The sequence below is a fragment of the Pseudomonas sp. Marseille-Q1929 genome, assembly GCF_017316265.1.
Classification (GTDB): Bacteria; Pseudomonadota; Gammaproteobacteria; order Pseudomonadales; family Pseudomonadaceae; genus Aquipseudomonas.
The window spans coordinates 1-49213 of the sequence record NZ_JAFLWU010000037.1; the positions used below are offsets into that span (position 1 = coordinate 1).

Annotated in this window: 42 protein-coding genes, 1 pseudogene and 1 riboswitch; of the genes and pseudogenes, 21 read left to right on the plus strand and 22 right to left on the minus strand. The window is 60.6% G+C overall.

Going from position 1 to position 49213, the window contains the following annotated elements; genetic code table 11:
- The first annotated feature begins 233 nt into the window (after window positions 1-233).
- Window positions 234-434, plus strand: a riboswitch (cobalamin riboswitch).
- 92 nt (window positions 435-526) lie between these two features.
- Genes cobW through J1G37_RS26015 form a run of 4 tightly spaced genes read left to right on the plus strand, consistent with a single transcriptional unit; the run spans window position 527 to window position 7007 of the window.
- Window positions 527-1588 carry a cobalamin biosynthesis protein CobW gene (gene cobW / locus J1G37_RS26000; RefSeq protein ID WP_017738595.1) on the plus strand — a complete coding sequence of 354 codons (1062 nt, stop codon included), beginning with the start codon at window positions 527-529 and terminating at the stop codon, window positions 1586-1588.
- Between the two features lie 3 nt (window positions 1589-1591).
- Window positions 1592-5353, plus strand: a complete 3762-nt coding sequence (gene cobN / locus J1G37_RS26005) for a cobaltochelatase subunit CobN (protein ID WP_207046360.1) — start codon at window positions 1592-1594, stop codon at window positions 5351-5353.
- Entirely contained in the window at window positions 5353-6351 is a 999-nt protein-coding gene (locus tag J1G37_RS26010; RefSeq protein WP_207046361.1) for an AAA family ATPase, read from the plus strand. Before cobN ends, J1G37_RS26010 begins: the two co-directional genes overlap by 1 nt.
- Window positions 6352-6353: 2 nt before the next feature.
- On the plus strand, window positions 6354-7007 hold the full coding sequence (locus J1G37_RS26015; RefSeq protein WP_207046413.1) for a VWA domain-containing protein: 654 nt from the start codon (window positions 6354-6356) through the stop codon (window positions 7005-7007).
- Window positions 7008-7123: 116 nt separating this feature from the next.
- Here J1G37_RS26015 and J1G37_RS26020 read toward each other — a convergent pair whose 3' ends face one another.
- A complete protein-coding gene (locus J1G37_RS26020; RefSeq protein ID WP_207046362.1) occupies window positions 7124-8071 on the minus strand; it encodes a DUF1853 family protein in 948 nt (315 codons plus the stop codon).
- Window positions 8072-8216: 145 nt separating this feature from the next.
- On the opposite strand from J1G37_RS26020, the gene J1G37_RS26025 reads away from it, so the two are divergent.
- The 8 genes from J1G37_RS26025 (at window position 8217) to J1G37_RS26060 (ending at window position 16491) form a co-directional block, all read left to right on the plus strand.
- Window positions 8217-9107 carry an NAD(+) kinase gene (locus J1G37_RS26025; protein WP_003217892.1) on the plus strand — a complete coding sequence of 297 codons (891 nt, stop codon included), beginning with the start codon at window positions 8217-8219 and terminating at the stop codon, window positions 9105-9107.
- Window positions 9107-10078: a metallophosphoesterase gene (locus J1G37_RS26030; protein ID WP_207046363.1), complete on the plus strand. Its 972-nt coding sequence runs from the start codon at window positions 9107-9109 to the stop codon at window positions 10076-10078. The genes J1G37_RS26025 and J1G37_RS26030 overlap by 1 nt, the downstream gene beginning before the upstream one ends.
- Window positions 10075-10950 (plus strand): rhomboid family intramembrane serine protease, encoded by an 876-nt coding sequence (locus J1G37_RS26035; RefSeq protein ID WP_207046364.1) that lies wholly within the window; start codon window positions 10075-10077, stop codon window positions 10948-10950. The genes J1G37_RS26030 and J1G37_RS26035 overlap by 4 nt, the downstream gene beginning before the upstream one ends.
- Before the next feature lie 13 nt (window positions 10951-10963).
- The gene (locus tag J1G37_RS26040) at window positions 10964-11224 is read left to right on the plus strand and encodes a DUF1315 family protein (RefSeq protein WP_017738604.1); all 261 of its coding nucleotides are present in this window, start codon (window positions 10964-10966) and stop codon (window positions 11222-11224) included.
- A complete protein-coding gene (locus J1G37_RS26045; protein WP_207046365.1) occupies window positions 11221-12051 on the plus strand; it encodes a DUF2797 domain-containing protein in 831 nt (276 codons plus the stop codon). Before J1G37_RS26040 ends, J1G37_RS26045 begins: the two co-directional genes overlap by 4 nt.
- 13 nt (window positions 12052-12064) lie before the next feature.
- Window positions 12065-14722 carry an aminopeptidase N gene (gene pepN, locus J1G37_RS26050; RefSeq protein WP_207046366.1) on the plus strand — a complete coding sequence of 886 codons (2658 nt, stop codon included), beginning with the start codon at window positions 12065-12067 and terminating at the stop codon, window positions 14720-14722.
- Between the two features lie 5 nt (window positions 14723-14727).
- Window positions 14728-15834 (plus strand): cell division protein ZapE, encoded by a 1107-nt coding sequence (zapE, locus tag J1G37_RS26055; RefSeq protein WP_207046367.1) that lies wholly within the window; start codon window positions 14728-14730, stop codon window positions 15832-15834.
- A gap of 165 nt (window positions 15835-15999) precedes the next feature.
- Window positions 16000-16491, plus strand: a complete 492-nt coding sequence (locus J1G37_RS26060) for a GNAT family N-acetyltransferase (protein ID WP_207046369.1) — start codon at window positions 16000-16002, stop codon at window positions 16489-16491.
- 97 nt (window positions 16492-16588) lie between these two features.
- On the opposite strand, the gene J1G37_RS26065 is transcribed toward J1G37_RS26060, so the two are convergent.
- From J1G37_RS26065 to J1G37_RS26080, 4 genes are all read right to left on the minus strand, one after another.
- Window positions 16589-16810 (minus strand): hypothetical protein, encoded by a 222-nt coding sequence (locus J1G37_RS26065; protein WP_207046370.1) that lies wholly within the window; start codon window positions 16808-16810, stop codon window positions 16589-16591.
- 153 nt (window positions 16811-16963) lie between these two features.
- Window positions 16964-19201: a TonB-dependent siderophore receptor gene (locus J1G37_RS26070; RefSeq protein ID WP_207046372.1), complete on the minus strand. Its 2238-nt coding sequence runs from the start codon at window positions 19199-19201 to the stop codon at window positions 16964-16966.
- A 128-nt stretch (window positions 19202-19329) separates the two neighbouring features.
- Window positions 19330-21072, minus strand: coding sequence for a phosphoethanolamine transferase CptA (locus J1G37_RS26075; protein ID WP_207046374.1), 1743 nt, complete (start codon window positions 21070-21072; stop codon window positions 19330-19332).
- 140 nt (window positions 21073-21212) lie between these two features.
- Entirely contained in the window at window positions 21213-21389 is a 177-nt protein-coding gene (locus J1G37_RS26080) for a DUF6026 family protein (RefSeq protein ID WP_277990831.1), read from the minus strand.
- A 269-nt stretch (window positions 21390-21658) separates the two neighbouring features.
- Between J1G37_RS26080 and gnd the strand changes: the two genes are divergently transcribed.
- From gnd to J1G37_RS26095, 3 genes are read left to right on the plus strand one after another with little or no spacing between them, the layout of a single operon-like run.
- Window positions 21659-22642: a phosphogluconate dehydrogenase (NAD(+)-dependent, decarboxylating) gene (gene gnd / locus J1G37_RS26085; RefSeq protein WP_207046378.1), complete on the plus strand. Its 984-nt coding sequence runs from the start codon at window positions 21659-21661 to the stop codon at window positions 22640-22642.
- The gene (gene zwf, locus J1G37_RS26090; protein ID WP_207046379.1) at window positions 22639-24162 is read left to right on the plus strand and encodes a glucose-6-phosphate dehydrogenase; all 1524 of its coding nucleotides are present in this window, start codon (window positions 22639-22641) and stop codon (window positions 24160-24162) included. The genes gnd and zwf overlap by 4 nt, the downstream gene beginning before the upstream one ends.
- The gene (locus J1G37_RS26095) at window positions 24159-24983 is read left to right on the plus strand and encodes an HAD family hydrolase (protein ID WP_207046380.1); all 825 of its coding nucleotides are present in this window, start codon (window positions 24159-24161) and stop codon (window positions 24981-24983) included. Before zwf ends, J1G37_RS26095 begins: the two co-directional genes overlap by 4 nt.
- 75 nt (window positions 24984-25058) lie before the next feature.
- Here J1G37_RS26095 and J1G37_RS26100 read toward each other — a convergent pair whose 3' ends face one another.
- Window positions 25059-25319, minus strand: coding sequence for a hypothetical protein (locus tag J1G37_RS26100; RefSeq protein ID WP_033897462.1), 261 nt, complete (start codon window positions 25317-25319; stop codon window positions 25059-25061).
- A 345-nt stretch (window positions 25320-25664) separates the two neighbouring features.
- On the opposite strand from J1G37_RS26100, the gene J1G37_RS26105 reads away from it, so the two are divergent.
- Window positions 25665-26990, plus strand: a complete 1326-nt coding sequence (locus J1G37_RS26105; protein WP_207046381.1) for a sigma-54 dependent transcriptional regulator — start codon at window positions 25665-25667, stop codon at window positions 26988-26990.
- 64 nt (window positions 26991-27054) lie between these two features.
- Here the strand turns inward: J1G37_RS26105 and J1G37_RS26110 are convergent, their stop codons facing one another.
- The 7 genes from J1G37_RS26110 to J1G37_RS26140 all read right to left on the minus strand — a co-directional run bounded on the left by J1G37_RS26110 (window position 27055) and on the right by J1G37_RS26140 (window position 33083).
- A complete protein-coding gene (locus tag J1G37_RS26110; RefSeq protein ID WP_207046382.1) occupies window positions 27055-28362 on the minus strand; it encodes an autotransporter outer membrane beta-barrel domain-containing protein in 1308 nt (435 codons plus the stop codon).
- 49 nt (window positions 28363-28411) lie between these two features.
- Window positions 28412-29158 carry a hypothetical protein gene (locus tag J1G37_RS26115; protein WP_207046383.1) on the minus strand — a complete coding sequence of 249 codons (747 nt, stop codon included), beginning with the start codon at window positions 29156-29158 and terminating at the stop codon, window positions 28412-28414.
- 38 nt (window positions 29159-29196) lie between these two features.
- On the minus strand, window positions 29197-29877 hold the full coding sequence (locus tag J1G37_RS26120; protein WP_207046384.1) for a C39 family peptidase: 681 nt from the start codon (window positions 29875-29877) through the stop codon (window positions 29197-29199).
- Window positions 29878-29940: 63 nt separating this feature from the next.
- On the minus strand, window positions 29941-30681 hold the full coding sequence (locus J1G37_RS26125; RefSeq protein ID WP_207046385.1) for a hypothetical protein: 741 nt from the start codon (window positions 30679-30681) through the stop codon (window positions 29941-29943).
- A 67-nt stretch (window positions 30682-30748) separates the two neighbouring features.
- Window positions 30749-31300 carry an adhesin gene (locus J1G37_RS26130; RefSeq protein WP_207046386.1) on the minus strand — a complete coding sequence of 184 codons (552 nt, stop codon included), beginning with the start codon at window positions 31298-31300 and terminating at the stop codon, window positions 30749-30751.
- On the minus strand, window positions 31297-31758 hold the full coding sequence (locus tag J1G37_RS26135) for a hypothetical protein (RefSeq protein ID WP_207046388.1): 462 nt from the start codon (window positions 31756-31758) through the stop codon (window positions 31297-31299). The genes J1G37_RS26130 and J1G37_RS26135 overlap by 4 nt, the downstream gene beginning before the upstream one ends.
- Window positions 31759-32087: 329 nt before the next feature.
- Entirely contained in the window at window positions 32088-33083 is a 996-nt protein-coding gene (locus J1G37_RS26140; RefSeq protein WP_207046390.1) for a FecR family protein, read from the minus strand.
- A 142-nt stretch (window positions 33084-33225) separates the two neighbouring features.
- On the opposite strand from J1G37_RS26140, the gene J1G37_RS26145 reads away from it, so the two are divergent.
- Entirely contained in the window at window positions 33226-33495 is a 270-nt protein-coding gene (locus J1G37_RS26145) for a PepSY domain-containing protein (RefSeq protein ID WP_207046392.1), read from the plus strand.
- 20 nt (window positions 33496-33515) lie between these two features.
- On the opposite strand, the gene J1G37_RS26150 is transcribed toward J1G37_RS26145, so the two are convergent.
- Window positions 33516-38720 carry a DUF6543 domain-containing protein gene (locus J1G37_RS26150; protein WP_207046394.1) on the minus strand — a complete coding sequence of 1735 codons (5205 nt, stop codon included), beginning with the start codon at window positions 38718-38720 and terminating at the stop codon, window positions 33516-33518.
- Window positions 38721-38923: 203 nt separating this feature from the next.
- Here J1G37_RS26150 and J1G37_RS26155 point away from each other — a divergent pair, with 203 nt between their 5' ends.
- Window positions 38924-39961: an Ldh family oxidoreductase gene (locus J1G37_RS26155; protein ID WP_207046396.1), complete on the plus strand. Its 1038-nt coding sequence runs from the start codon at window positions 38924-38926 to the stop codon at window positions 39959-39961.
- 51 nt (window positions 39962-40012) lie between these two features.
- Here J1G37_RS26155 and J1G37_RS26160 read toward each other — a convergent pair whose 3' ends face one another.
- Window positions 40013-40333 (minus strand): DUF883 family protein, encoded by a 321-nt coding sequence (locus tag J1G37_RS26160; RefSeq protein WP_017738628.1) that lies wholly within the window; start codon window positions 40331-40333, stop codon window positions 40013-40015.
- A 163-nt stretch (window positions 40334-40496) separates the two neighbouring features.
- On the opposite strand from J1G37_RS26160, the gene J1G37_RS26165 reads away from it, so the two are divergent.
- Complete coding sequence (locus tag J1G37_RS26165; protein ID WP_003190904.1) at window positions 40497-40751, plus strand: hypothetical protein; 255 nt, start codon at window positions 40497-40499, stop codon at window positions 40749-40751.
- Here the strand turns inward: J1G37_RS26165 and J1G37_RS26170 are convergent.
- On the minus strand, window positions 40744-41637 hold the full coding sequence (locus tag J1G37_RS26170) for a LysR family transcriptional regulator (RefSeq protein WP_207046398.1): 894 nt from the start codon (window positions 41635-41637) through the stop codon (window positions 40744-40746). The two genes, J1G37_RS26165 and J1G37_RS26170, sit on opposite strands and share 8 nt — an antisense overlap.
- Window positions 41638-41719: 82 nt before the next feature.
- Here J1G37_RS26170 and J1G37_RS26175 point away from each other — a divergent pair, with 82 nt between their 5' ends.
- Complete coding sequence (locus tag J1G37_RS26175; RefSeq protein WP_207046400.1) at window positions 41720-42646, plus strand: carbon-nitrogen hydrolase family protein; 927 nt, start codon at window positions 41720-41722, stop codon at window positions 42644-42646.
- Window positions 42647-42758: 112 nt separating this feature from the next.
- Here J1G37_RS26175 and J1G37_RS26180 read toward each other — a convergent pair whose 3' ends face one another.
- From J1G37_RS26180 to J1G37_RS26190, 3 genes are read right to left on the minus strand one after another with little or no spacing between them, the layout of a single operon-like run.
- Window positions 42759-43310, minus strand: a complete 552-nt coding sequence (locus tag J1G37_RS26180) for a GNAT family N-acetyltransferase (RefSeq protein WP_207046402.1) — start codon at window positions 43308-43310, stop codon at window positions 42759-42761.
- Between the two features lie 5 nt (window positions 43311-43315).
- Complete coding sequence (locus tag J1G37_RS26185; protein WP_207046404.1) at window positions 43316-43777, minus strand: LEA type 2 family protein; 462 nt, start codon at window positions 43775-43777, stop codon at window positions 43316-43318.
- Window positions 43778-43789: 12 nt separating this feature from the next.
- Window positions 43790-45217, minus strand: coding sequence for a nucleobase:cation symporter-2 family protein (locus tag J1G37_RS26190; RefSeq protein ID WP_207046406.1), 1428 nt, complete (start codon window positions 45215-45217; stop codon window positions 43790-43792).
- Window positions 45218-45453: 236 nt separating this feature from the next.
- On the opposite strand from J1G37_RS26190, the gene J1G37_RS26195 reads away from it, so the two are divergent.
- On the plus strand, window positions 45454-47079 hold the full coding sequence (locus tag J1G37_RS26195; RefSeq protein WP_207046408.1) for a methyl-accepting chemotaxis protein: 1626 nt from the start codon (window positions 45454-45456) through the stop codon (window positions 47077-47079).
- Between the two features lie 35 nt (window positions 47080-47114).
- Here the strand turns inward: J1G37_RS26195 and J1G37_RS26200 are convergent, their stop codons facing one another.
- The 3 genes and pseudogenes from J1G37_RS26200 to J1G37_RS26210 all read right to left on the minus strand — a co-directional run.
- Entirely contained in the window at window positions 47115-47489 is a 375-nt protein-coding gene (locus J1G37_RS26200) for a hypothetical protein (RefSeq protein WP_207046409.1), read from the minus strand.
- Between the two features lie 256 nt (window positions 47490-47745).
- Entirely contained in the window at window positions 47746-48723 is a 978-nt protein-coding gene (locus J1G37_RS26205; protein ID WP_207046411.1) for a D-glycerate dehydrogenase, read from the minus strand.
- Window positions 48720-49088: pseudogene (locus J1G37_RS26210) on the minus strand (MFS transporter); the annotation flags it as partial. The pseudogene J1G37_RS26210 and the gene J1G37_RS26205, both read right to left, overlap by 4 nt.
- Between the last annotated feature and the right edge of the window lie 125 nt (window positions 49089-49213).

Consider the following 49213-nt stretch of genomic DNA (forward strand, 5'->3'; position numbering starts at 1 on the left):
TTTAGCCGCCCCGCGCCATGGATGGCGCGTGGCGGCGGCCCCCCAAATCCATGTCGGATTACGGGCATGCCGAGCCTAGGCGAGGCACCGAGTGTTGGGGCAAGAGCGTTTTGCTTACTTTTGCGCTGTTCAAAAGTGAGCCGCCGTAAGGGCGGAACCATAAGTGGCCGTTACCTAAATAACGGATATGTACACGAACCGAACCCCATCATTGACCATCCCCCAAGCACTGCGTAGCCTTGCACCCTCGAGGTTCTTCAGCCCAGGCCGAAGCTAAGAAGGGAACGCGGTCCAAGCCGCGGCTGCCCCCGCAACTGTAAAGGGTTCATCTGACTGCCACGCCACTGCCAAACCGGCGGGAAGGCGCAGTCAGCGCCGGTCGCAAGACCTGCAAGCCCCAAGCCAGGAGACCTGCCTCGCAACCGATTTTTCAATTCAACCGGGCGGGGTGATCCGGTGACGAAAACCGCTGCTGCGCGCCGTCGCAGGGCCTATCGTCCCGTATGCCCGCCCCCAAGGGCATCCGATGAAAACACTGGCCAAACTCCCCGTCACCATCGTTACCGGCTTTCTCGGCTCGGGCAAAACCACCTTGCTGCGCCATATGCTCGACAACGCCCAGGGCCGCCGCATCGCCGTGATCGTCAACGAATTCGGCGAGTTGGGCATCGACGGAGAAATCCTCAAGCAGTGCTCCATCGGTTGCACCGAGGAAGAAGCCAACGGCCGCGTGTATGAGCTGGCCAATGGCTGCCTGTGCTGCACCGTGCAGGAAGAATTCTTCCCAGTGATGCGCGAATTGGTCGCCCGTCGCGGCGACCTTGACCATATCCTCATCGAAACCTCCGGCCTGGCCCTGCCAAAGCCGCTGGTACAAGCCTTCCAGTGGCCGGAAATCCGCAGCGCCTGCACGGTTGACGCGGTAATTACCGTGGTCGACAGCCCAGCCGTGGCCGCCGGTACCTTCGCCGCGTTCCCGGACCAGGTTGATGCCCAGCGCAAACTCGACCCGAACCTGGACCACGAATCCCCACTGCACGAGCTGTTCGCCGACCAACTGGCCAGCGCCGACCTGGTGATCCTCAACAAATCCGACCTGATCAGCGCCGAGGACCTCGCCCGCGTGCGCCTGGAAGTCGCCGAAGAACTGCCGCCAGCGGTCAAAATCATCGAAGCCAGCAGCGGTCGGCTGCCCCTGGACGTGTTGATCGGCCTGGGCGCCGGCTCCGAAGAGCACATCGACGGCCGCCACAGCCATCACGATCACCACCACGAAGGTGAAGACGATCACGATCACGACGCCTTCGATTCGATCTCCATCGACCTGCCGCAAGCCGACGAAGCCCTGCTGCTCGACGCCTTGACCCAACTGGTGGTGCAACACGGCATCCTGCGCGTCAAAGGCTTCGCCGCGATCCCGAACAAGCCGATGCGCCTGCTGATCCAGGGCGTGGGCACGCGTTTCGACAAGCATTTCGACCGCGCCTGGGCTGCCGACGAAGCACGCATCACCCGTTTGGTGCTGATCGGTCAGGACCTCGACGCGGCGGGCCTCGAAGCGCAACTGCGCGCTGCCCTCAGCGTTTAACCCATGCACCTGCTCAGGACCCAGCCCGGCGGCTTTGTTTCGGACGACAATATTGCCGACCTTGGCCAAACCCCCGCTGAACTGGTGATCCTGTGCAGCGGCGACTCCAGCCTGGCGCTGCTGGCCGAAGCGGCCCAGCAGTTGCCCGACGACTACCCGAGCCTGCGCCTGGCCAACCCGATGCAGGTGCAGAACCATGCCTCGGTCGATCTGTACGTTGATGAAGTGCTGCGTCATGCCAAGGTCATCCTGATCTCGCTGCATGGGGGCATCGGTTATTGGCGTTACGGCATCGAGCGTCTGGTGGAGTTGGCCGAGCGCGGCGTGCAACTTATTCTGGTGCCCGGGGATGATCGCCCGGACCCGGAACTCAGCGGCCTGAGCACCGTGGGTGTGCAGGAGCGCGACCGTCTGTGGCACTTCCTGCGCCAAGGCGGCTTGGGCAATGCGCTGGATTTCTATCGCTGCCTGGCCACTACCTACCTGGGCCGCGATTACGCCTGGGCCGAGCCGCAAACCTTGCCGCGCACGGCGATTTATCACCCGCATAACGCCAACGCCCGCCTGCACGACTGGCAGGCGGACTGGCACGCCGAATGGCCGGTGGCGGCGGTGCTGTTCTACCGCTCCCATTTGCAGGCGGCCAATACCGGTTTTATCGATGTGTTCTGCCAGCGCTTGCAGGCGGCGGGCCTCAATCCGTTACCGATGGCGGTGGCCAGTTTGAAAGAGCCCGGCTGCCTGACGGTGGTCGAGGACCTGCTGGATGAAGTGGGCGCGGCGGTGATCCTGAATACCACCGGCTTTGCCCAATCCAGTCCTGAAGCACCACACTTGCGGCCGTTTCGCCGCAATATCCCGGTGATCCAGGCGATTTGCGCCCAAGACAACGAACCGGGCTGGCAGGCCAGCGAACAAGGCCTCGGCCCGCGCGATCTGGCGATGCACATTGCCTTGCCTGAGCTGGACGGGCGCATTATCAGCCGGCCCATCAGTTTCAAGGACCTCGCCTGGCGCAGTGAGCGCAGCCAGTCGGATGTGGTGTGTTATCGCGCCGCGCCCGAGCGGATGGATTTTGTCGCCGAGCTGGCGCGACGTTGGGTCGAATTGGCGCGGGTGCCCAATAGCGAAAAACGCATCGCGCTGATCCTCGCCAACTACCCGACCCGCGATGGCCGGATCGGCAACGGGGTTGGCCTGGACACGCCGGCAGCGGCTTTGAATATCCTGCGTGCGCTGCAGGCCGAAGGCTATCCACTGCCTGCCGACTTGCCGCAGAGCGGAACGGCGCTGATCCATGACTTGCTCGGCGGCGTGACCAACGACCTCGACAGCCTCGACCTGCGCCCGTGCCACCAAAGCCTGGGCCTTGATGACTACGAGGCGATGTTCAAGCGCTTGCCCGAAGCCAACCGCCAAGCGGTTATCGAGCGCTGGGGCACGCCCCATAACGACCCGATGTGCCGCGACGGCCGCATGATGATCGCCGGCCTGCGCCTGGGCCTGACCTTCGTCGGCATCCAGCCGGCGCGGGGCTACCAGGTGGACGCCAGCGCGGTGTATCACGACCCGGACCTGGTGCCGCCCCACGGCTACCTGGCGTTCTATTTCTGGCTGCGTCACACCTACGGCGCCCACGGCGTGATCCATGTCGGCAAGCACGGCAACCTGGAGTGGCTGCCGGGCAAGGGTGTCGGCCTGTCGCAACACTGCTGGCCGGATGCGCTGCTGGGGCCTTTGCCGAATATCTACCCGTTTATCGTCAACGATCCGGGCGAGGGCGCCCAGGCCAAGCGGCGCACCCAGGCCGTGATTATCGACCACCTGATGCCGCCGCTGACCCGTGCCGAAACCTACGGGCCATTGCGCGACCTGGAACTGTTGGCCGATGAATATTACGAAGCGCAGTTGCTTGACCCGCGCCGCGCGCTCGAGCTGCAAAAAGACATCCTCAAGCTGGTGCGCGAAACCCGCATCGACCAAGAGCTTGAGCTGGACAACGATGCCGACGCCGCCATCTGGCTGCCGCGCCTCGACACGTACCTGTGTGACTTGAAGGAGTCGCAGATCCGCGATGGCCTGCATATCTTTGGCGAGTCGCCCGAGGGCCGTTTGCGCATCGACACCTTGCTCGCGTTGTTGCGTATCCCCCGTGGCGATGGGCGTGGCGCGCAATCGAGTTTGTTGCGGGTATTGGCCAAGGCGTTCGAGTTGGGCTTCGATCCGTTGGATTGTGCCCTCGCCGAACCCTGGACCGGCCGCCGTCCGCAGGTGTTGCAAAACATAGATCCGCAGTTATGGCGCACCGCCGGAGACACCCGCGAGCGTCTGGAATTGTATGCCGCTCGGTTGATCGAGCAGGCACTGGAAGGCCCGCTTGAGCAGCTTGAAGAGCCCGGTTGGGAGGACGTGAAGGCGGTTATCGAGAGCCTGCGCATCGTCGTTGCGCCGCGCCTGGATGCCTGCGGCCCGGCCGAAATGCGTGGTTTGCTGGATGCCCTGGGCGGCCGTTTCGTGCCGGCGGGGCCAAGCGGCGCGCCCAGTCGCGGGCGCTTGGATGTGCTGCCCACCGGGCGCAACTTCTTCACGGTGGACGTGCGCAACCTGCCGACCACCACGGCCTGGCGCATCGGTTTTCAATCCGCCAACCTGATCCTTGAGCGGCACTTGCAGGACCACGGTGACCATCTGCGCCAACTCGGCTTGTCGGTATGGGGCACTGCCACGATGCGCACCGGTGGCGACGATATTGCCCAGGCCATGGCCCTGATGGGCGTGCGCCCGGTTTGGGCGACCGGCAGCCAGCGGGTGGATGACTTTGAAATCCTGCCGATCAGCCTGTTGGATCGCCCACGGGTCGACGTGACGCTGCGGGTGTCGGGCTTCTTCCGTGATGCCTTTGCCAACCTGATCCGCCTGTTTGATGCGGCGGTGCAGGCGGTGGCCGCATTGGATGAACCGGACGACATGAACCCGCTGGCCGCCAAGGTGCGCAGCGAGCGGGCCGCGTTGATCCAGTCCGGCCTGGATGAAGAGGCCGCCGCGAAACAGGCCGGCTGGCGCATCTTCGGCGCCAAGCCCGGTGCCTATGGCGCGGGCGTGCAGGGGGCGGTCGATGGTCGCCTGTGGCAAAGCCGCGAGGATTTGGCCGAGGTGTACCTGAACTGGGGCGGTTATGCCTACGGCGGCACCGACGAAGGCACCGCCGCCCGCGAACAATTCGCCCAGCGCTTGAGCCAAGTGCAGGCCGTATTGCAGAACCAGGACAACCGCGAGCACGACCTGCTCGACTCCAATGACTACTACCAATTCCAGGGCGGCATGCTCGCCGCCGTGGAAACCCTGAGCGGCGACAAGGCCGCCAGTTACCATGGCGACCACAGCCAGCCCGACTTGCCGAAAATCCGCACCTTGAAGGAAGAGCTGAACCGGGTGATCCGTTCCCGCGCCGCCAACCCCAAGTGGATCGAAGGCGTGAAGCGCCACGGCTATAAAGGCGCATTTGAAATGGCCGCGACCGTGGACAACCTGTTCGCCTTCGACGCCACCACCGCGCTGATCGACGATCATCAATACGCCTTGCTCGCCGACGCTTATTTGCTCGACCCCGACACCCGCGCCTTTGTGCAACAGCACAACCCCGATGCCCTGCGCGACATGACCGAACGCATGCTTGAAGCCCAGCAACGCGGCATGTGGCAGGAGCCTGGGGCTTATCGCGAAGCGTTGGAAAACCTGTTGCTGGATATAGAAGAAGACAGCTGATGACTGATATTCCCCATTTCCCGCTGTCCGCCGTGGTCGGCGCCGATGAATTGAAACTGGCGCTGTGCCTGACCGCCATCGACCCGAAGATCGGCGGCGTGCTGATCGAAGGCCCGCGCGGCATGGCCAAGTCCACCTTGGCGCGGGGCTTGGCTGACCTGTTGGCCAGCGGCCAGTTTGTCACCTTGCCGCTGGGCGCGACCGAAGAGCGCCTGGTCGGCACCTTGGACCTGGACGCTGCGTTGGGCGAGGGCCGGGCACAGTTTTCGCCGGGCGTACTGGCCAAGGCCGATGGCGGTGTGCTGTATGTCGATGAGGTCAATCTACTGGCCGACCATTTGGTGGACCTGCTACTGGACGTGGCCGCCAGCGGCACCAATCTGATCGAGCGTGACGGTATTTCCCATCGCCATTCGGCACGTTTCGTACTGATTGGCACGATGAACCCGGAGGAGGGCGAGTTGCGCCCGCAATTGCTCGATCGCTTCGGATTCAATGTGGCCTTGAGCGGGCAGACCTTGCCAGCGGAGCGGGGGCAGATCATTCGTCGCCGCTTGGACTTCGACAGCGATCCGGCGGCATTCTGCGCACAGTGGGCCGAGCAGCAAGCCGCTCTACAGCAGCGTTGCACTGAGGCACGGGCGCGGCTCGATGCAATCGAGTTGGATGACCAGGCATTGGCACAGATCACCGAGCGCTGTTTTGCCGCCGGTGTCGACGGCTTGCGTGCGGACCTGGTCTGGCTGCGCGGCGCCAGGGCCCACGCGGCCTGGCGCGGTGCTGACGCGATCAGCGAGGAAGATATCGAAGCCGTCGCGGAGTTTGCCTTGCGCCATCGTCGCCAGGAGCACTCTCCACCGGCCAGCCCGCCGTACCCAGGGCAATCGCCCAAACCCTCCGATACTTCGCCGGGTCAAGGCCAATGGGGTGACATGCCCGCACCGGCCTTGCCCACGGGCGCACGCCGGGAAGTCCCTACCTGGCCAAAAAAGCCCTAGGCATTCGCCCTCGACCTGACGCGGGGGCGGATGCCCGGCCCAAGGCAGGGCTCGTCGAGAAAGGCCGGCATGGCAAGGCCCGCAACGCACAGCAAGGTTCGATCAATTGGCCCGGCACCTTGCTCGGCGGCCGTCCGCAGACGCGGGACGACTTGTTGTTTCACCTACGCAGCCGCTCGGCCCACGAATTGTGGCTGGTGATCGTCGACGCCTCGGCCTCCACCCGCCGCCATCACGCGTTGACCGACGCCAAGGGCTTGCTGGCCCAGTTGTTTGACGACGCCTATCGCCAGCGCGCGCGCATGGCGTTGCTGACGGCCAGTGGGCAATCGCCAAAATGGCAAGTGCAAGGCCTCAAAGCCGCCAAAGGCCTGACCGGTTGGCTGGAACAACTGGGGGCACGCGGCGGCACACCGCTGCTCGCAGCGCTGACCGAAGCCGGGCATTGGCTGGTGGCACGACGCAAGCGCTATCCAGCGGAGCAACAGCGGTTGCTGGTGATTACCGATGGGCGACTCAAGGCTATCGACGGGTTGCCGTTGTTGGAGTGTCCGGGGCTATTAGTGGACATTGAGCGGGGGGCGATCAGGTTGGGCAGGGCTCAGGAATTGGCGGTTGGGTTGCAGTTGGATTACCGGCATATCGATAGTTTGTAGCGCCTGGTCGATCGCTATCGCAGGCAAGCCAGCTCCCACATTTTGACCGCGCCGCCTATCAAAAATGTGGGAGCTGGCTTGCCTGCGATGAGGCCCTCGACTACACCAAAAAACGGTCAGCCAGCCCCCGGCACATCCGGCCAAAGATCCGCCACCAAAAACAACCGCTCCGCCTCTTCCCAATCCTCACCCACCTGCACCATCCGCACCAGCAACTGTGCGGGCGCCATTGGATCAAGCGCTGCCAGCCAGCCTTGCATTTGCGCTTCACTCCACACGTCGTTCGGCGGGTAATACGCGGGCGCCAGCCAGGCATGGCGGGGCAGGGGTTGCCAGCGCCCCGGTGCGCTACCGCTGACAAATGCCCGCCAATCCCGCTGATGCAACCAGCGCCCACGTAAATGCTGTGGATGGGTGCCAAGGGGGGGATGGGCTTGGCCGGGCCAGGGGTATAACAGGTATCCGCCCAACCATAGGTGAGCGTCGAATTGCTGGATATCCAACGCGGCCAGCGCTTCGCGGCTCTCCGGCCGTGCAGAAATCGGCAGTTGATGCTGGGCCAAGTGGGCCAATTTGCGGTCCAGCCGGTCATGGCACCCAGGCCCCAGCCACAAGGCGCTGTCCTCGCCGTTTCCGTCCTGCGGCCCGAGGTAGAGTTTGATCGCCAGTTCCAAGTGATGCACACCGGCACGGTCGCGCAGGAGCATATCCAGTTCGCCGAGGGTATGCCCGGCACGGCGGATGGGCAGGTTGGCGGCCAGCAGTTCCACGCCCGGCGCATGCTGCACGGCGAATTGCCATAACCGCTCGTAATACAGGCCCAAGCGCCGGGTGCGGGACAGACTGAGCCAGTGTTGCAAGGCCCGGCTGTCTTGATCGAGGTTACGCAGCCAGCGCTCAAGCAAATCGGGCGCCTGTACCCAATCACTGCCCGCCAACGGATGGCGTTGCGGCCAGGGTGTTTGCGCGAGCATTGGCGGGGCGAGCATCACCCACGCGAGGTCGCGCACCTCAGGGTGGCGCAACTGGCGGGGCAGGTTGTGCAATTCCGGGAACACAGTCATGGTCCGAGCATAGCCGCTTAAATGTCTTGCAGGTGGCTGAGAACCATTGTCATCAAGGCTTCGCGGCGACAAAGGGTTTTGCCTGACGCGGCCTTTCGCCCATAATCGCGGTTTTCCGCCACACCGCACATCCCGCAGGAGCCCCATGGAGCAATTTCGCAATATCGGCATTATCGGTCGCCTGGGCAGTACCCAGGTGTTGGACACCGTCCGCCGGCTGAAAAAATTCCTGCTGGAACGCCACCTGCATGTGATCCTCGAAGACACCATTGCCGAAATCCTCCCGGGCCATGGCCTGCAAACCTCGTCGCGCAAGATGCTTGGCGAAGTCTGTGACATGGTCATCGTGGTTGGCGGCGACGGCAGCCTGCTCGGCGCCGCCCGTGCGTTGGCGCGGCATAACGTGCCGGTGCTGGGGATCAACCGTGGCAGCCTGGGGTTTCTGACGGACATTCGCCCGGATGAGCTGGAAGTCGAAGTGGCCAAGGTGCTCGACGGCCATTACCTCGTGGAAAACCGCTTCCTGCTGCAAGCCGAAGTGCGCCGCCACGGTGAAGCCATCGGCCAGGGCGACGCCCTCAATGATGTGGTGCTGCACCCCGGCAAATCCACGCGGATGATCGAGTTCGAGCTGTATATCGACGGCCAGTTCGTCTGCAGCCAGAAGGCTGACGGCCTGATCGTCGCCACGCCGACCGGTTCCACCGCGTATGCGCTGTCGGCCGGCGGGCCGATCATGCATCCCAAGCTGGATGCCATTGTGATCGTGCCGATGTACCCCCATATGTTGTCCAGCCGGCCCATCGTGGTCGATGGCAACAGTGAGCTGAAAATCGTGGTGTCCAAAGACATGCAGATCTACCCGCAGGTGTCCTGTGACGGGCAGAACCATTTCACTTGCGCCCCCGGTGACACCATCACCGTGAGCAAAAAGGCGCAGAAGCTGCGGCTGATCCATCCGCTGGACCACAACTACTACGAAGTGTGCCGCACCAAGCTGGGCTGGGGCAGCCGCTTGGGGGGTGGAGGCGACTGATGCTCGATCCCGCGCGTAGCTACGACCTGATTGGTGACGTGCACGGTTGCGCTCATACCCTTGAGCACTTGCTCGACCAAATGGGTTACCAGAAGATCGGCGGCGTCTGGCGGCATAAGTCGCGGATGGCGGTGTTCTTAGGCGATATCATCGACCGTGGCCCACGCATTCGTGAGGCGCTGCATATCGTCCACGATATGACCGAGGCCGGGCAGGCGCTGTGCATCATGGGCAACCACGAGTTCAACGCCCTCGGCTGGACCACCCTCGCGCCCCCCGGCAGTGGCAAGCAATTTGTGCGTGAGCACAACCCACGGCATGCGCGGTTGATCCACGAAACCCTGACCCAGTTCGAGCAGCACCCGGCCGACTGGCACGACTTCCTCGGCTGGTTCTACGACATGCCGTTGTTTGTCGATGCCGGACGTTTCCGCGTGGTGCATGCGTGCTGGGATGACGGCTTTATCGCGCCGCTGCGTGCGACATTCCCGGACGGCTGCATTGACCCGCACTTCCTGCAGGCCGCCGCCGTGCCCGGCAGTTTTGCCTGCAACGCCTTTGACCGCTTGCTGCGCGGCACCGATATGCGCCTGCCGGATGGCTTGACGCTGACCGGCGGCGATGGGCTGACGCGCTCGTTCTTCCGCACCAAGTTCTGGGAAGACGACCCGAAGACCTACGGCGACATCGTGTTCCAACCCGACGCGCTGCCTGACCCGGTGGCGCGTACGCCATTGTCATCGACTGAAAAAAATTCCTTGTTGCGCTACGGCGTCGATGAACCCTTGTTGTTCGTCGGCCATTACTGGCGCAGCGGCAAACCGGCACCGATCCGCGAGAACCTGGCCTGCCTGGACTACAGCGCCGTGCTGTACGGCAAGCTGGTGGCTTATCGCCTGGATCAGGAAACACGCCTGGATCCGAGCAAATTCGTATGGGTCGACGTTGAGCGCCCCGAGGTTATCCAATGAGTACCGTGGCTGTATTGCGCTTGCCCCTGAGCGTCGACCTGGGCGGTTTCGTCCAACTGTTGCAACGCATGCAAGTGCCCCATCGCGTCAGCGAGGAAGCGGGCGAGCAAGTGCTGTGGGTGCCCGAGACCATCAGCGACGACGTACGCGTGTTGTATCAACGCTTTCCCGCCGGTGACCCGGACCAGCAACTGGACATTCCCGAACAGCCGCGAGCGCCGGTGACCCGCCCAAGTTTTGTGCAGCAAGTACGCCATAGCCCGGTGACGGCGCTGGTGTTGCTGGCGAGTATCATCGTCGGCGCCGTGACCTTGCTTGGTGACAACCTGCAAGCCATGGCCTGGCTGACGTTCCTGCCGTTTCGCATCATGGGCGAGTACATTCAGTTCACGCCGCTGGCCGACACCCTCGCCTCTGGGCAGTGGTGGCGGTTGGTCACGCCGATGCTGATCCACTTCGGCATCCTGCACCTGGCCATGAACGGCATGTGGTACTGGGAGCTGGGCCGGCGTATCGAAGTGCGCCAGGGCAGTATCAACCTGCTGGGCCTGACGTTGTTGTTCAGCCTCGTCTCCAACTACGCTCAGTACGCTTACGGCGGCCCGGGCCTGTTCGGCGGTTTGTCCGGCGTGTTGTATGGCTTGCTCGGGCATTGCTGGATCTTTCAATTGCTCTCGCCAAACCCGGCCTACCGCCTGCCCCGTGGGGTGCTGGTGATGATGCTGGTGTGGCTGGTGCTGTGCCTGTCGGGCCTGGTCTCGATGATCGGCTTCGGCGAAATCGCCAACGCGGCCCATGTCGGCGGCCTGGCTATCGGTTGCCTCACCGGTTTGCTCGGTGGCTTGTACAACCGCCGCAAAGCTTCTATTTGATAAGGAAGAGCTCATGTCCTCTTTTGCTGAAATGATCGAAAATATCACCCCGGACATCTACGAGAGCCTCAAGCTCGCCGTGGAAATCGGCAAATGGTCCGATGGCCGCAAGCTCAGCGCCGAGCAGCGTGAACTGTCGTTGCAAGCGATGATCGCCTGGGAAATCCAGAACCTTCCGGAAGACCAGCGCACCGGTTACATGGGCCCGCAGGAATGCCAGTCGAAATCGACCACCGTGCCGAACATCCTGTTCAAGTCGGATGCGATCCATTGATTGAAATCGGTCGCGGTGCAGTCAGCAAAATGTCGGCGCAACTCGGTGAGCCGACCGTTCAATACGCGTTTCGCCTGGGCGATATCGAGGTGCCGGTCAACCCGTTGATCGGCAGCCATATCGGCCTGGAATACCTCGGCGCCATCCATTGCAGCCATTGCGGCCGCAAGACCAAGACCAGCTTCAGCCAGGGGTATTGCTACCCCTGCATGACCAAGCTGGCCCAGTGTGACCTGTGCATCATGAGCCCCGAGCGTTGTCATTACGACGCCGGCACCTGCCGTGAGCCGGGTTGGGGCGAGAAATTCTGCATGACCGACCACGTGGTCTACCTGGCCAATTCGTCGGGGATCAAGGTCGGCATCACCCGTGCCACCCAGTTGCCGACCCGCTGGCTGGACCAGGGCGCCAGCCAGGCGCTGCCGATCATGCGCGTGGCCACGCGCCAGCAGTCCGGCTTCGTCGAAGATGTGTTTCGCAGCCAAGTGGCCGACAAGACCAACTGGCGCGCGCTGCTCAAGGGCGATGCCGCGGCGGTGGACCTCAAGCAGGTGCGCGATGAGCTGTTCGCGTCCTGTGCCGAAGGCATCAGCGCGTTGCAGGAGCGCTTTGGCCTACAGGCCATCCAACCAGTGACCGACATCGAGCCGATAGAAATCCGCTACCCGGTGGAGCAATATCCCGCCAAGATTGTCAGCTTCAACCTGGACAAGAACCCGATTGCCGAAGGCACGCTGCTGGGGATCAAGGGCCAATACCTGATCTTCGACACCGGCGTTATCAATATCCGCAAATACACGGCCTACCAGCTCGCCGTGCATCAGTAGAAGGATTGCAAGCATGCGCACCGAACAACCGAAGATGATTTACCTCAAGGACTATCAGGCGCCGGACTACCTGATCGACGAGACCCACCTGACCTTCGAGTTGTTCGAGGACCACAGCCTGGTCCACGCGCAGCTGGTGATGCGCCGCAACCCTGAGCGCGGCGCCGGTTTGCCGCCGTTGGTGCTGGATGGCCAGCAACTTGAGCTGTTGAGCGTGAACCTGGCGGACCAGGAACTGACGGCTGCTGACTACCAGTTGACCGACAGCCACCTGACCCTGCAGCCCAAGAGTGCAACCTTTACCCTCGACACCACGGTCAAGATCCACCCGGAAACCAACACCGCCCTGGAAGGCCTGTACAAGTCCAGCGGCATGTTCTGCACCCAGTGCGAAGCCGAAGGTTTCCGCAAGATCACCTACTACCTCGACCGCCCGGACGTGATGAGCACCTTCACCACCACGGTGATCGCCGAGCAGCACAGCTACCCGGTGCTCTTGTCCAACGGCAACCCGATTGCCAGCGGGCCTGGCGAAGACGGCCGCCACTGGGCGACCTGGGAAGACCCGTTCAAGAAACCGGCGTACCTGTTCGCGCTGGTGGCCGGTGACTTGTGGTGCGTGGAAGACAGCTTCACCACCATGACCAGCCGCGAAGTGGCGCTGCGCATCTACGTCGAACCGGAGAACATCGACAAGTGCCAGCACGCCATGACCAGCCTGAAAAAATCCATGCGCTGGGACGAAGAAACCTACGGCCGTGAGTACGATCTCGACATCTTCATGATCGTGGCCGTGAACGACTTCAACATGGGCGCCATGGAAAACAAGGGCCTCAATATCTTCAACTCCAGCGCCGTGCTGGCCCGCGCCGAAACCGCCACCGACGCCGCGCACCAGCGCGTCGAGGCCATCGTCGCCCACGAGTACTTCCATAACTGGTCGGGCAACCGCGTGACCTGCCGCGACTGGTTCCAGCTGTCGCTCAAGGAAGGTTTCACCGTGTACCGTGACTCGCAATTCTCTGCCGACATGAACTCGGCCACGGTCAAGCGCATCCAGGACGTGGCGTACCTGCGCACGCACCAGTTCGCCGAGGACGCCGGCCCGATGGCCCACGCGGTGCGCCCGGACAGCTTTATCGAGATCTCCAACTTCTACACCCTGACTGTGTACGAAAAGGGCTCGGAAGTGGTCGGCATGATCCACACCTTGCTCGGCGCCGAAGGTTTCCGCAAAGGCAGCGACCTGTACTTCGAACGCCATGACGGCCAGGCCGTGACCTGCGACGACTTTATCAAGGCCATGGAAGACGCCAATGGCGCCGACCTCAGCCAGTTCAAGCGCTGGTACAGCCAGGCTGGCACGCCACGCCTGGCGGTCAGCGAGTCCTACGATGCTGCGGCAAAAACCTACAGCCTGACCTTCCGCCAAAGCTGCCCGACCACCCCGGACAAGGTGGAAAAACTGCCGTTCGTGATCCCAGTGGCGTTGGGCCTGCTGGACGGGAAGGGCGCCGGCATCGCCCTGCGCCTGGCCGGTGAAGCCACTGCGGGCGACACCTCCCGCGTGATCTCGGTGACCGAGGCCGAGCAAACCTTCACCTTCGTTGACATCGCTGAACAACCATTGCCGTCGCTGCTGCGCGGTTTCTCGGCGCCGGTGAAGCTGAGCTTCCCGTATAGCCGTGACCAACTGATGTTCCTGATGCAGCACGACAGCGACGGTTTCAACCGCTGGGATGCGGGCCAGCAACTGGCGGTGCAGGTGTTGCAGGAGTTGATTGGCCAGCATCAGGCGGGCCAGCCGCTCGCGCTGGATCAGCGCCTTGTCGATGCGTTGCGCACCGTGCTGCGCGATGAAACGCTGGATCAGGCGATGGTGGCAGAAATGCTTTCGTTGCCGGGCGAAGCCTACCTGACCGAAATCAGCGAAGTGGCGGATGTCGATGCCATCCATGCCGCCCGTGAGTTTGCCCGCCAGCAACTGGCTGAGCAGTTGTTTGACGACCTGTGGCTGCGTTACCAGGCCAATCGCGAGCTGTCGAAGAACACCCCTTACGTGGCTGCCGCCGAGCACTTTGCCCGTCGCGCCTTGCAGAATATTGCGCTGTCCTACCTGATGCTCAGCGGCAAGCCGCAGGTGTTGGCGGCGGCACTGGAGCAGTTTGACGCCAGCGACAATATGACCGAGCGCCTCACCGCACTGGCGGTCCTGGTGAATTCGCCGTTTGAAGCTGAAAAGGCCCAGGCGCTGGCGGTGTTTGCCGAGAACTTCAAGGACAACCCGTTGGTCATGGACCAGTGGTTCAGCGTCCAGGCTGGCAGCACGCTGCCGGGCGGGCTGGAGCGGGTCAAGGCGCTGATGGAACACCCGGCGTTCACGCTCAAGAACCCGAACAAGGTGCGTGCACTGATCGGCGCATTTGCCGGGCAGAACCTGATCAACTTCCATGCAGCAGATGGCTCGGGTTATCGCTTCCTGGCGGACCTGGTAATCCAGTTGAACGGCTTCAACCCGCAGATCGCCTCGCGCCAACTGGCGCCGCTGACCCGCTGGCGCAAATACGACAGCGCGCGTCAGGCGCTGATGAAGGCGGAGCTGGAGCGCATTCGAGCCTCCGGTGAGCTGTCCAGCGATGTGTTCGAGGTGGTCAGCAAGAGCCTTGCGTAAAACCCATGGCGTTTGACTCACCCCGCGCGGCCTACCAACACGCCATCGCCCAGCAGGGCTTCGTTGCCGACGACGCCCAGCGTCGGGCGGTGGAGGCGCTGCAAGCCTGCCATGAAGCGCTGCATCAAGGCCGCTCGCCGATCACCGGGGTTTACTTGTGGGGGCCGGTGGGTCGTGGCAAAACCTGGCTGATGGACCAGTTCTACCAAAGCCTGCGGGTGCCTGCGCGGCGCCAGCATTTCCATCACTTCATGGGCTGGGTGCATCAGCGTTCGTTTCAGCTCACAGGTGTTCAGGACCCCTTGCAGGCACTGGCCCGTGAGCTGGCCCGGGAAGTGCGCGTGCTGTGCTTTGACGAGTTGTTCGTCAATGACATCGGTGATGCAATCATCCTGGGGCGGCTGTTCCAGGTGATGTTCGAGGAGGGCGTGGTGATGGTCTGCACCTCCAACCAGCCGCCCGATCAGTTGTACGCGGGGGGCTTTAACCGCGAGCGTTTCCTGCCGGGTATCGCGGCCATCCAGCAGCATATGCAGGTGGTGGCCGTGGACGGTGCTGAGGACCATCGTTTGCACCCAGGCCTGGGTGTGCAGCGTTACTGGGTGAATCAGCCCGATGCGTTGGGCGAGGTGTTCAAGCAATTGACGGAGGGGCAGGCCGTGCGCAGTGGGCCGGTCAGTGTCGGCTACCGCTCGATTGCTGCCGTGCAGTCCAGTGATAGCGTGCTCTGGTGCCGCTACGCCGATCTGTGTGAACAACCTCTGGCTGCGATGGATTTCATGCAGTTGTGCGATCGTTTTAACGCCATCCTGCTGGGGGAAGTCCCTAACCTCAGCGCGCAAAAGCGCCCTGGGCGCATTGCGCGCGGCACCGAAGATGGTGTCCAGCGTGTCGAGGCGGGTGATCGGGAGTTGCCCGAGCTATCGGTACACGATGACAGTGTGCGGCGCTTCATTGCCTTGGTGGACGAATGCTATGACCGCAAAGTGCCGTTATTCATCGAAGCCGAGGTGCCGTTGGAGTGCCTGTACACCGAAGGTTATCTGGAGTTTGCGTTTCGCCGCACGCTGAGCCGCTTGCAGGAGATGCAATTGCAGCGTTTTGGGACGTAAGAAAAATCCCCGGCACCACACGGTTCACGCGTGTTCATGCGTGGACCCACGGTGTTTTCAGTCGAGAATTTGTAGTTAATCTCCTTCATCTACCGCCCACGTCACGCTTACAATCGTCCGCCTGAAAGGGAGATGATTCCCGTGTGGACGCTATCGAGGAAGGAAATGGACACCCCAGACATCCTGGTGCTGCAAGCCAGCTATACCAATCCCGTACACGCCGAGGCGATCAGCCTGGTACTCAACCATTACGCTGAAGACCCCATGGGAGGTGGCCACAGCCTGCCTGCCGATCTGTTGCAGCAACTGCCTGGCGAGTTGGCCAAGCGCCCGCATGCATTCAGCGTTCTGGCGTTTGTCGGCGGCGAGCCGGCGGGGTTGGTCAATTGCTTTGAAGGGTTTTCGACCTTTGCTTGTCGTCCCTTGGTCAACGTCCACGATGTGGTGGTGATGAATGCCTTTCGCGGCCTGGGCTTGAGCCAGAAAATGCTGCAGAAGGTCGAAGAAATCGCCCGTCAACGCGGTTGCTGCAAGATCACCCTGGAGGTGCTTGAGGGGAATGCGGTGGCTCAGTCGGCATACCGTAAGTTTGGATTTGATGATTCGAAGTTTGACCCTGCACACGGGCGCATGTTGTTTTGGCATAAACCTTTATAAGTGGTTAGTGTTCGAAAGTGCAAAAAAAAAGGCGCCAGAGTCTGGCGCCAAGTTACCCTGGTCAAAGGAGCGGAATGACAAGGGGGTTACGGGTTAATTAACTTTTCGGTTGTGGTTCGTCGCTGTTTTGAACGGCAGGTACTGTTTTGGGGTTCTTCACATTAGCGGTGGCCGTTTGTTCGGCCTTGCTATTGTTCTGGTCTTGCATGAATTTGAAATTGGCATAGAACTCCCGCGAACGCTCGGCGCCACCTTCAGCAAAAGCGGCGGCAGAGGTCAGGGTCATCAGGCCGGCAAGCATCAAAGTAGAGAGTTTCATCGTCGGTATTCCCATAAGTATTTGATCGGCGTCTGTTCGCTTGATCAGACTCGTGGGGGCGATTATGTGCAGGCTTTATTAAGTGAAGCTTAAGTGGGTGACCGTGAAACTTAACAACCTTGTTAAGTTTCACGGCTGAGCAGGCAGGCAGATTTAGAGTTTCCAATCCACAGCCAGCGTAATAGAGCGCGGGTCGCCCCAATACACGCCATTGTAGAAGCCGACACGTTCGTAATATTTTTTATCAAATAGATTGTTTACGTTAACGGATGCCGAAACGTGCTCGTCGAACTGGTAGCGCGACATCAGGTTGACCACGGTGTAGGCCTGCTGGGTGATCTTGGCGCGTTCGGTATTCAGGTAGCCCTCCGTGTCCCGGCCGCCGCTTGGGCGATCGGCGAACTGGTAGAAGTCGCTCTGCCAGTTCACCGCGCCGCCAACGGTCAGCCCTCGCCATTCGCCGGGCAGGCGATAGGACGTCGAGACTTTCAGCATGTTCAACGGCACGTTGGTGTTGCTGCGTTGTTTATCGCCGTTCAGCGAGTGGGTGTAGCTGTAGCCCGCCGTGAGGTTCCAGTCCTGCATGACCTCGCCTGACACCTCGGCTTCAAACCCCTGGACCTTGCTGCCTTTGCCCCCGGAGGTGTAGAACTGTTCGCGGGTGATGGGGTCGGGTTTGGCGGCATTGTCCAGTTCGGCGACGTTGTCCTGGGTGCTCCAGAAATACGCCGCCGCCAGGTTCAGGCGCTCGTTCAACAGGCTGCCTTTCAGGCCGACTTCATAGTTGCTGCCCACCACGGGTTCCAGGTATTTCCTGCTGACGTCACGTACGCTTTGCGGGTTGAAGATGTCGGTGTAGCTGGCATACATGGTGTACTCCGGCGTGATGTCGTAGAGCAGGCCGGCGTAGGGGGTCCACATGTCGTTGTGGGTCTGGCGGGTTTTTGGCGCGCGGGTCAACTGGAACTCAGCGTCATACTCCGGCGAGACGCTTTCGATCTCCCAACTGCCATAACGGCTGCCCAGAACGGCGTGCAGTTTTTCGGTGAGGCTCAGGCGTGTCGCCAGGTAGCCGGCTTTTTGTTTCTTGCGCGAGTGCTCGCCTTGCAGGTTGGTGGTGCGGTCGGGGAACTTGGCGATGCCGCCCATGTGTTTCCAGTCTGCGATGTTCTCGTACCCATCCGGTGTTTCAAAACGCTGGTAGGGCGACGAGTCGCGTTGCTCGGATTCGCCGTAACCCACCATCAACTCATGTTCACGACCTAGCAATGAATAGGTGCCGTTGAGATTCAGATCGACCACATCCATTTTCGACGTGCCCACCATCTGGTTGGTCCAGGCGGTCATGCCGCTGCCATCGGGGTTGGGGAAGCCCGAGCCGCCGTAATACACCTTGCCGTCGGTGTCACTTTGCCGGTGGGTGTAGGCGGCCTTCAGGCGCCAATCCGCAGACAGTTTGTGGTCGATGGAGGCGAAGGTGGTCTTGTCCTTTAGTGGCCAGGAGCTCCAATCGGCTGCCAGGTTGGCCGAGCGAGAGAGCCGCGCCTTGCTGCCGTCGCTGTTCCAATAGGGCAGGGTGCCCCAGGAGCTGCCCTGCACATGCTTGTTCTGGTAGTCAAAACCTACGGCAACCACCGTGTCATCCGTCAGGTCGCCTTCGAGAATGCCGTAGCCGACTTCCCGTTGCAGTGCGTAGTTGTCGCGAAAGGACTTGCTGTCACGGTACGCCAGCACCGTACGCCCGCGCAGCCGGCCGTCAAATGCCAGCGGCCCGCCCACATCCAGGTAGCTATAGTAATTGTCATGGCTGGCGCCGCTGACGCCGGTCTGGGCTTGCCACTGGGCGGTGGGGCGCTTGCGAATCATGTTGACCGTGGCCGAAGGGTTGCCGGCACCGGTGGTCAGGCCGGTGGCGCCGCGGACCACTTCAATGCGGTCGTAGATGATGGTGTCGGCGTCTGACTTCATGCGGCCGAAGGTGTTGAGCATGCCGTCGATCTGGAAGTTATCGATCCCGTAGCCACGGGATGAATAGCCCGCGCGATCCGAGTCCAGATGCTGGACAGTAACGCCCGTGGTCTGGCGCAGTACGTCAGTCAATGTATTGAGATTGAAATCATCCATCTGCTGGCGCGTGACCACTGAGATCGACTGTGGGGTTTCCTTGATCGACAGATTCAAGCGCGTGGCGGTGCTCATCGAGCCGGTGGTGTAGGCGCCTGTGTGCTCAGTGGTGGCGCCCAGGCCTTCGGCGGTGATGCTGGTACTGCCCAGCTCCAGGGCCTTGGCCGGTGCGGGTTCGGGGTCGGTTTCAGCCAGCAGGGCGGGGCTCAGCACGATGCTGAACAGGCCAAGGGTGAAGGTCATGGAACGGGTGAAAGGCGCGAACATCGCGGAAGACTCCTTGTCGTCTTTGCGGCCTTCTCGGTAAGAAAAGGCCATGGCTCAAAGACGAAAGGAGCGAGGGAACTTTAGGGTTAGATGAGAATGATTGTTATCTTTTTGTTACAAGCCTTCGATTACTTGACCACCACATCAGTGGGTTCGGCCTTCTTCGGCTTGATCAAACTGAAATCAATCAATGGCTTCTGCTGGCGCAGGTACGGGTTGCCGATCATCTGCGGGCGCGCCTTGAAGCTGTCGCTGACCAGGCTTTTGCTGCGGTCCAGTTCGTCGAAGCTCAGCCCGGCCAGGTCGGCCCAGGTATGGATCAGCTGCGAGCTGCTGTAAGGGCGCTGCAAGTCGCCGGCAAAGCTCCAGTCGTGGCTCTCGCGCCATTTCGGCGAGGCGTAGGCCATGAAGGGAATGGTGTACATCGGTGCCGTCGGTTTGCCTTCGTTGCGCCCCAGGGTGGTGTGGCCGGCAGAGTCGAATACGTCTTCGCCGTGGTCCGACAAGTACAACAGGAAGCCGTTGGGGTCGGTCTTGGCGTAATCCTTGATCAGGCTCGACACCACGAAATCGTTGTACAGCACCGCATTGTCGTAGCTGTTGTAGGTCGGCAATTGATCGTCGCTCACGCCGGCCGGTACGCCTTGGCGGTCGGTGAACTTGTCGAAGGTCGGCGGGTAACGGTACTGGTAGCTCATGTGGGTGCCGAGCAAATGCACCACGATGAACTTGCGCTCGGCCGGGTCGGCCAAGGCCTTGGCGAAGGGCGGCAGTACGTCGCCGTCGTACTGGCGGGCATTCTGGTTGCGGTTGTTGTTGAGGTAGACCTGCTCGTCGGCTTGTTCAGAGAACGTGGTGAGCATGGTGTTGCGCTTGGTCATGGTCTGCTGGTTGGTGATCCAGTAGGTCTTGTAACCGGCTTGTTTCATTACGCTGACAATGGACGGGGTCTTGAGATAAAGATCCGGGTTCTCTTCATCAGCAAAAGTGAGGACCTGTTGCAGCGCTTCAATGGTGTAGGGGCGCGGGGTGATGACGTTGTCGAACACCGCCAGCTGGTCGCGCAGCTTGTCCAGTTCCGGCGTGGTGTTGCGCGGGTAACCGTAGAGGCTCATGCGCTGGCGGTTGGTGGACTCGCCGATCACCAGGACCAGGGTCGAGGGTTGGCCGGCCATGGTGTCTTTGAGGTTACGCAGCGGTGGGATCTGGCTGGCACTGTCGAGCATGCCTTGCATGTTGTCCAATTGCTGGGTGTAGCGATGGTAGGCGACGATCATTTGCCATGGCACGGCCGGCTCGATACGTGCTTCAAAGCGGTCGATGGCATCTTCCATCGTGTCGCTGCGGGCGATCTGCTTGACCAGCGGATAGCCGACAATCGCGATCACAATCGCCGTGGCCGCCACCAGCGCCTGGCCACGTGGCAGGTAGACCGGGCGTACACGGGACCAGAGGAAAACAGCCAGGGCGGTGTGGGCAATGAACGCCAGCACGATCCACCAGGCGAAGTATTGGGTGGCATATTCGCCAGCTTCAGAGATGTTCGATTCGAACATGATGAAGATGACGCTTTGGGAAAATTCCTGCTGGTAGATGAAGAAATAACCCAGGCTGGCCATGGAACAGGCCCACAGCACCACGCCGATCAAGGCGGCGAGCGAACGGGTGTAGCGTGGGAATACCAACAGGGGCGCCAGCCACAGTGCACTCATGAAGAATGCCTGGCGAAAGCCCGCGAAACCGGAAGTGCCGGTCGCCAGGATAAGCAGTTGGGTAATACCCGAGAAGTACCAGAAAAACAGGAAAAGCCAGCCAAGGCCGGCCCAATCAAAGCCTTTCGCAGACTTAGTGCTGCGTTTGAACATCGCCATCCAGCGCTCCAACCCGGTGATTTTTCAATTGTGTGCAGGAATGCACGCAACAGAGGCCACCCTTGCATGGGGTGGCCCTTGGGGGCTGGAGTATCGGGAAGGGGGTGTGAAAACTTCGTGAGTTTTTTGTAAGGATTGCCTTACAGGGCGCTTAACGCCGGGGTCGAGGCCTGATCGAGCTGGGCTTGCAGGTGCGAACGCAGGCGCAGGACCTCCTGCTGCAATTGATCGCGCTCATGCTTCAGCTGGCGCAACTCTTCGCGAGGGACAGTGACGTAGAGGGTCTGTGGAGGGCGGGTCATCTGTGCTGTGCTCATTGCTTGCCTCGCAAATAGCCGGTAGATCGCGGTGCCAGAACGCTTGATTCGAGGTTCTCGGCATCAGTCGGGAGCAAGTCTGAATTCTTTTTTGCAGCAAGGGAACTTTTTTATTTTTGATGGTCGTGTGACTTTCGCTGCCGTGATGGTGAAACGATGGCTACTTTTTTGTCATGAAACTGAATGGATCTGCACTGTTCTCATCCTCATTAGCCTCATTGCGCTATAAACTATGTCACACATTTTTTAGTAGTTAGGAGCATCAGCACATGCAACTGGGGATTATCGGACTAGGCCGCATGGGCGGGAATATTGCACGGCGCCTGATGCTCAATGGGCATACCACCGTAGTTTTCGACCGTAACGAAGCATTTGTCAAAACCTTGAGCGAAGAGGGCGCCACCGGCGTCGCCGATCTCAAGGCCCTGGTCGCCGGGCTGCAAAAGCCCCGCGCCGTCTGGGTGATGCTGCCAGCAGGCGCACCCACCGAAGACACCATCAATGCACTGAGCGAGCTGCTGGAAGACGGTGATGTGATCATCGACGGCGGCAACACCAATTATAAGGATGACGTGCGTCGCGGTAAGGCGCTGGCGGAAAAAGGCCTGCACTATGTCGACGTCGGCACCTCCGGCGGCGTCTGGGGCCTGGAGCGTGGCTATTGCATGATGATCGGCGGCGACACCGCAACCGTGCAGCGCCTCGACCCGATCTTCAAGACCCTGGCGCCAGGCCTGGGCAATATCCCGCGCACCAAGGACCGCAAAGACAGCGCTGACCCGCGCGCCGAACAGGGCTACATCCACGCCGGCCCCGCGGGTTCAGGGCACTTCGTCAAGATGATCCACAACGGCATCGAATACGGGATGATGCAGGCGTTTGCCGAAGGTTTTGACATCCTCAAGACCAAGAACTCGGACAACCTGCCTGAAGACCAGCGCTTCGACCTTAACGTCGCCGACATCGCCGAAGTCTGGCGCCGTGGCAGCGTGGTGTCGTCCTGGCTGCTGGACCTGACCGCCGACGCCCTGGCCACCGACCCGAAACTCGACGGTTACTCCGGCTCCGTGGCCGACAGTGGCGAAGGCCGCTGGACCATCGAAGCCGCCATGGAACAAGCCGTGCCGGTACCCGTGCTGTCCACCTCGTTGTTCGCCCGCTTCCGCTCGCGCCAGCAGAGCACCTACGGTGACAAAATGCTGTCCGCCATGCGCTTCGGCTTTGGTGGCCACGTGGAGACTTCGAAAAAATGACCGCTAACGGCAAGAAGTCCAAGGCCGCACCCGCTCCAGCCACCACCCTGTTTCTGTTTGGCGCCCATGGCGACCTGGTCAAGCGCCTGCTGATGCCGGCGCTGTACAACCTCAGTCGCGATGGGTTGCTGGGCGATGGCCTGCGTATTGTCGGCGTTGATCACAACGCCATCAGTGACGCGGACTTTGCCAAGAAGCTCGAAGACTTCATCCGCACCGAGGCCGCGAGCAAGGTCAAGGGCAGTGCCGACAACGCCCTGGACCCACAACTGTGGGCCCAGTTGGCCAAAGGCATCAGCTACGTCGAGGGCGACTTCCTCGACGACAGCACCTATGCGGACATCGGCCAGAAGATCGCTGACAGCGGTACTGGCAACGCGGTGTTCTACCTGGCCACTGCACCGCGCTTCTTCAGTGAAGTGGTGCAGCGCCTGGGCAGTGCCGGCTTGCTGGCGGAAACCGAGGAAGGTTTCCGCCGTGTGGTGATCGAGAAACCCTTCGGCTCCGACCTGGCCACCGCCGAGGCGTTGAACGCCAGCCTGCTCAAGGTGATGAGCGAGAAGCAGATCTATCGCATCGACCATTACCTGGGCAAGGAAACCGTGCAGAACATCCTGATCAGCCGTTTTTCCAACGTGCTGTTCGAAGCGTTCTGGAACAATCACTACATTGACCACGTGCAAATCACCGCCGCCGAAACCGTCGGCGTCGAGACGCGGGGCAATTTCTTCGAAAAAACGGGCACCTTGCGCGACATGGTGCCCAACCACCTGTTCCAGTTGCTGGCGATGGTGGCCATGGAACCGCCTGCCGCCTTCGGTGCCGACGCCGTGCGTGGGGAAAAGGCGAAGGTGATTGGGGCAGTGCGTCCCTGGTCCCTGGAGGATGCGCGGGCCAACTCGGTACGTGGGCAATACACTGCCGGTGAAATCGGCGGCAAGCAGCTGCCCGGTTACCGCGAAGAGGCCAACGTCGCGCCGGACAGCAGCACCGAAACCTTCGTTGCCCTCAAGGTGATGATCGATAACTGGCGCTGGGTCGGTGTGCCGTTCTACTTGCGCACGGGCAAGCGCATGAGCGTGCGCGACACCGAAATCGTCATCTGCTTCAAGCCGGCGCCCTATGCGCAGTTTCGTGACACCGAAGTGGATGAGCTCAAGCCCACCTATTTGAAAATCCAGATCCAGCCAAACGAAGGCATGTGGTTCGACCTGTTGGCCAAAAGGCCTGGGCCGACCCTGGACATGGCCAATATCCAACTGGGTTTCGCCTACAAGGACTTCTTCGAAATGCAGCCATCGACCGGGTACGAAACCCTGATTTACGACTGCATGACCGGCGACCAGACATTGTTCCAGCGGGCCGACAACATCGAAAACGGCTGGCGCGCAGTGCAGCCGTTCCTCGATGCGTGGAAGCAGGATGACGGGATCGAGGCCTACAAGGCCGGCGAAGATGGCCCGGCAGCGGCAGACGCCTTGTTGGCCCGTGATGGCCGTGCCTGGCACACGCTCGGATGAGTGACGCGGCGATTCATCCCATCCGCTTTATCCTCAGTGACGTCGACGGCACCTTGCTGCACCCGGATCACCGGCTCAGCCAGCGCACGCTGGATACAGTGCGCGCCCTGCGCGCGGCCGGGGTGTTTTTCAGCCTGGCCAGCGGGCGACCGCCCAAGGCCATGCTGCATCTGGTCGAGGCCTTTGGCATCGATATCCCGGTGGCGGGCTTCAATGGCGGCACGCTGATCAATCCCGACGGCAGCGTGCTGGTGGCCCACCATCTGCCTGCTGAAGCGGCATTGGTCACCCTGGCACTGTTTTCGGCCGAGCCGGATGTGGAGGTCTGGGTGTTTGCCGACGGCGACTGGTTGCGCCGCGACCCTCCCGGGCCGATGGTGCAGCGCGAAGCTGACGGCCTGGGCTACGGGCCGGTGGTCGTGGAGAGCTTCGAGCCGTACCTGGACCGCATCGACAAAATCGTCGCCGCCAGCCTCAACACGCAACGGCTGATTGAGCTGGAAGCGTTGTTGCAGCCCAAGGTGCAAGGCTTGGCCCAGGTGTCGCGTTCGCAACCGGTTTACCTGGATGTGACGGCGATGCTGGCCAACAAGGGCGAGGCGTTGAAGACGCTGGCCCGGCACCTTGGCGTGCCGCTGGAGCAAACGGCGGTGATTGGCGATGGTGGCAATGACCCGGCGATGTTTGCGGTGGCGGGGCTGTCGATTGCCATGGGGCAGGCTGAAGAGGCGGTCAAGCGTCACGCCAGTGTTGTGACTGGAAGTAATAGCGAGGATGGGGCGGCAGAAGCAATCGAGCGGTTTATTCTAACTGCGCGATAACCGTCCCGGGCTTTAACACTCAACTTGCGCGCACTGTTTTGTCATCAGGCACTGCGCGCAAGTTGCTGTGTTGAATTACTTCGGCATTGCCCAGGACTGCAACTGGTAGCCACTTTTATCGAGCTCGGCACGGGCCTGCAACAGCAAGTCTTCGAGTTGCGCCGGGTCGGTGTAGGCGCTCGAAGACAATTGCTTGCTGCCGATACGGTTGTTGGTGCGGTCGATGACGCTCAGGCTCAGGGCGCCATTGCCGTCATGCCAGGCCACGCACTGAAAGGGCTGGAAGGCACGGTCTGCGATCAAAAGAGCTTCGTTGATGCGGAGCGGGGCGTTCATGTGGGTCTTCTCTCTAAATGCCCAATCAAGTGAAGTGCCGTCGGTTGGGCGAGCCAGGCGGCGAGTTACTTGTACTGATGCACGATGGCGGGGTACGGGTCACATGTTAGAGCAAGAAAATTCAAACTTTCGTGATGAGCGTCATGTAACCGGCTGTTTTGAAAGCTGAATGAAAGTTTCCAGGCGCGGCAACTTTTTAATCCCTGGCACAGCGAAGTGGCTTTTTGCCAACACTTATAGCGAAACGGTACAAGACACGCGTCAATACCTTGCTACTGTAACGATCAGGCATCACAAACCGTTGTTTCTAAATAAATTTAACAATTTTGACGCCAAGGAATAGTCATGGTTGTTACACCTGTGCAGCGCCGCTTGCTGGTAGTTGACCCCTGTGATGACTGTCACGGGCTGCTGCCGGGTCTACGTACGGCCGGCTGGGAGGTCGACAGCTGTGCCCTGGAAACGGTCGGCGACCGCTCCTGCGATGTCGGCCTGCTGCGGCTGCAGCCCTATCACCTGGAGCGCCCCGAGGCGGTCAAGGAGCTGATAGGCCGCAGTGGCACCGAATGGATCGCCGTACTCAGCCACGACGTCTTGCGCCTGCAAAACGTCGGCGACTTTGTCTACGAATGGTTCTTCGACTTCCACACCTTGCCGTTCGACGTGTCCCGGGTGCAGGTTACGCTGGGCCGAGCGTTTGGCATGGCACGCCTGCGCGGCCAGGCCAATACGCCGGTGGACGGGCCCGAGCATGAATTGCTGGGAGACAGCCGCCCCATCCGCGAACTGCGCAAGTTGCTGTCCAAGCTGGCCCCCACTGAATCCCCCGTGCTGATCCGTGGCGACAGCGGCACCGGCAAAGAGTTGGTGGCCAAGACCCTGCACCGTCAATCCCAACGCCATGCCAAGCCGTTTGTCGCGATCAACTGCGGCGCGATCCCGGAACACCTGATCCAGTCGGAGTTGTTCGGCCACGAGAAGGGCGCGTTCACCGGCGCTCATCAGCGCAAGGTCGGGCGGATCGAAGCGGCCCATGGTGGCACGCTGTTTCTCGATGAAATCGGCGACCTGCCCATGGAACTGCAAGCCAACCTGCTGCGTTTTCTCCAGGAGAAGCAGATCGAGCGCGTCGGCGGCAGCCAGCCCATTCCCGTGGATGTGCGGGTATTGGCGGCGACCCACGTCGACCTCGAAGCCGCGGTTGAGAAGGGCACCTTTCGCGAAGACCTGTATTACCGGCTCAATGTCCTGCAAGTAATCACCGCGCCCCTGCGCGAGCGCCACGGCGACGTCGCCATGCTGGCCAACCACTTTTCCCGCTTCTACAGCCAGGAAACCGGGCGCCGCCCACGCAGCTTCAGCGAAAGCGCTCTCGTCGCGATGGGCAAACACCCGTGGCCGGGCAATGTCCGTGAGCTGGCAAACCGCGTGCGCCGTGGCCTGGTACTGGCCGAAGGGCGGCAGATCGAAGCCGTTGATCTGGGATTGCAAAGCGAACAGGCAATTGTTGCGCCGATGGCTACACTGGAGGATTACAAGCACCGCGCCGAACGCCAGGCGCTGTGCGATGTGCTCAACCGGCACAGCGACAACCTGAGTGTCGCCGCCCGTGTGCTGGGGGTTTCCCGGCCGACGTTCTACCGGTTGCTGCACAAACACCAGATCCGCTAGGGCGGGTAAACCGAAAAGCCCCGCAACGACCCTTATCGTTGCGGGGCTTTTCCTTGTGTGGCAATCAGAAGTAGTAAGGGAATTTCAGGCTGAAAGTGAAGTCTGGCGCATCGTCGGTCATGCCGATGGCCAGGTTGGGCACGATGGTCAGGTTTGGCGTGGCCGCAATGGTCATACCCACGTTGAAATACCCGGCGTTGGCGTCACTGGACACCACCGATTGCCAGTCGCCGCCGTCAGGCTTGAGCTTGCTCTTGCGCTGGATCAGGTCGGAGACCGAAAACGACATACTCATCTTCTCGTTCAGCGCGAAGGCTACGCCGACGCCGAGTTGGAAGCTGTCGCCAAGGGCGACTTTGCCGCCAACCTTCTGGTTGACGTCACTGCTGATGTCGTCAAACGAGCCTTCAAAGTTGTGGGTGTAAGACAGCGAGCCAAACAACACGGCGGGATCGAAGGTCTTCACCAGCGAGATGCCTGGGGTGATCGACCATACGCCGTTACCCGTCGGCAAGTTCTCGGGCACATAAAGGTTGGTATTGGCCGCCGACTGCACCAGCTTGATCCCGAACGGCTCTTTGCCCGTCGGCGCCTTGACCCGCACCGACACCACCGCATCCGGCAGGGACGGGGTTTCGTCGAGGAACTTGTAGGACACCCCGAAGTTGACATCACCAATGGTCGGATCGCGCGACACCGACTCTTCGGAGGTCGAGGTGCCGCTGCCGCCATTGGCGCCGCCGGATTGATAGGTCGACTCGCGGTACACCACCGGCACGTTGACGTCGAACTGCCAACGGTTGTCGACGTTGTAGCGTCCGGTCAGGTCCAGGGTCCAGTTGTCGGACTTGATGCGGTCCAGGTTGATATTGCCGAGGAAGATCGAGTCCAGTGCCAGAAAACCGTTGAGGGTCAATTGGCGAGCGTCATATCGCGCGTAGGTGATCCCGGTTTCAAAGCTGAAGTTGCCATTGCCGAAAAAGCCGCTGGCTTCGTTGTAGAGGTTGCTCACGCTTTGCGCAGGAGCCGAATCGTCCTTGAGGGCCTGGCCATAGGAGCTGCCGCCACCGCCCGCGCCACCGGATGCAGCGGCAGCGCCAGTGCCGGCAACGGTGGCGCCGCTGGCTTTCTGGAAGTCAGCCGGCGACTTGGCCAAGCGTTTCGGGGCCGGGGTCGCGGGCTGATCCTCAACCTGACGTACTCGCTGCTCAAGTACTGCCAGGGCTTTTTGCTGCACTTCGTACCGCTGCTTGAGTTCCAGAAGTTCCTGTTTGAGGGTCTCGATATCGGCGTCTGGCGCGGCATACAACATGGATGCGGGCAAGAGCGTACTTAAACAGACCACCGCACGTAGCGATAACGATCGATGCATGAAATAAGCCGTCCTTTTCTAATGCGAAAGTGTCGAGGGTCAGCGTAGTTCAATAACCGAGAGCGCGTAGGCCTTTGAGTTGGTCCAGGTTGCAGTTCAGCGCTGGGTTGTTCAATCCGTTATTGCCCATCACCACGTTGAGTTGGGTCATGTTGTTGACGAAGTTGGCGTTGCCGGTCAGGGCTATAGCCTGGCCCAGGTTGCCGCCACCGATCTGTTGGAGGCTGTTGCCTTGGTTGTTCTTGGCTTGAATCGCCATTTGCAGGCCGCCGTTTTTCGCTGAAACGGCGATATCACCCGCCGCACTCGTCCCCCTGACCACACCGCCCGCTAGCAGTACTTCACCGGATTGCACGACATTGGCGGGCGCGAAGCCATTTTCAGTCACGCTGATACCGACATTGTTGTAGGCCGTGTTGCCATCGCCGGCGGCGCGTACGCTTTGTGTCACGCCCTGGCCGCTGCCCAAGCCGGCGCCCCCGGTTACCGTGCCGGTGCCTTGCCCTTGGCCAGTGCCCGTACCGGAAGAGCCGTAGGTATGCACATAAAACTGCGGGGTGACAGTGGAGGAGTCGATCTGCATGTTTGCCGTGCCGGTGATGACGTCTCCAGCGGCATTTTTGAAGGTGCTGCTCATGACAATGCCAAAGCTGATGATTCGCCCCGGCATCACGTAACGGCCGCGTAGCTCGGCCATTTCCGAATCCTTGAGTTCAATCGGTTTGAACGCCGATGAAGCATAAGCGGGCATTGAGGCTGCCAGGCACATGACCGTCAGCCAACGGTAAGTGTTCATCTTTTGCTCCTGGAGCGTCCTGCCCCTTATTGCGCTTCTTAGAAGAAGTCGCTTTGGATGAAACCGAAGTCCATCAGCTCGGCATCGCCTATGGGCCTGAACTCATTCAACTGGTTCTTGGCGGTCAAAGGCAGGGGCGGGTCGAGCAGGGCATTGGCCTTGTCGTACCCTTCGCCCAACACGGCGAAGACGATGCCATTCCAGCCTTTGACGAAGTCATCGTGTGAGTAGCGTTTATGGCCCAGCACCGGGTCGCCGATATAGACCCAGTCCTTGTCCGAACGCTGCAGTACCACGAAGTGCTTGTAGCCACGAATCTCCAGCAGCACTACTACAGGGATCTTCAAGGTCGCCAGGGTGTCTGGCCCGATCTTGTAGCCCCGCGCGCGCATGTTGATGCTTTCGAGGTAGCGCTTCATGTCCAGCATGGAAAAACCCTGGGTGCGTACCAGGTCCTGGTCGGCGTTGACCAGCATGCCTTTGATCACGTGTTCTTCATCTACGTCGAGCCAATAGCCCTGGCGCAGGATGGTGGCGAGTGCCGCAGCACCGCAGCTGAAATCGGTTTTCTGTTCCACCAGGTTGGCGAAGCGGCGTTCACGGATACTCTCGACCTTCTTGTAGATGACTGCACCGCCAGGCATGGCGGAAATCGCCATGGTGCCTGCCCAGGTTGGGCCGGTGAGCAACATCAAGAGGGTGAGGGTCGCGAGGCGCATGATCGAATGACCTGTTGGACACTGGAATGAAAAAGGGCCTTGTTGCCAAGGCCCCTTGTTGCATCAGAAGCGAACGCCGCTTTGGCAAACGCTGCAACCTTGGCCTACAGACAGGCTGTTGCTGCCTTGGTTACCCGAACCGGATTGCAGGTTCACACCTACGTTGCCGGAGTTGCGGTTAACCGAGTTGTCGAGGCTGGAGTTGTTCGACACATACTGAGGCTTGCCGTGATGGCCATACCCGCTGGCTGCGGTGTTGAGGTAGCTGTTGGCGAGCGAGTTTTGCTCGGTGTTGGCGGCCGCTGCGATGTTTTTGCCATCGGCAGTAGTGATTGCCAGGTTGTTTTTACCCTGGTTGCCTTGACCGGCCTGACCGTTGTAGCCCAGGTTGCCGGAGTTGCCGACGAGGGAGTTATCAAGGGACGCGTTGTTTTGCGTGCCTTTGTTGACGAAGTTGTTCAGTGCGCTGTTTTGATTCACATCGACAACAGCAAACACGGTTGCAAAGTCGCCTTTGGCGCTGGAGATGGCGGCAGAGTTGTCTGCCTGGTTGCCACTGCCGGCTTGAACGTTAATCCCGGTGTTGCCGTTGTTGCTATTTCCCGAGTTATCGGCAGAGGCATTGTTTTCGGTGTTGGTGTCATCGAACTTGTTGCCGCCACTGTTTTGCACATCGGTCACCACCGAGGCAACCACACCAGTTGGTTGAGGCGCAGGGTGCCAGCCACCACCTGCTTGGGCAGCAGCAGCCATGAGTGCGGCGAGAGCGAAAACCATTGGTTTCAGAGCCATTTGAGGTTTCATGGTGTTTCTCCTTGCTTCTAATTAGTTGGTTAAGTGTTGGTACGGTCTAACTAGTGCTACCAAGCCTTTACTTGATAGTGATGCCCAGGGTGTTAGCCACTCGGTTCCCCACCCCTGCACTCTGGTTCACCTGAATCACTCCTCGGCTGCCTGTGAAGGCCTGGTCGCTTGTCACGACTTGGCGGCTGCCAGTGGTGGGGGTGAGCCCTGAGTCGGTTGCCAGCGTCGTCGTGTTCTGTTGCAACAGGACGCTGTCGTCGATGCTTTGCGGGCCAGCGTTGACGCTGATCCTCACGGCATTGACTAATTGGTTATTGGCCCCGGCGGACTGGTTGATACCCAACATGCCGTTGCCATTGGTAAAAGAGTTGCCCTCGATCGCTGCCTTGGCGTTCAGGGAGGGGTCGACCTTGCCATCCATGTTCTGGATGTTGCGGGTGGTGGCCTGGCCACCGAGTGCAACCGCGCGATTGTTGGCGGTTTGCTGCTGGTTGCCCGCCGACTGGTTGATCATCACGTTGCCGTTGTAGGCTTTGCCGCTGTTGTTCATCACGGCAGTGTTGTCGGCCATCGCTGAGGTGCTGGTGAGCAGGGCGAGGATGAGCAGGGAGCGTGTCATTGTTTGCCCCCCATCATGCCGCCAAGGTTGTTCAGGGGCGCCAGACCACGTTGGATCGAGCCGCTGATCTGCCCGCCCATGCCGCCACTGCTGGCGCCACTGCGGCTGGCGGCTGCGCCAGCGCCCAGGGTGGACATGCTGTTTTGTGTGGCACTCAAGCCGGAGAGATTGCCGTTGGGCTGGAGGGCGCGGGTGATGCTCAAGCCGCTGCTGACGCTGCCGAAGTCGCGGTCGCTCAGTTCGCCGGAAAGGGCGTCATGGATTTCCCGGCTCGGATTGACGTTGGCGGTTTGGGGATAAGGATCAGGACCGAACGATGCGCGACCTGCCATGTGCGCTTGCACATTGCGACCGGTCACGATAATGCCGTCGCCTGCCAGGGTCGGAGCACTGATGCCAACGCTGAGTACACAGCTGATCAGCAGTACGTTCATCGAACCTTGAGTGAGTGTGATCACGGCGGCATTCCTTATTCTTCGCGCTGACCCTAAACAGCGCTGTAAGGGATAGAGCAGAAGCCGTGCCGCTTTTTAATAGTTGTTGTTATTCAATGAGTTGTCATTTATGCGCGAAAAATTCGCGGCTGCGTTGTTTCAAGGCTGAGACAGTCACGGTTCAGCCGGGCATACCCGGCCACACCTGAAGCGCTTCACCTGGCTGTATCAGCCGCGTAACACAGCCAATGACAAAACGATGAATCCGCCCAGCGTGGGCGGCGTAGAGGAGGGAGGTGTTTCAAAAACGGACACGGCAGGCGCAAAAAACGCCCAAGCCTGTCAGTAGAACTTCAGCCTTTCGGCGTTTTACGCGGAATCGAATTGAGCACAGGATTGCCATCCTGGTTTTGCGTCAGGTACACCGGCAAAACCTTGGGCAGCGAGGGGACGAGGTTGTTGACCTCATTGATGTTGTAAATGCCGCCAATGCGGATCGTGCCGGTATTGGCATCAGCCAGCATCACCGCTTTTTTCAGGTAGCGGTTGATCAGCGGTAGCGCGTCAGCCAGGGCCAGGTTGTCGAGCACCAGCTTGCCCTGGCGCCAGGCCAGGGCCGTGTCATTGGGGTTGAACGCGTTGACCCGCGGGGTCGCATCCCCCATGCGGTAACTGGCCTGCATGCCCGGCGTGAGCGGCACGCTGCCGTGAATCTGGTCGCTGGCAATCTGTACCGAGCCTTCAAGCAGCATCACGCGGACTTGGTCTTCATACTTCCAGACGTTGAACTGCGTGCCCGTCACCCGTACCTGGCCGTCGCCGGCATGCACGATGAACGGATGGGCGCTGTCATGGCTGACCTTGAAAAACGCCTCGCCTTTTTTCAGGGTGACGCGTCGTTGGTCCTTGTAGTTGCTGTAGACCAGTTCGGTGCCCAGGTTCAGTTCCACCTGGCTGCCATCACCCAGCGTGATCTGGCGCAGGCCTGTGGGCGCATCGAAGCGCTCATAGGCGTTCGGCAACCAGCCCGCTTCCCAGCCGGTAAATGCAGCCAGCGGCAGCGCCGCCAGGCAGATGGCTGCCGCCACTGCATAGTTGCGCAGGCGATGGCGGGGTTTGAAGGGCACCACCACCGATGCGGGTTCGTCGCGCGGCAGGTGGTCGGCGACGTCCCAGATTTCCAGCATGGCCGCGTATTCAAAGGCGTGCAGTGGGTGGGCGTCGTGCCACTGTTCAAAAGCCTGGCGCTCGGCGGGCATGCAGTCGTGCGCATGCAAGCGCATGCACCAATGCGCGGCGGCGTCGGTGATCGCGTCATACTCGGCTTCTGAAAGAGACTTTTCTGTCATTTAAACGTCCTGATTTCCCACATTCTAACCTCCCGAGACGGGCGCCGAGAACTGCCATCATGGTGATTGCACGCCAATTGGAACTTATTCTCGTTTGAATGCGCCTAAGCTGTTCAGGACATTCCCACAATGGAGTACGAAAATGCTGAAGAAAACCTTAGTCGCCCTATGTGCAACTTCTGCGCTGCTGGGCGCCGGTGCGGCGTTGGCCGATAAGCCGGGCGCGGGCTGGATCACCATTGAAAAGGCGATTGACGTCGCCAAGACCAAGGCCGGTTATGTCGAGGTGTACGCTGCCGAGGCAGACGACAACGGCTATTGGGAAGTCAAGGGGCGCAAGGCCGATGGCGTCGTGTACGAAGCGCGTATCGACGGCGCCTCCGGCAATGTCCTGCGTGACCAAAAAGACTGATTGACCCCACTCGGGCAGGTTCAGTCCAGCTGCCTGCCCAAGTGGCTGATCAGGTACGTTACCGAATCCGCATTCGCCAGGATGATGTCCATCCGGCGATCCGAGTCGGTTACGAATATCTGCCGGGCCTCCTCCAGTGTTTTCGCGCCTGTGAGATTCAGCACCTTGTCATAGGTCTTGGTCGACCCGGTTTGGCCCAGGTCCTTCCAGACTTGTTCATACCTATTCCAGGCCTTGAACAGCTGGGTTGCCGGCGTCAGCACTGACAGCGCGGTGCTTTGCACGTGTTCAAGGGTTGTGTATTTTTTCAGGCCCTCTGAGGTGCCACGTTTGATCAGGTCCAGAAATGGATGTGCAGCGTCCATGTAGGCGATGTCTTCGGTATGGGATTCCAGATGGCTTATCTCATGAATCAGAGTGGCCGCGCGTACGTGATCATCGACGTCGAACGGTCCGTCAAGGTGTCCGGTGTAAAAGTCCATCAAGCCGGGGTCGAAGAACAGGCTCAGCAAATAGATTCTCTTCTCTGCCTCGTCAGGGATTACAAAGGCCAAGGTTTCTTCGGCGTTTCTGCTGGCTTTACCACAAACGAACCGTTGTGAATCCAATCTGATCAGGTCACCGGCAAGCAGCCCGTTCTCGATCTCCCTGACACGGTCGAGTATTTTGCTCACTTGGGTAGGGCTGAACGTGACCATCCCGAACATCTCAGTAAGCACACGCCCGACTCTCGAATTGGTGTCGCGCTCCTGTGCAAAAGCGTTGAGGTTGCGCCGACAGGTAACGGTGTAATACAGCGCGACGTTGAGCGCCCTGACGATGCACAGCACTTTGTCCAGGTCCAATGCGCGAATGGCCCGCATTCCCTGCGCTTCGATGTTGATGCTCGCACGGATGGTGCGTTGAGTGATCACGTGCCCACGCAAGCGCGACACCGCTGGCCCGAAGCTCGGCTCGTGCAGGCTCAGGTCCAGCACCCATTGACCCTGTGCGTTGCGTTCGACATAGGGGCCCAACTCATTGGAAAGGCTCACGCGCCAGTGTTCACCGATTCTTGCCACTGGGTAGACCCTGCCTGCCACTGGCACATACGTGCGGTTATTGACCGGTTGGGTATACACATGGGTGCGTGGGTTCAGCTGCAGGTCGGTGAGCGCCACCGCCACATCCTCGAACCGTTGCAGCCCCGTGCGCAGGGGGTCTGTTATATCCAGGCTGTCAATCGTGCTGCCCGGCGCCGGGCCTTGCGCAGGGGCAGGGGCAGGGGCAGGGGCTTGAGGTACGGTGGCGGTTGGCAGTAAGGCATCGAGCTGTTTTCGCAGCGACGCCATGGTTGCCAAACCCCGCGCAAATGTGTGCAGGCCTTCGCTAAAGTGCTGTGCTTGTAGAGCTTCGGCGGAGGCATCGAACAGTTTGAAACTGCGCCATACCGTCAGAGGAAACTTGAGCTTGCCGGCAATGAATTGCAGTGCCGTGGGAATACCCTCGCGTAGCAGACTGGTGATGCCGTCCCACTGGCTCCTGCCTTCCTTCTCGAACTGGCAGGCGAGCATCTTTAACAACTGCGCAGTATTGTCGTGGAACAGCTGTCGCAGGATATTGCCCCTGATGGGCTTCGAGGTCAGGCTGACTTTCTCTTCTTTCTTTTCCTTCTCTTCTTTCTCCTCTTCCTCCTTCTCATCGGCTATTTGATCGGGGGCTGGGTTGAAAAGATTGCGGAACGTCGCCTGCTCGGGGTCCCCCAACTGGCGGATGACCCACGCTTGCAACGGGCCAGGGGCATTGATGTCGTCCAGTAGCTTTTCTTCGCTGCCGTATTCCTTGAGCACATTGATAGGGGCATAAGGCGCATAGAGCACCAGTGGGCCCGTCGCCTTCGCCCTGGGGCCTATCACATACATGCCAACGACCTTCACGGGGGTCGCCCCGGCGGTAGCCACTAGTTCCAACGGGCGGATCATCGCCGTGGCCCCGGTGACAGCATCCCGCGCCACGGCATCCGGCATATCGAAGATCTGCTGGATAAAGCCCCATGCCGCAGCGCTTAAGCGTTCGTCAAGGTGCTCTTCATGGGCATGGCGCAGCAGTTGCCAGGGCAATTGCTGGCAAAACAGGTGACGGCGTTGGCGGGCAGCGTCGGTGTCGGCGCTCAGGTGGGTGTCAAGCAGGTCACGGTAGGTTTTACCGATATCCAGTTGGCGCACCAGTTGTACCACTGCACTCCCATCCAGTGAGGCCGGTAGGGGCGTGGAGCCACGTGCCTTGGGGGTGAGGTTATCGGGCACCAGGTAGGGTAGATGGCGCATGGCGAAGTCGGTCAAGCTTTGGGTGTGCCCATTGAGCACGATGCGTGCGGGAATCAGGATGTCTTCAGGGTCCAGGTGGGCATCCGGGTAACGCGCCTTGAGCAATGTGGTCAAGTTGCTTGCAACGTGCTCGCGCAGGTCTGGCAGGCCGTGCAAGTAGTCTTGGTTATCCGGGGCGCTAAGACGATGCTGCTCAAGCAGTTCGGCATGCAGCAACTGTTCTGCCGTGGAAGCCATGCCCAGCCACACCGGCAGTGCGTGTTGCTGGACGATGGCCTGTGCAATGGCTTTTGCCTTGTCGATGTTCGACGGCGCCAGCCGCAGCATCTGTTCATCCAGACAGCGCTGCAGTTGTGTCGGGCTTAACGACAGGGACGTCCAGTGGTCAATGGCAGCCTGGTCGAGCGCGAGGTTGCTCTGTTGGCGGTTTTGCAGAAAATGCCCGTCGATACGTTGCAGCGGCCCCAACTCGTAGGTTTGATGGGGGGCGCGAAGGCCGATGGATAAGTTCTGCAGTAACGCCACACGCTGTTGGGAGTGCTCCAGCCGCTGTTCGAGTGAGCCGCGCAAGTCTGTCAGCGAGGCAAACGGCTCGTAGCCCCGCTGCGGGGTCCATAACACCACTTCGCCCGAGAGCTCGGGGTCGAGGCCACCGCGTTCGGTCAGCACAAAACAGTTGGCCAAAGGGTGCAGCGCTTTCTCATTGTTGAGGGCCAGCGTCAGTGAGAAGGCATCTGGCAAAAAGCCTCGCAGGCCGTGGCGCTTGTCGCGGGTCATGCTGTCGTCGCGTAGCACGGTGTCAATGATCGCGAAATGGTTCGGGCTCAAGGTGTGGTTGAGCAGGCGCAGTTCGGCTTCGCTGCGCAATCCATGCATCAAGGCCTTGAGCATGAATGGGCCATGGTTCTGCACAAACTGGTCGGGCAACGAGCGAGCACCGTGTTGCAACAATTCGCGACGGACCTTGTCGATGATGGCATTGAAGATGGGGTCGTCCAGGTTCAGCCATCTCACTGAAACGTCTTTTTGCGGGGCGTTGTAATAGCGGGTCAGCGGTGAAGGGCTTGGGTTCTTGTCCGTATCGGTCAGATGCTTGAACAGGTAGTCGAGCATGCTCAGCGACGTCTTGGGTGGGCGATTTTCAATGTCCCGCGCGGGGCTGTCGTAGGTATTGATATAGACGTCGTCGGATTTCTGGTAAAGGTATTGCGCCTGCATTTCCTTGTTTAACGCCAGGCGTGCCGCGCGACGCAAGGTGGGGTGCCCGGCGCGCTGTGCGATCAACGTGTCTTCATAGGGTTGCAGCGCGGCCAGCTGCAATTTGGCACGTTCGGCTTGCACGGTTGACGGCCGCCCGTTGCCGCTGGTGATCGGGTGCAGGCTCCAGCGGCCAGCGGCGTCGAGCGCCAGCAAGCGGCTGTCGAGCATGTGGCGCACGTCCAGGGAGCAGTCGAGCAGGGCGGTCAAGTCAACCCCACCGTCACTGCGACGATAGAGTGCAAGCGCGTGCTCCAGGTTGCTCAATTGCTTGTCGTAAATATCCTCGACCAGGGCCTCGAACACACCGCCTTCTACCGGGCTGCCGCTGACCTGTACGTCACGCATGGCAAGGTAGAGGCCGCGTTCGTCGAGGGACAGGAAGTTCAACAGCTCGTCCTCATAGCCGGCAGCCTTGAGCATGGTCAGTAACGTGTCTTTCAGGTCTTCCACGTCCTTGAGCACTTGCAGGCCGCGTGATTGGGTATAGAGGTAGGCGTGTTTATCGCTGATCAGCAACGTCGCGGCGAGTTGCACGTAGTGTTGATAGGGGGCATGGATTCTGACTTTTTCGATTTGCAAAGCGCTGTGCCAGCCGTTGCGTGTCGTCTGGTCGGGCAAAAAGACTGCAAGTAAATTGCGCGCTTCCTCTGACGAGAGAATTTCGGATTCGCTCTGGCGTTTGAACAGCAGGTCTGCGCGAAACTTATCGCTCATCACGCGGGCAAACAGCCCCACGCGTGAGCTGGTTTCGGCAGTGGGTACGTACCACCAGCTTTGAATGAAAAGGTTCAGCAGCTTGGACAGCACCCCTGCGGCGCGCTCCACAAAGCTCTCCCACTGTGCTACATCGAGATTTTTTGCCTTTTTGTTGACCAGGGTTTTGTTTTTTTTGGGAACGCTGAATGTGCGCGTACGTTGCGCTGGCCATGCCTGTTTCACGTAGAACTGCAACAAAGTCTCACTGAGCGTCGCTGACTCTACCCAGCGTGCCATGCCGTTGCCATTGTGATTCTTGGAGGTCACGAAGCTGTTGACCCGAACGTCTTCGAGTGCGATGCCATTTAGATCCGGGTCAAAACCCAGCGTATCAATGATTTCCTCAAGCAGTTCGGGTAATTTTGGCGTGGTACGCAACTCTTCCAGCATGCGCTGCACGTTGTGCGCCTGGTTGGTTTCGATGGTGGTTCTTTGATCGTCGAATACGTCACCGGCCACAGTGGCGGCAGTCAGGGTAAAGGAGGTGTCATGGCTGAATTCATGACGCTGTTTTATTGATAAAAATCTAGTTAATTCAATATGTTGTAACGGTTCTTTCAAGCGTTCTGTGATCTGTGCAAGGCAGTCGCCGCGGTTGAGAAAGACCTCTATCCCCCCGTAGGGGGTATACAGCACAGCCTTCTTTGCGTCAGGGGCCGGGCTCATCATGAAGCTGCCTGCCAAGGGGATATTGGGCTCGCCTGACCGATTCACGACCAGCGTCTCGACGATCATCGATGGGCTGCTCTTGCGACGGTCTTGATCGCTCACGGTAAAGACCGTGTTCAGCCATTTGATGTCGTCGAGGGTCAACCCCAGCGCGCGCTCTCGTTCGGTCGGTTGTTTCCTGGTAATCGGACGCTTGTATTCATCAAAGAAATACGGTGGGTTCAAGCTCGCCATGGACTGCTCTCTGGTTGGGCCGGGGTGGCTCTATGTTGAGCGGCAGGTTAGGCAGCGCGCAGGCTTTTACGGGGGTAGATAAGTGACGCAATCGGCGCCTGCCTGTAAACGTCGATTGACAGTGGGCGGCGGGCGCGTTGTTTAATCACGGCTCTGGGTTTTTCGTCTTGTCGCGCCTTCCAATCATAAAATCGGAGCTTCAGATGTCTACGCCGTCCAAGATTGTTGAAGATGCCTGTGTCGCCATCGCATTCACTGAGTTGCTGGCATTGCTGCAACAAGTGTTTGTGCGGCACGGCACGTCCCCCGAAGTGGCCGGGATACTTGCCCACAATTGCGCCAGCGCCGAGCGCGATGGCGCCCACAGCCACGGCATTTTCCGCATGCCCGGTTATATCAGTACCCTGGCCAGCGGCTGGGTGAATGGCCGCGCAGTGCCGCAGGTGACGGATGTGGCCTCAGGGTTTGTGCGGGTGGATGCAGGCAACGGTTTTGCCCAGCCTGCGCTGGAAGCGGCGCGCCCCTTGTTGGTGGAAAAGGCCCGTAGTGCCGGAATCGCGTTGCTGGCGATCCACAATTCCCACCATTTCGCCGCTTTATGGCCGGATGTCGAACCTTTCGCTGAACAGGGGCTGGTGGCCTTGAGCGTGGTCAACAGCATGACCTGCGTAGTGCCCCATGGCGCCGACCGTCCGCTGTTTGGCACCAACCCGATTGCCTTCGCTGCACCGCGTGCCGATGGTTTGCCGATCGTGTTCGACCTGGCCACCAGCGCGATTGCCCATGGCGATGTGCAGATTGCCGCGCGCAAAGGCGAGCGATTGCCGCCGGGCATGGGGGTCGATGGCCTGGGCCAGCCGACCCAAGACCCTAAAGCCATTCTTGAGGGGGGGGCATTGCTGCCATTTGGTGGGCACAAGGGCTCGGCGCTGTCGATGATGGTCGAGTTGCTCGCGGCGGCGTTGACGGGGGGTAACTTTTCATTCGAGTTCAATTGGGCAGACCATCCCGGTGCACGCACGCCCTGGACCGGTCAATTGTTGATTGTCATAGACCCCAGCAAAACCAGCGGCCAGGTGTTCGCCGAGCGCAGCCAGGAACTGGTGCGGCAGATGCATGCGGCGGGGTTGCGGCGGTTGCCGGGGGATCGGCGACATCGCACACGGGCGAAGTCTGAGCAGGAAGGGATTGTGGTGAATGCACAAGCGTTGGCGCAGTTGCGCGAGTGGGCGCAGCCCTGAACTGTAGGAGCGAGCTTGCTCGCTCCTACACGCCTGGGGCCGAGGGTTGAATCAGTTGCGACGGCCCAGCAGCAGGCCGACCACCAGGCCAAAGCCTGCGGAAATTGCCACGGTCTGCCAAGGGTGGCCACCGATATAGGTTTCGGTGGCATCCACCACTGGCTTGCTGCGCTCGCGCACGCTGGACACCGAGTCCAGGGCTTGCTTGAGCTTGATGGCGACCTGTTCGCGCAGGGTTTCACCTTCTTCGCCCACCAGGGCAGCACTGCTTTTGAGCAGTTTGTCCGATTCTTCGATCAACGCCGTCAGCTCACTGAAGGCTTGATCCTTGATTTGTTCCTCGACAGCTTGGGCGGCAGTTTTGCGGGCCATTGGGCGACTCCTTGCAAGTGAATGTGACAGTGAACAATGGAGTGTCGGGTGTCGGCAAAAGTTGCAGTTTTTTTGCCGGTCGGCGGTTTTGGGCAAAATCCGAATCAGGAAAATTCGACCTACAGTGTAAGATGTCACCTATTTGTGCAGCAGGTAATTCAACATGAGCTTCAATCTCGCCAACAAGACCCTCGCCGAGCGCGCCGAGCTGGAAGATGAAAAGTCCCGCCTCTACGACCTGTGGCAAACCAACCTGGGCAAGGCCAAGGGTGAAGCGGCGCGGTTGTTCGGCGAGCGCGCCAAGCGCAAGGGCAAGTGGGCCGAGTGGGTACGCGCAGAACTCGACGGCATGTCGCCGCCGGAGTTCTCCAACATGGTGCGCAGCGAGGTCAACAAGTTGATGGCGGCGGCTAAATAAAGCTCGCCACAATCGCCTCACGCACCTTCAGCAACAACGGGTCCAACTGCGCCTGGGTGCGCCAGCCCAGCTCCACCGGGTAGCGCGGCAGCTCCAGCGGGCAGGGCAATACCCGCAGGCCGCTCATCTCGGCGATGGCCTGGGCCGCATGCCCGGGAATGGTCGCCACGGCCTGGCTGCCCTTGAGCAGAAACGGCAACGCGGCGAAGTGACTGGTGGAGGCGCACACGTGGCGGCTCAACCCTTGCGCTGCCAAGCCTTCATCGGTAATCCCGATAAACCCGCCGGACGACACCAGCACATGTTCGCGCGTGACGAACTCGTGCAGGTCGATACTGGTCTGGTCCGAATCCAGCAGGCAACGGTAATCGCCTTCTCCCAGCACCTGGCGGCTCAACCGGCCCTGGGCAAAACCGCCCGCCGTGATCGCCAGGTCCAGGCTGCGGTCGAGCAGGGCGGCGGCGACGATCTGGCTGTGGGTCTGGCGGAAGATCACCCGCAGCTTTGGCGCCCGCTGTGCGATGGCCGCCATCAGCCGGCGACCGTAGGCAATCTCGAAATCATCGGACAGGCCCAGCACCACCGAACGGCCCTGATACTGCTGGTTATCCGGGTTGACCATGGCCAGGCTGTGCCGGCAGCGATCCAGCGCTTCACTGATCACCGGCCGCAACTGGTTGGCCCGCACGGTAGGCGCCAAGCCTCGTCCGGTGCGCACAAACAACTGATCGCCATACACCTCGCGCAAACGCCGCAGCCCTGCGCTGATGGCCGATTGGGTCACCCCCAGGCGCAACGCGGCGCGGCTGGCGCTGGATTCATCGTGCAGGGCTTCAAAGGTTTTCAGCAGGTTGAGGTCGATCTTGTCGATATTCATTTGGCTCATATCATTCAGCACTGAAGTGGGCTTTATTCATGATCGCGGCGAGCGGGAGAATGGGCAACCCCCACTATTCGGAGTGATCGAGATGCCTGTTTCCACCGTAGCAGCCCTGCAAATCGGTGCCTTGCCCGGCGGCAAGGCTGAAACCCTGGCGCAAATCCTCGGCTATGAAGACGAGATAATGCGCAGCGGCGCGCAATTGGTGGTGATGCCCGAGGCGTTGCTGGGCGGCTATCCCAAAGGCGAAGGGTTTGGCACGCAACTGGGTTATCGCCTGCCGGAAGGTCGTGAAGCGTTTGCGCGGTATTTCGCCAATGCCATCGATGTGCCTGGCGCCGAGACAGATGCATTGGCCGGCCTGTCTGCGCGCACCGGTGCCAGCCTGGTGATCGGCGTGATCGAGCGCAGTGGCAGCACCCTGTATTGCACCGTGTTGTATTTCGAGCCCACGGGCGGCCTGGTAGCCAAGCATCGCAAGTTGATGCCCACCGGTACCGAACGGCTGATCTGGGGCAAGGGCGACGGCTCGACCTTGCCGGTGATTGACACAGCGGTGGGGCGTATCGGCGGCGCGGTGTGCTGGGAAAACATGATGCCGCTGTTGCGCACGGCGATGTACGCCAAGGGCGTCGAGGTGTGGTGTGCGCCCACGGTGGACGAGCGTGAGATGTGGCAGGTGAGCATGCGTCACGTGGCCCATGAAGGGCGCTGTTTTGTGGTGAGCGCGTGCCAGGTGCAGGCGTCGCCGGCGGCGCTGGGCGTGGAGATTGCCAATTGGCCGGCGCAGCGCCCGTTGATTGCGGGTGGCAGTGTGATTGTCGGGCCGATGGGCGACATCCTGGCGGGGCCGTTGGTGGGCGAGGCGGGGTTGTTGGCGGCGCAGATCGACACCGACGAGTTGGTGCGGGCGCGGTATGACTATGACGTGGTGGGGCACTATGCCCGGCCGGATGTGTTTGAGTTGGTGGTGGATGAGCGCGCCAAACCGGGCGTGCGCTATATCACTGACTGAAACAGGGATTAAACATGTGGGAGCTGGCTTGCCTGCGATAGCGGTACGTCGGCCAAGGATGTGCAGGCTGACACACCGCTATCGCAGGCAAGCCAGCTCCCACATTAGTTCTCTATTGGCTGGGGGATTTGGATTTCAGCCATTGCTCGCGGGTCATCTCCCAAATGTCCCGTGGGAAGGTGCCTTCCACAAACTCGCCTTCATCCGTCCTGATCAACCGCATCCCCTCACGCTCGGAAATCCGCCGCGACCCCAGGTTGGGCGCCGCCTTGGGCACCCGCAACAACGGTCGCTGCAGCACGCCAAACCAATAGTCAGTCACCGCTGCGCTGGCTTCACTCATCAACCCTTGCCCCTGCCACTGCGGGCCAAGCCAGAAGCCGCGATTGTTATCCACTTCATCCATCAAGCTGACATTACCGATCAACTGCTCCGGCACACTTTTCAGTCGGATCGACCAGTGCCATTCCGCGCCTCGCGCCATGGCGGGCAGGGCGACGTGTTGCAGGTAGTCGAGGGCGCCGTCGGCCGGGTAGGGCCAGGGCACCAGGGCGTTGAGGTAACGCACCACTTCCCAATGAGGGAACTGCTGCTGGATGCCTTCGGCATCGTCCAACGTCAAAGGGCTCAGGACCAGGCGTTCAGTGAACAAGGTGGGTTGCATGGCAGTTACCAGGTGGCGGTGTTCGGCAGGTCCAGGGTGCCACGGTCCACAAAGCGCATAGTGCCAAACAGCCCGCCCGCCAGCTTGCCCCGCAGCACGTAGGGCAGGTTGTTCAAGCTTTGGGTCTGGCTCAGGCCCAGGGTCTGACGCAACACGGAAAACGCCGAAACACTCACCGGCACCATCAGAACGGTCTCGGAGAAGCGTGGGATGGTGCCAGCCTGGTCACTCACCCCCGACGCCAGCGGGCGGCCATTGACCTCCAGGTCCAGGGCCACGCCGTTGTAGTCGATTGCCGTTTCATTGGGGTTCTGCACCCGCAGCTTCACGGCGAAGCGCACTTCCAGCTCCTGGCTTTGCAGGGGCTCGATGCCCACCACATTGATATTCACCGGGTCACGGTTGGGGAACAGCGCGCAAGCGCTCAGGGTCAGCAGCAGTAACGATAGAACCATTAGCTTGCGCATAAAAAGTGTCCCTTATTTCGTGACGTCCGGGTCCTGCATCACTTTGAGGGTAGAGGACTCCGGATCAAATTCATCTTCTTCCAGCTCTATGAACTCTTCCGGCAGGAAAATGTTCAGCAGGATTGCACAGAATGCGCCCACGGTGATCGGCGATTCGAAGATGTTGTGCAGCGCCTTGGGCAGGTCGCGCAGCACTTCCGGCACGGCGGCGACGCCCAGGCCCATGCCGAGGGAGATCGCCACGATCAGCACGTTGCGGCGGTGCAGGCCGGCTTCGGCGAGGATCTTGATCCCGGCCACCGCGACGGTGCCGAACATGATCAGGGTGGCGCCACCGAGTACCGGCTTGGGCATCAATTGCAGCACCGCGCCAATCATCGGGAACAGCCCCAGCAGCACCAGCAGGCCGGCGATAAAATACGCGACGTAGCGGCTGGCCACGCCAGTCAGCTGGATCACGCCGTTGTTCTGCGCGAAGGTCACCATCGGCAGGCTGTTGAAGGTGGCGGCCATCGCCGAGTTCAGGCCGTCGGCCAACAGGCCCGACTTGATGCGCTTGATATACAGCGGGCCCTTGACCGGCTGCTGGGAAATCATCGAATTGGCCGTCAGGTCACCGGCGGCTTCCAGCGGCGAAATCAGGAAGATCACCGCCACCGGGATAAACGCCACCCAGTCGAACGAGAACCCGTACTTGAACGGCACCGGCACGCTGATCAACGGCACCTGCGGCAACGCTGCCATGTCCACGCGGCCCATCATCCAGGCCACCACAAAGCCCAGGGTCAGGCCGATAACGATGGAGCCCAGGCGCAGGAACGGATTGCTGAAGCGGTTGAGGACCACGATGGTCAATAGCACCAAGGCCGCCAGGCCCATATTGGCGGCCGCGCCAAGGTCCTGGGCGCCATAGCCGCCGGCCATGTCGGTGACCGCGACCTTGATCAGTGACAAGCCCATCAAGGTAATGATGGTGCCGGTGACCACCGGGGTGATCAGCATGCGCAGCTTGCCGATGAACTGGCTCAGCACCACTTCGATAAACGCGGCGAAAAAGCAGATGCCGAAGATCGTCGAGAGAATCTCGTCGGTGCCACCGCCCCGGGCCTTGACCATAAACCCGGCACTGAGGATCACGCTGATAAACGAAAAACTCGTGCCTTGCAGGCACAACAGCCCCGAGCCAATCGGCCCGAACTTGCGCGCCTGCACAAAGGTGCCCAGCCCCGACACAAACAGCGCCATGCTCACCAGGTACGGCACTTCGCTTTCCAGGCCCAGCACACCGCCGACAATCAAGGTGGGCGTGATGATACCGACAAAACTGGCCAGCACGTGCTGCAGCGCGGCAAAAATCGCGGCGGTGAAGTGCGGGCGGTCTTCCAGGCCGTAGATCAGGTCGGATTTATAACGGGGGCGGGGGGCTTGAGCGTCAGACAAAATGCGGGCTCGGGTCAGAAAATGGAGGCGCAGGATGCCAGAAACTGCCTAGCGCCAGAAGTGTAAAAAAATATTTATAAACGCCCTGCATAAATCGGCAAACCCTGCCGATACCTCGTATAGGCCCACATTCCAATGACAACAGTGGTGACCAAAGGTCAGAACGGCGCGTTGACGCCGGCTGATCGTTTCGCGGCAGGGACGCTCGCAAACACTTCTTCTGAGAGCAGCCCCCTATGTCACTTCGTCAGCTGAATATCGCCCCACGCGCGTTTCTCGGTTTTGCCTTCATTGCGTTGCTAGTGGTTTTATTGGGGGTGTTTGCGGTCAACCGCATGACGCAGATACGCCAGTCTTCGGTGGACATGAGCGCCACGCAGTTACCCAGCGTCACGTCCTTGGGCATCATTACGGAAAACGTGCTGCGCCTGCGCATCCTGTCGTTTCGCGTGCTGGTCAACCGCGAGCCGGCCGCGTTGCAAGAAGCTGAAACCCGCATGAGCGCGCTGGGCGACAAGGTCAAGGCGGCCCAGGCCAGCTACGCGGCGCTTCCCGCCGGCCCCGAGGAAGCTGCGCTGTACAAAACCTTCGTCACTACCCTGGACAACTACTTCAAGGCCCAGGCCGAGATGCTGTCCTTGTCGAAGCAAGGCAAGGTCGAGGACGTGCGCCTGCTGATCAATACTCGGATCAAGGATGGCACTGACCTGATGGGCGAGCAGTTGAACAAACTGATCGCCATCAACGCGGCCGACGCCAAGGATGCCGACGCCGAAGCCGGGCACAGTTATCAGGGCGCTATCACCGGTGTGATTGCCGTGTCGGTGGTTGCCGCGTTGCTCACGGTGCTGCTGGCCTGGTTGCTCACGCGCAGCATCGTCGCCCCTTTGCGCAAAGCAGTGGAAGTGGCCGAGACCATCGCCAGCGGCAACCTGAGCAAAGTCATCGAAGACGATGGCAAGGATGAGCCGGCGCGTCTGTTGGGCGCGTTGGCGGCGATGCAGGCCAATCTGCGCCAGACCATCCAGCACATCGCCGGCTCGGCCACGCAGTTGGCCTCCGCCGCCGAGGAATTGAGCGCGGTCACCGAAGAGGCGTCCAAAGGCCTGCAACAACAGAACAACGAAATCGACCAGGCCGCCACGGCAGTCAACGAGATGACGGCGGCGGTGGAAGAAGTGGCGCGCAATGCGGTGTCCACCTCCGAAGCGTCCAGCCAGTCCAATCAGGCGGCACGTGAAGGCCGCGACCGCGTGGTGGAAACCGTTGGCGCGATCCAGACCATGACCCAGGATGTGCAAAACACCTCCGTGTTGATCGAAGGCCTGGCCACCCAAGGCCGCGATATCGGCAAAGTACTCGACGTGATCCGTGCGATCGCCGAGCAGACCAACCTGCTGGCACTCAACGCCGCCATTGAAGCGGCTCGCGCCGGTGAAGCCGGGCGCGGTTTTGCGGTGGTGGCCGACGAAGTGCGGGCCTTGGCCCATCGCACCGCGCAGTCGACCCAGGAAATCGAAAAAATGGTCGCCGGCATCCAGAACGGCACCGGTGAAGCCGTGCAATCGATGCAGCAAAGCAATCAACGCACGCAGAACACCCTGGAAATGGCCCGCGCCGCCGGTGTGGCGCTGGAGCAGATCACCCAGTCCATCAGCCTGATCAACGAACGCAACCTGGTGATCGCCAGCGCGTCGGAAGAACAGGCCCAGGTCTCCCGCGAGGTGGACCGCAACCTGGTGAACATCCGCGACCTGGCGACCCAGTCGGCGGCGGGTGCCAACCAGACCAGCGCGGCCAGCCATGAGCTGTCGCGCCTGGCGGTGGATTTGAATGGGATGGTGGCCAGGTTTGTGATCTAACAGCCGCCAGCTCCCACCGTTTTTTCGGCGGTGTGTCAGGGCGTTCGTGGGTTCAGGTGCAACCGCAGAAACTCGCCTTTTGAGTTCGGTGTGCAGATCTTGTAGTAGATCAGGTGCACGCCGTCGGCGAACAAGTGCAATAGCGCTGCGGGAACCGGAATCACGGTCTCTTGGTCGGCGTGGGTGACGGTGGCCACAATCAACGGCTTTTCATCGGGGCCGCCGATGCACAGGCCTATGGTATCGCCGGGTGTTTGCCCCGCGTAAATGGCGATGGTCACCGGCAAGGTGTTTTTGTGTTGCTTGAGGTATTGATTGGTCACGCCAATCTGGGGAATACCCTCGGGAAGTATGACTTTGACCGGTGTGTCCAGCTTGGGTGCCTGGGCGGCCTTTTTTGAAGTGGGCATGCCATCCTGCTCCTGTTCAAGGGATGTCATGGCCGATTGAAGCGGGTTTCACCGAGCTTCGATACTGGGAGTTCTCACAGCTTGTCAGCTCTGCGAAGTAGGTGTAGCGAGGCCGCGGGAACTGACCTGTAATGCGCACAAAAATGTGGGAGCGGGCTTGCTCGCGAATACGGAGTGTCAGTCGAAACATGTGTGACTGATCTGCCGTTTTCGCGAGCAAGCCCGCTCCCACATCGGTTTTGTGTTGTGTCAGGGGTTATAGCTGCCAGGCAGCGGGGTTCACCAGGTTCTTCGGCCGCTCCCCAGCCAACGCTTGCAGCAGATTATCCACTGCACACTTGGCCATCGCCTCCCGCGTCTCATGGGTCGCCGAGCCGATATGCGGCGTCGCCACCACATTGTTCAACCGCAGCAACGGCGATCCGTGATCCAGCGGCTCCTTCTCAAACACATCCAGCCCCGCCGCACGAATCGTGCGCTGTTGCAACGCCTCCACCAGCGCCGCTTCGTCGACCACCTTGCCTCGCGAGATGTTGATGAAGATCGTGTCCGGACCCATCAACGCGAATTCTTCGGCGCCGATCAGCTTTTCTGTCTCGGCCGTCAGTGGCAACGTCAGGCAGACAAAATCGGCCTGTTGCAGCAGGTCAGGCAAGCTGCGGTACTGCGCACCAAAGCGCTGTTCCACCAACGGCTTGGGCGAATGGCTGTGGTAGATCACCGGCATGCCAAAGCCAAAATGCCCGCGTTGGGCCAGGGCTTCGCCGATGCGGCCCATGCCGATGATGCCCAGGGTCTTGCCGTGCACATCACTGCCGAAGTGCGCGGGGCCGATGTTTTTGTTCCATTGGCCGGCGCGCACCATGTCGGCCAGTTCGACCACGCGGCGGGCGGCGGCGAGGATCAGGGCAAAGCCAGTGTCGGCGGTGGTTTCGGTGAGCACGTCGGGGGTGTTGCTGAGCAGGATGCCGCGCGCGGTCAGGTAGTCAATGTCGTAGTTGTCGACGCCTACCGACACGCTGGCCACCGCCTCCAACTGCGGCGCCAGGTCGAGCAACTGCGCATCCAGGCGTAGGCTGGCGCCGAGCAGGCCGTGGGCGCCCGGCAGGGCATCGCGCAGCTTGGCCAGGCCGGTGGCGTCCAGCGCTTCGATCAGGGTGACGTCGGCCTGTTCATGCAGGCGGGCCATCAAGGGCGCGGAGAGTTTCTTGTACAACACGACAGACTTTTTCATGCGGTCTTTACCTTCAAATCCAGGGTTGGCGCCGGCGCGCGGTCGCTGGCGCCGGGCTTGAGGAAAATCGTCAGCACCACCGACAGCAGCAGCGCGCCGCTCATCAGCAGGTACGACGCGCCGGGCGAGCCGGTGCTGCTATTGAGGTAGCCCACCAGGTACGAGCCGCCGAACGAGCCGAGGGCGCCCATGCTGTTGATCAGCGCCATGGCGCCCCCGGCGACGTTGGCCGGCAGGATCTCCGGGACGATGGCAAAAAATGGGCCGTAGGGCGCATACATGCAGGCCCCGGCGATGACCAGCAGGGTGTAGGACCACCAGAAGTGTTCGGCACCCAGAGCGTAGGAACCATAGAACGCAACGTTCTGGGGCTTGATAAACGTTAGGACATAAGTATTTTATAAACAACAAATTAGAAAATAATTATCGAATCGTTAGTTCAGGTCATAGGTTAGGGGGAGTAGATGGAGCTTCTGTGGGCTACTAAGTC

What these genes read in the sequence shown, in the direction of transcription:
- J1G37_RS26205 (WP_207046411.1), bottom strand. Translation starts at nt 48,723, where the DNA reads ATGAAAAAGTCTGTCGTGTTGTACAAGAAACTCTCCGCGCCCTTGATG.
- J1G37_RS26175 (WP_207046400.1), top strand. Translation starts at nt 41,720, where the DNA reads ATGCCTGTTTCCACCGTAGCAGCCCTGCAAATCGGTGCCTTGCCCGGC.
- zwf (WP_207046379.1), top strand. Translation starts at nt 22,639, where the DNA reads ATGACCGCTAACGGCAAGAAGTCCAAGGCCGCACCCGCTCCAGCCACC.
- J1G37_RS26180 (WP_207046402.1), bottom strand. Translation starts at nt 43,310, where the DNA reads ATGCAACCCACCTTGTTCACTGAACGCCTGGTCCTGAGCCCTTTGACG.
- J1G37_RS26100 (WP_033897462.1), bottom strand. Translation starts at nt 25,319, where the DNA reads ATGAACGCCCCGCTCCGCATCAACGAAGCTCTTTTGATCGCAGACCGT.
- J1G37_RS26095 (WP_207046380.1), top strand. Translation starts at nt 24,159, where the DNA reads ATGAGTGACGCGGCGATTCATCCCATCCGCTTTATCCTCAGTGACGTC.
- J1G37_RS26040 (WP_017738604.1), top strand. Translation starts at nt 10,964, where the DNA reads ATGTCCTCTTTTGCTGAAATGATCGAAAATATCACCCCGGACATCTAC.
- J1G37_RS26010 (WP_207046361.1), top strand. Translation starts at nt 5,353, where the DNA reads ATGACTGATATTCCCCATTTCCCGCTGTCCGCCGTGGTCGGCGCCGAT.
- gnd (WP_207046378.1), top strand. Translation starts at nt 21,659, where the DNA reads ATGCAACTGGGGATTATCGGACTAGGCCGCATGGGCGGGAATATTGCA.
- J1G37_RS26130 (WP_207046386.1), bottom strand. Translation starts at nt 31,300, where the DNA reads ATGACACGCTCCCTGCTCATCCTCGCCCTGCTCACCAGCACCTCAGCG.
- J1G37_RS26075 (WP_207046374.1), bottom strand. Translation starts at nt 21,072, where the DNA reads ATGGCGATGTTCAAACGCAGCACTAAGTCTGCGAAAGGCTTTGATTGG.
- J1G37_RS26155 (WP_207046396.1), top strand. Translation starts at nt 38,924, where the DNA reads ATGTCTACGCCGTCCAAGATTGTTGAAGATGCCTGTGTCGCCATCGCA.
- J1G37_RS26200 (WP_207046409.1), bottom strand. Translation starts at nt 47,489, where the DNA reads ATGCCCACTTCAAAAAAGGCCGCCCAGGCACCCAAGCTGGACACACCG.
- J1G37_RS26080 (WP_277990831.1), bottom strand. Translation starts at nt 21,389, where the DNA reads ATGAGCACAGCACAGATGACCCGCCCTCCACAGACCCTCTACGTCACT.
- J1G37_RS26060 (WP_207046369.1), top strand. Translation starts at nt 16,000, where the DNA reads ATGGACACCCCAGACATCCTGGTGCTGCAAGCCAGCTATACCAATCCC.
- J1G37_RS26120 (WP_207046384.1), bottom strand. Translation starts at nt 29,877, where the DNA reads ATGCGCCTCGCGACCCTCACCCTCTTGATGTTGCTCACCGGCCCAACC.
- pepN (WP_207046366.1), top strand. Translation starts at nt 12,065, where the DNA reads ATGCGCACCGAACAACCGAAGATGATTTACCTCAAGGACTATCAGGCG.
- J1G37_RS26025 (WP_003217892.1), top strand. Translation starts at nt 8,217, where the DNA reads ATGGAGCAATTTCGCAATATCGGCATTATCGGTCGCCTGGGCAGTACC.
- J1G37_RS26185 (WP_207046404.1), bottom strand. Translation starts at nt 43,777, where the DNA reads ATGCGCAAGCTAATGGTTCTATCGTTACTGCTGCTGACCCTGAGCGCT.
- J1G37_RS26030 (WP_207046363.1), top strand. Translation starts at nt 9,107, where the DNA reads ATGCTCGATCCCGCGCGTAGCTACGACCTGATTGGTGACGTGCACGGT.
- J1G37_RS26170 (WP_207046398.1), bottom strand. Translation starts at nt 41,637, where the DNA reads ATGAGCCAAATGAATATCGACAAGATCGACCTCAACCTGCTGAAAACC.
- J1G37_RS26160 (WP_017738628.1), bottom strand. Translation starts at nt 40,333, where the DNA reads ATGGCCCGCAAAACTGCCGCCCAAGCTGTCGAGGAACAAATCAAGGAT.
- J1G37_RS26125 (WP_207046385.1), bottom strand. Translation starts at nt 30,681, where the DNA reads ATGAAACCTCAAATGGCTCTGAAACCAATGGTTTTCGCTCTCGCCGCA.
- J1G37_RS26195 (WP_207046408.1), top strand. Translation starts at nt 45,454, where the DNA reads ATGTCACTTCGTCAGCTGAATATCGCCCCACGCGCGTTTCTCGGTTTT.
- J1G37_RS26165 (WP_003190904.1), top strand. Translation starts at nt 40,497, where the DNA reads ATGAGCTTCAATCTCGCCAACAAGACCCTCGCCGAGCGCGCCGAGCTG.
- J1G37_RS26140 (WP_207046390.1), bottom strand. Translation starts at nt 33,083, where the DNA reads ATGACAGAAAAGTCTCTTTCAGAAGCCGAGTATGACGCGATCACCGAC.
- J1G37_RS26110 (WP_207046382.1), bottom strand. Translation starts at nt 28,362, where the DNA reads ATGCATCGATCGTTATCGCTACGTGCGGTGGTCTGTTTAAGTACGCTC.
- J1G37_RS26070 (WP_207046372.1), bottom strand. Translation starts at nt 19,201, where the DNA reads ATGTTCGCGCCTTTCACCCGTTCCATGACCTTCACCCTTGGCCTGTTC.
- J1G37_RS26020 (WP_207046362.1), bottom strand. Translation starts at nt 8,071, where the DNA reads ATGACTGTGTTCCCGGAATTGCACAACCTGCCCCGCCAGTTGCGCCAC.
- J1G37_RS26115 (WP_207046383.1), bottom strand. Translation starts at nt 29,158, where the DNA reads ATGAACACTTACCGTTGGCTGACGGTCATGTGCCTGGCAGCCTCAATG.
- J1G37_RS26150 (WP_207046394.1), bottom strand. Translation starts at nt 38,720, where the DNA reads ATGGCGAGCTTGAACCCACCGTATTTCTTTGATGAATACAAGCGTCCG.
- cobN (WP_207046360.1), top strand. Translation starts at nt 1,592, where the DNA reads ATGCACCTGCTCAGGACCCAGCCCGGCGGCTTTGTTTCGGACGACAAT.
- J1G37_RS26065 (WP_207046370.1), bottom strand. Translation starts at nt 16,810, where the DNA reads ATGAAACTCTCTACTTTGATGCTTGCCGGCCTGATGACCCTGACCTCT.
- J1G37_RS26145 (WP_207046392.1), top strand. Translation starts at nt 33,226, where the DNA reads ATGCTGAAGAAAACCTTAGTCGCCCTATGTGCAACTTCTGCGCTGCTG.
- zapE (WP_207046367.1), top strand. Translation starts at nt 14,728, where the DNA reads ATGGCGTTTGACTCACCCCGCGCGGCCTACCAACACGCCATCGCCCAG.
- cobW (WP_017738595.1), top strand. Translation starts at nt 527, where the DNA reads ATGAAAACACTGGCCAAACTCCCCGTCACCATCGTTACCGGCTTTCTC.
- J1G37_RS26105 (WP_207046381.1), top strand. Translation starts at nt 25,665, where the DNA reads ATGGTTGTTACACCTGTGCAGCGCCGCTTGCTGGTAGTTGACCCCTGT.
- J1G37_RS26035 (WP_207046364.1), top strand. Translation starts at nt 10,075, where the DNA reads ATGAGTACCGTGGCTGTATTGCGCTTGCCCCTGAGCGTCGACCTGGGC.